This window comes from Cellulosimicrobium sp. EB106-03-01-XG111 (assembly GCF_058792115.1).
Map to the genome: position 1 here is coordinate 1 of NZ_JBYTEQ010000025.1, position 57,671 is coordinate 57,671.

Below are 57,671 nucleotides of genomic sequence, written 5' to 3' on the forward strand. Positions count from 1 at the left end.
GTGGCGCCGGGTCGTGGCGGGCCTGGCGGGAGCCGCGAGGAACGAGCGGCGGATGGTAGACCCGGCGCCACCGCCCCACCCACCACCCAGGGCGACCAGACGACGACCTCGGCGGACCAGACCTCTACCTCGACGACGGGACGAGGTACAGCGCGCCGAGCGGAGGGACGCGCAGGGCCGCGGAGTACGCGCGCCCCTTCCACGGCACGGGCTCCGCCTCGACCTCGCCGAGGTTGCCGACGCCGGAGCCGCCGTAGACCTCCGCGTCGGTGTTGAGGACCTCCCGCCACGCGCCGCCCGACGGCAGCGCGACGCGGTAGCCCTCGTGCGGCGTCCCGGCGAAGTTCACGACGACCGCGACCTCGCCGCCGTCGCGCCCGCGGCGCACGTAGGCGAGGACGTTGTGGTCGGCGTCGTCGGCGTCGAGCCACTCGAACCCTGAGGGGTCGTGGTCGAGCTCCCACAGGGCCGGGGTCGCGCGGTAGAGCGCGTTGAGGTCGCGCACGGCGCGCTGCACGCCCTGCCGGCCCGGGTCGGCCGCGAGGCCGTCCCAGTCGAGCGACCGGCCCTCGTTCCACTCGGAGTGCTGGCCGATCTCGCTGCCCATGAAGAGGAGCTGCTTGCCGGGGTGCGACCACTGGTAGGCGAGGAACGCGCGGACGCCGGCGCGCTTCTGCCAGTCGTCGCCGGGCATCTTCCCGTACAGCGAGCCCTTGCCGTGCACGACCTCGTCGTGGCTGATGGGGAGCACGAACTGCTCGGAGTACGCGTAGACCATGGAGAACGTGATCTCGTGGTGGTGGTACCGGCGGTTGATCGGCTCCTCGGCGACGTAGCGCAGGGAGTCGTTCATCCAGCCCATGTTCCACTTGAGCCCGAACCCGAGGCCCCCCGCGGAGGTGGGCCGGGTGACGCCCGGCCACGCGGTCGACTCCTCGGCGATCATCATGACCCCGGGCGTGCGCCGGTACGCGGTGGCGTTGGCCTCCTGGAGGAACGCGATGGCCTCGAGGTTCTCGCGCCCGCCGTGCACGTTGGGGTGCCACTGGCCGGGCCCGCGCGAGTAGTCGAGGTAGAGCATGGACGCGACGGCGTCGACGCGCAGCGCGTCGACGTGGAACTCCTCGAGCCAGTAGGTCGCGTTGGCGACGAGGAAGTTGCGGACCTCGTTGCGGCCGAAGTCGAAGACGTACGTGCCCCAGTCGGGCTGCTCGCCGCGCAGCGGGTCGGCGTGCTCGTAGCAGGGGGTGCCGTCGAACCGGGCGAGGGCCCACTCGTCGCGCGGGAAGTGCGCGGGCACCCAGTCGACGACGACCCCGATGCCGGCGGCGTGCAGGCGGTCGACGAGGTAGCGGAAGTCGTCGGGGTGGCCGAAGCGTGACGTCGGGGCGTAGTAGCCGGTGACCTGGTAGCCCCACGACCCGCCGAACGGGTGCTCGGCGACGGGCAGGAGCTCGACGTGGGTGAACCCCTGCTCGACGACGTACGCCGTGAGCTGCTCCGCGAGGTCGCGGTAGGACAGCCCCTGGCGCCACGAGCCGAGGTGCACCTCGTAGATGCTGAGCGGCCGCGTGTGGGGGTCGTGCGCGGCGCGCTCGGCGAGCCACGCGTCGTCGGACCACTCGTACCGGGACTCGACCACGATGCTCGCCGTCGCCGGGGGCACCTCGGCCGCCTTGGCGAGCGGGTCGGCCTTCTGGCGCCACGAGCCGTCAGGCCCCAGGATCTCGTACTTGTAGCGCGCGCCCGCGACGACGCCGGGCACGAAGAGCTCCCACACCCCGGTGGACCCGAGCGAGCGCATGGGGTGCGTGGGTCCCCAGCCGTTGAAGTCGCCGATGACGCGGACCGCGCGCGCGTTCGGCGCCCAGACGGCGAACGCCGTGCCGGTCGTGTCGCCGAGCGCGCTCGGGTAGGTGCGGACGTTCGCCCCGAGCGCGCGCCACAGCTCCTCGTGCCGACCCTCGCGGATCAGGTGCAGGTCGACGTCGCCGAGCGTGGGCAGGAACCGGTAGGGGTCGTCGACGGTCGTGGCCTCGTGCCCGTAGCGCGTGCGGACGCGGTAGTCGGGAGCGTGCCGCGTGCCGTCGGCGTCCTGGTGCACCGGCACGACGGCGGCCCACACCCCGTCCTGCTCGTGCGCCGCCGGGTGCTCGCCGTCGGTGGTGACGACGACGACCTCGTCCGCGAGCGGGCGCAGGACGCGGACGACGGCCCGCGCGTCCGCGGCGTCGTCCGCGAGGTGCGGGCCGAGCACGGCGTGCGGGTCGAACGTGCGCCCGCCCGCGGCCGCGGCGAGGGCGTCCTGCGGCACGACGACGGGGGGCGGGGTGGCGGAAGCGGCGGGGCCGGTCATGGGGCAACCTTTCCACGTCCCGCGCGCCCCCACAGGACGGGCTCGCCGGACGGTCCGGTGCGTGCGCCCGGGCGACCGCGCACGTCAGGCGTTGCCCGCGAGGAGGCGGTCCACGGCGGCGAGGGGGATGGGCTCCCAGTCGGGGCGGTTGCGCGACTCGTAGACGACCTCGTAGAGCGCCTTGTCGAGCGTGAGCGCCCGGACGAGCGCCTCCGACGTCGCGTGGTCGACGCCCGCGGTGTCCGCGCGCTCGTACGCGTCGAGGAACGCGGCGCGCGCCTGGACGGCCCACGCGGCGTCGGGAGCGCGCCCCACGGCGGCCGCGTAGTCGAACGAGCGCACGATCCCGGCGACGTCGCGCAGGGCGAGGTCGGGGCGCGTGCGCTCCGCGACCGGCCGCAGCGGCTCGCCCTCGAAGTCGAGCACCTTCCAGCCGAACCGGCGGGCGTGCAGCACCTGCCCGAGGTGCAGGTCGCCGTGGACGGTCTGGAGCCGCGGGAGGGCGTCGGGGACGCGCGTGACGGACGCGAGCCGTGCGGCCGTGCGGTCCCAGAACGCGGCGATCTCGGTCGCGCGCCGGCCGAGCGCGCCGGACGACGCCACGGCCTCGTCCGAGCGGCGCCGCAGGTCGGCGACGAGCCACCGCGCGTCGACGGGGGAGCCCACGTCGAACGCGCGCCGGAGCGCGGCGTGCAGGTCGGCGAGGACGCGGCCGAGGTCGGCGGCGAGGTCCGCGAACGACGACCCCTGCCCGGCGTACGCGCACGCGAGGTCGAAGCCGTCGCGCGCGCCGTCGACGAACTCGCTGAGGATCGCGAGGTGCGCCGAGCGGGGCGCCGTCGGGTCCGGCACGTGGCCCGGACGGGCCGGGTCGTCCTGCGCGTCCCAGCCCACCTCGAGCCATGCGAGCGGTCGCGGGACGCCCGCCCACCCCTGCGCGGCGAGCGCGCGCGGGATGGTCAGGTCAGGGTTGGGCCCGATCGCGATGGCCCGCAGCACCTTGAGCATCGTCCCGCCGGCGACCCCGGGCAGCAGCACCGAGCTGTTCGACTGCTCGACGCTCAGCGCGCGCCCGCCCGCGAGGTCGACGGGGTCGGCGCTCGCGGCCCCGGCGACAGGGGGCGTGCCCCAGTCGGCCACGGCCAGGAGCGCCGCCCAGCACGCGGGGTGCGCGGCGCCGTCGTGCACGAGCCAGGACGTCCCGGCGGTCGCGCCGCTCCCGGCGTCGTGGACCGTCCCGAGCGGGGCGGCGGGGGCGCGCCCCGGCCCGGCGGGCGTGGCGGGGGTGCCCGCCGGGTCCGCGGCGCCCGTGGTACCCGCCGCCGCGGCGACCGGCTCGAGGACGAGCGGCACCTGCACGACGAGGTCGACGCCGTCCCCGAGCAGCCGCAGCAGGTGGAGGACGACGCGCGGGGCCCGCTCCGGGTCCGGCGCCGCCGTCGCCGGGACGTCGAGCGCGAACGACAGCCACGGCACGTGCCGCACGGCGACGCCCTTGACGGGGTACCACCGGCGCTCCGGCAGCCACGCGTCGAGGAGCGTCATGAGCTCCGAGGAGGGAAGGTCCGTCCGTCGGAGCGTCATGCAGGCCTCCTGGGGCTGGTCGTCGGCAGGTCGTGTCGGGCAGGCACCATCCGACCACGAGGCGCCCGATCTCGCCGTCCGTCAGGCGGTCGTGCCCTCGGGACCCCCGACGACGAGCCAGTAGAAGTCGCGCGAGCCCCACGTCATGACGACGCGCCCGTCGTCCCCGACCGCCGGGAAGCGCGCGCCGCCGAAGACGTCGGTGAGCGTCGCGCCCGCGTGCCCCGGCAGGTGCACCGCCGCGGACCGGGCGGTCGCGGAGAGGTTCGCCACGCACAGGACCGTCTCCGTGGGCGTGCGCCGCAGGAACGCGAGGATCGACTCGTTGTCGCACTCGAGCGCGAGGAATTCGCCCGTCCCGAACGCGCGGTGGCGCCGCCGGACCTTGAGCATGCCGTGCACCCAGTGCAGCAGCGAGGTCGACTGCTCGAGCTGCGCCTCCACGTTCACGTAGCCGTAGTGGTGGACCAGCGACTGCACGAGCGGCAGGTACACCTTGCCGGGGTCCGCGGTGGAGAACCCGGCGTTGCGGTCGGGCGTCCACTGCATGGGCGTGCGCACGGCGTCGCGGTCGGGCAGCCAGATGTTGTCGCCCATCCCGATCTCGTCGCCGTAGTACAGGCACGGGCTGCCCGGGAGGGAGAGCAGGAGGGCGTGCGCGAGCTCGACCTCCTTGCGCGAGTTGTCGAGCAGGGGCGCCAGCCGACGGCGGATGCCGACGTTGGCGCGCATGCGCGGGTCGGGCGCGTACCACCCGTACATCGACGCGCGCTCCTCCGTCGAGACCATCTCGAGCGTCAGCTCGTCGTGGTTGCGCAGGAACGTGCTCCACTGCGCGCCCGCCGGGATGTCGGGCGTGTCGGCGAGGATCTCGAGGACCTGGTTCGCGCGCTGGTCACGGATCGCGTAGAAGATGCGCGGCATGACGGGGAAGTGGAAGCACATGTGGCACTCCGGCTCCTCCTCGGTGCCGAAGTAGTCCACGACGTCGCGCGGCCACTGGTTCGCCTCGGCGAGGAGGATGCGGCCCGGGAACTCGGTGTCCACCATGCGCCGCACGCGGCGCAGGAACTCGTGCGTCTGCGGCAGGTTCTCGCAGTTGGTGCCCTCGGCCTCGTAGAGGTACGGGACCGCGTCGAGGCGGAACCCGTCGACCCCCATCTGCAGCCAGAACCGCGCGACGTCGAGCATCGCGTCGGCCACGCGCGGGTTCTCGAAGTTGAGGTCGGGCTGGTGGGAGAAGAACCGGTGCCAGAAGAACTGGCGCCGCACCGGGTCGAACGTCCAGTTGGACGTCTCCGTGTCGACGAAGATGATGCGCGCGTCCTGGTAGCGCGTGTCGTCGTCGCTCCACACGTAGAAGTCGCCGTACGGGCCCTCCGGGTCGGCGCGCGACGCCTGGAACCACGGGTGCTGGTCGCTCGTGTGGTTCATGACGAGGTCGATGACGACGCGCATCCCGCGCGCGTGCGCCTCGCTCACGAGCTCCGCGAAGTCCGACGTCGAGCCGTACTGCGGCGCGATCGCGGTGTAGTCGGACACGTCGTAGCCGCCGTCGCGCAGCGGAGACGGGTAGAACGGCGGCAGCCACAGCGCGTCGATGCCCAGCCACTGGAGGTAGTCGAGGCGGTCGATGAGCCCGCGCAGGTCGCCCGTCCCGCTGCCGTCGGAGTCGGAGAACGCGCGGACGATCACCTCGTAGAACACGGCCGTGCGGTACCAGTCCGGGTCGTCGGACAGCCCCGGGCGCGTCTCGACGGGCGGCGCGGGCTGGCGTCGCGGCGGGAGGGCGGCGACAGGCACGGGTGCGGTGATCGGGGGCACGGGCGCGGGACCGGCGGCGGGCCCCCGCACGGGGACCGGGGCCGCGTCCCGGGGGAGCGTCATGACGTCCTCACGTGGATGACGTGCGCGACCTGGCGCAGCGGTTCGAGGCGCACGTACACGTCCTGGCCCCAGCCGTAGCTCTCGCCGGTCAGCTCGTCGTGCGCGACGAACGACGGCGCCCAGGGGTCCTGGCCGTCCGCGAGCGGGGGGAGGCCGAGGGCTGCGAGGTCCAGGTGCACGTTCGACTCCTGCGGGGAGCGGGGGTCGAGGTTCACCACGACGACGACCGTGTCCGCCTCGCCGGTCGGCGAGTGCTCGGCCGGCAGGTGGCGCGAGAACGCGAGCACCTGGTCGTTCGTCGTCGGGTGCACCGTGAGGTTGCGGAGCTGGCGCAGCGCGGGGTGGTCGCGGCGGATCTCGTTGAGCCGCGTGAGCAGCGTCGAGATCCCGATCTCGTCGGCGAGCGCCCAGTCGCGCGGCTTGTACTCGTACTTCTCGTTGTCGATCTGCTCCTCGACGCCCGGGCGGGGCACGTTCTCGACGAGCTCGTAGCCGGAGTAGATCCCCCACGTGGGCGAGCCGAGGGCGGCGAGCACCGCGCGCACCGCGAAGCCCGCCACGCCGCCGTGCTGGAGGTACGGCGGGAGGATGTCGTGGGTCGTGGGCCAGAAGCTCGGGCGCATGTAGGCGCCGGCCTCGCCCGAGACCTCGGTGAGGTACTCCGCGAGCTCGTCGCGCGTGTTGCGCCAGGTGAAGTACGTGTACGACTGGTGGAACCCGATGCGCGCGAGCGTGTGCATCATCGCGGGCTTGGTGAACGCCTCGGAGAGGAACACGACCTCGGGGTTCGTCGCGCGCACCTCGGCCAGCAGCCACTCCCAGAAGTCGAGCGGCTTGGTGTGCGGGTTGTCGACGCGGAACGCGGTGACGCCGCGGTCGATCCACACACGCACGACGCGCAGCACCTCGGCGTAGATGCCCTCGGGGTCGTTGTCGAAGTTGAGCGGGTAGATGTCCTGGTACTTCTTCGGCGGGTTCTCGGCGTACGCGATGGAGCCGTCGGCGCGCGTCGTGAACCACTCGGGGTGCTCGGTGACCCAGGGGTGGTCGGGCGAGCACTGGAGCGCGAGGTCGATCGCGACCTCCAGCCCGTGCCGCCGGGCCTCCTTGACGAACGCGCGGAACGTGCGCTCGCTGCCGAGCTCGGGGTGGATCGCGTCGTGGCCGCCGTCCTTCGACCCGATGGCGTACGGGCTGCCCGGGTCGCCGGGGAGCGCGGTGAGGGAGTTGTTGCGGCCCTTGCGGTGCGTCGTGCCGATGGGGTGGACGGGCGTCAGGTAGACGACGTCGAAGCCCATCTCCGCGATCGCGGGCAGACGCCGGGCGGCGGCGGTGAACGTGCCCGAGCGCCAGCGCCCGTCCTTGAGCCGTCGGGCGCCCTCGGAGCGCGGGAACATCTCGTACCACGCGCCCGCGAGCGCGAGCGGGCGTTCGACGCGCAGCGGGTACGTGGCGGACGCCGTGACGTGGTCGCGCAGCGGGGCGCGCTCCAGGACGTCACGCACCTCGGGCGACGTCGCCGCGACGAGCCGCGCCTCGGCGGGGCGGCTCGCGTCGGCGAGCGCGGCGAGCGCGTCGGCGAGCGTGCGGTCGTCTGCGGGGGTCCGGCGGCCGGGCGTGCCGTCGCGCCCGGGGAGGGGGACGGCGTCGGCGAGGACGCGCTCGAAGAGCCGCACGCCCTCGGCGAGCATGAGCTCGACGTCGACGCCCGCCGCGACCTTGACCGTCGCGTCGTGCGCCCACGTGCCGTAGGGGTCGCTCCACGCCTCGACGCGCAGCGACCAGTCGCCGACCGCGTCCGGGTGGAGCGTGGCGCGGAACCGGTCGAGCCCGGGGGCGACGTCGACCATGGGCGCCGTGCGCTCGGTGCCGTCGGGCGCGACGAGGACGGCGGTCGCGGCGACGGCGTCGTGGCCCTCCCGGAAGACGGTCGCCTCGATCGGCACCATCTCGCCGACGACGGCCTTGGCGGGCCACCGGCCGCCCTCGACGACGGGCGACACCTCGAGCACGGGGATGCGTCCGACGGGTGCGGCAGGGGCGGGAGCGGGGGCGCCGCCTCGGGGGCGAGGGGCACCGGTGGCGCGGGGGCGGTGCGGCGCGAGGGCCGGAGGGGTCGACGTCACACGCACAACGTATCGAGGGGCACGGGGGCCAGGCACCTGGGAGAGGGGTCGGCGCGTCGCGGACGGGTCCCGCGCGGTACCCGGGTGAAATTTCATGCAAGCGTTACACACAGGTTGCGGCGCGGGGGTGTGCACCGGCGCCAGGCTGCGTAGTCTCGTCCCCGTGAGAGCCATCCGACGGTTCACCGTCCGCACCCTGCTGCCCGCCGAGCTGCGCGACCTGGACGAGCTCGCGCACAACCTGCGCTGGTCCTGGCACGCGCCAACGCGCGACCTGTTCGCCGGTATCGACCCCGAGACGTGGGCGGCGGTCCACGGCGACCCCGTCGCGCTGCTCGGTGCGCTCGGGCCCGAGCGCCTCGCCGAGCTCGCCGCCGACGGCGCGTTCGTCGAGCGCGTGCGTGCTGCGGCGGCCGACCTGCGCCACTACCTCGACGACGCGCTGTGGTACCAGGAGCGTGCCGCGGAGACGTCGGAGGGCGGTGGCTCCCTCCCGGCCGCGATCGCGTACTTCTCGCCCGAGTTCGGCATCACGTCCGTGCTGCCCCAGTACTCCGGCGGCCTCGGCATCCTCGCCGGTGACCACCTCAAGAGCGCGAGCGACCTCGGCGTGCCGATCGTCGGCGTCGGGCTCCTCTACGGCGCCGGCTACTTCAAGCAGTCGCTCACGCGCGACGGCTGGCAGGTCGAGACGTACCCGCTCCTCGACCCGGACGGCCTGCCGCTCACCCTCCTGCGCGACGACGACGGCACGCCCGCGCGCGTCTCGCTCGCCCTGCCCGGTGGCAGGACGCTCCACGCGCACGTGTGGGTCGCGGCCGTCGGCCGCGTGCCGCTGCTCCTGCTCGACTCGAACGTGCCCGGCAACGACGAGGCCGCGCGCAAGGTGACCGACCGCCTCTACGGCGGCGGCGGCGAGCACCGCCTCCAGCAGGAGCTCCTGCTCGGCGTGGGCGGCGTGCGCGCGCTGCGCCTGTGGTCGCGCCTCACCGGTGCGCCGGAGCCGGAGGTCTACCACACCAACGAGGGCCACGCGGGGTTCCTCGGCGTCGAGCGCATCCGCGAGCTCGTCGAGCAGGGCCTCACGTTCGACGCGGCGCTCGAGGCCGTGCGCGCCGCGACGGTCTTCACGACGCACACGCCCGTGCCCGCCGGCATCGACCGGTTCGGCCGCGACCTCGTCGCGCAGTACTTCGGCGGCGACATGGCGGTCGACGGCCTGCCCGTCGAGCGCGTCCTCGCCCTCGGGGCCGAGGACTACGACGGCGGCGACCCGACCGTGTTCAACATGGCCGTCATGGGCCTGCGCCTCGGCGGGCGGGCGAACGGCGTCTCGCTCCTGCACGGCGAGGTGTCGCGCGGGATGTTCGAGGGCCTGTGGCCGGGCTTCGACGCCCGCGAGGTCCCCATCACCTCGGTGACGAACGGCGTCCACTCGCCCACGTGGGTCGACCCGGCGCTCGCGGCCCTCGAGGCCGAGCGGCTCGGGCTCGACGAGCTCACGGCCGAGCACGCGTCGTCGCGCTGGCTGCGCGGCGACGGGGACGGCGCCGTCGGCGACGGCGAGCTCTGGGCGATCCGGCGCGAGATGCGCGGCCGGCTCGTCGACGAGGCGCGTCGCCGCGTGCGCAAGTCCTGGCGCGAGCGCGGCGCGACCCCGGCGGAGCTCGGCTGGGTCGACGACGTGCTCTCGCCCGACGTCCTCACCATCGGGTTCGCGCGCCGCGTGCCCACGTACAAGCGGCTCACGCTCATGCTGCGTGACCCGGAACGCCTCAAGGCGCTGCTGCTGCACTCCGAGCGCCCGGTCCAGCTCGTCGTCGCGGGCAAGTCGCACCCTGCGGACGACCAGGGCAAGCGGCTCATCCAGCAGCTCGTCCGCTTCACGGACGACCCCGAGGTGCGGCACCGCATCGTCTTCCTGCCGAACTACGACATCGCCATGGCGCAGTCGCTCTACCCGGGCTGCGACGTCTGGCTCAACAACCCGCTGCGCCCGCTGGAGGCGTCCGGCACGTCGGGCATGAAGTCGGCGCTCAACGGCGGCCTCAACCTGTCGATCCTCGACGGGTGGTGGGACGAGTGGTACGACGGCGAGAACGGCTGGGCCATCCCGACCGCCGACGGCGTCGAGGACGCGGACCGTCGCGACGACCTCGAGGCCGCCGCGCTCTACGACCTCGTCGAGCAGCAGGTCGCGCCTCGCTTCTACGACCGCGACGCCGACGGCGTGCCCGGCCGGTGGCTCGAGATGGTGCGGCACACGCTCGCGACGCTCGGCCCCAAGGTCCAGGCGACGCGCATGGTCGGCGAGTACGTCACGCGCCTGTACGCCCCGGCAGCAGCGGCCGGGCGCGCGCTGGCCGCCGACGGGCTCGCGCCCGCCCGCGAGCTCGCGCAGTGGAAGCACGCCGTGCGCGACGGCTGGTCGCGCGTGCGCGTCGACCACGTCGACTCGGCCGGCATCGGCGAGGTGCCGCAGGTCGGGGACCGCCTCACGGTCCGCGCGTACGTGTCGCTCGGCGACCTGCGCCCCGAGGACGTCCAGGTGCAGGTCGTGCACGGGCGCGTCAGCGAGGCCGACGTCATCGAGGAGTTCACGGCCGAGCCGCTCGCGCTCGCCGAGACGTACGAGGCCGGCCGCTACGCGTTCGCGGGCGACGTCGTGCTCGACGCGTCCGGACCGTTCGGCTACACCGTCCGCGTCGTCCCGACCCACGACGGCCTCCCGAGCGTCGCCGAGCTGGGCCTCGTCACGAACGCCTGACCACCTCCGCCGAGGTAGAGCCTTCGGTCGCGAGGTAGAACTCTCAGAGTTCTACCTCGCGACCGCAGGCTCTTTCTCGCGGAATCGCGGTGGGTGACGAGCCCGAGGCAGACGGCCGCCGGTCGTCCACAGATCCGCCGCCGCCCCTGGTCGACGCCACCGCGCTCGGCCAGTCTGAGCCCATGAGCGCGGACGAGCACGAGGTCGAGCACGCACGTCGGACGGCGAGCCGTCCCCGGAGCACGGGGCGCCCACCGGGGCGACAGGACGGAGCGCATGCCCCGGCGACGCTGCCGTCGGTCGTGCGGTTCTCGGCGGAGCGGCGCGCGGAGATCGCCGCCGCCGTCCGCAGCGGCACGCTCGTCCGGGTGCGTCAGGGTGCCTACGCTGCCCCGCCTCCGGCTGCGGCCTCACCGGCGCAGCGGCGGCGGGAGGCCGTCGTCGCGCGTGCGGTCGCCCTCGCGGGTCGGTTGACGACGGACTACTGGTTCAGCCACTCGACCGCGGCCGTGCTGCACGGCCTGTGGACCTGGCGCCTCGCGGACGAGGTCCACGTGACGCAGCTCGGGAACCCGTCCGTGCGCCGGACCGACCCCGAGCTCCACAGGCACTGGACGGCGCTGCCCGAGAGAGATCGCGCCGAGCTCGGCGGACTGCCGGTCACCTCGCTGGAGCGCACGATCGTCGACTGCGCCCGTTCCCTCAGCCCGACGTCGGGCATCGTGGTGGCGGACTCCGGGTTCCGTGCAGGGGCCGACGTGCGGAGGGTCGAGGAGGTCCTGGAGGCGGCTGCCGGCGGGCGCGGCGTCCGGCGTGCGCGTCGGCTGCTCGCCGAGGCGGATGCCCGGTCGGAGTCGCCCGGCGAGAGCGTCGTCCGCTGGCTGGTGGTCGACGGCGGTCTCCCGCACCCTGAGCCGAACCTCCCGGCGACCACCTGGCGCGGCACGTACCGGCTGGACCTCGCGTGGACGGCGCTCCGGGTGGCGGTGGAGTTCGACGGAGCCGTCAAGTACTCCGGCGGCGGGTACGGCGACCCGCGGGGCCGCCTGCTCGCGGAGAAGGCTCGGCACGACGCGCTGGTCGAGGCCGGTTGGCTCGTCCTGCGGGTGACGTGGGACGACCTCGCCGACCCCGACGTCCTCCTCGGCCGGATCCGGGCCGCGCTCGCGCGACGCACCGCGAGATAGAGGTGCCGGTCGCGACGTAGAACACACCGGGCTCTACCTCTAGCCAGCCGCCTCTATCTCGCGGGCGGGGGCGTGGCGAGGAGGTCGAGGTAGCGCGAGCGGGCGCGCACGACGTCGGCGAGCTGGGTCTCGATGCCGTCGACGAACTCCTCGCGGTACACGGCGTCGACCTGCACGGAGATGGCGTAGTAGAGCCCGGTGAACGTCGCGATCGCGACCGAGACGCGCAGCAGCGTCTGCGTCACGACGAGGTCCGCGCCGCCGACGCCGCCCCCGCCGACGAGCGAGAGCGTCCGCTGCCAGGTGCCGCCGTCGACGTCCCACAGCGCCATGACCTCGGGGGTCACGGTTAGCGTGCCGAGCGCCATGAAGAACACGCCCATGCCGAGGCTCACGACGAGGACCTGGAGGAGCTGGCTCGTCGCGATCATCGTCGCGAGGTTCGCCGTCTGGCCACGGCTGAAGCGCGCCGCGTCCTCGTGCCCAGGGTGCCGCGCGGCGGTCTCCGCGAGCGCCTCCCGGGCCTCGGCCGGCGAGCGCAGACCGACGAACAGCACGACGAGCAGCGCGAAGAACGCGCCGAGCACGAGGTCGGCGACGCCGTGCGTCCGGTCGAACACCTGCCACACCTCGGCGTTGTAGAAGAGCACGAGGGAGAACACGAGCAGCAGCGGCAGCAGACGCACGAGGCGCAGCAGGGCGGCGCCGAGCTCGTCGGTGACGCGCGCGAGCCCCCACCACAACGACGACAGCACGCCGTACCCGACGACGACGCGCACGACCCCGAGCAGCACGAGGTTGCCGACGACGGTGAGCAGGGCGTCGCCCCACTGCCCGCCGAACACGACCGGCAGGAGGGCGGGCACGAGCACGAAGAACGCCAGCTCGGGGACACCGACGGACTGCGGGAGCGTGGACCACGGCCGACCGCGCACCACGTTGAGCCCCGCGTACGCGGCCGCGACGATCGCCGCGGCGCCGAGGAGCGCGAGCGCGTTCGCCCACGCGGGCCAGCCCGAGCGCACCGCGCCGGAGAGCTCGGCGAGCAGCACGACGAGGAGGAACGGGGCCGACCGCCCGAACACGTCGCGGTCGAGCGAGTGCCCCTCGACGAGCAGCGGGAGACCGTTGCGGCGGAACAGGCGTTCGCAGGCGGGGACGTCGAGCTCGTCGACCGCCGCGGGGGCGCCGGGCGCGGGGGCCGGGGACGCGTCGTCGGGCACGGTCATGGTCGCCGACCCTACCCGGGTCAGCCCAGGTCGGCGGCGACCGCGCGGCCGGCGACACGGCCGGAGTAGAGGCACCCGCCGAGGAACGTCCCTTCGAGCGCACGGTGGCCGTGCACGCCGCCCCCGCCGAACCCGGCCGCCTCGCCCGCGGCCCAGAGCCCGGGCAGCACGGACCCGTCCGCGCGCAGGACCCGCGCGGAGCCGTCCGTCCACAGCCCCCCGAGCGTCTTGCGCGTCAGCACGGAGAGGCGGACGGCGAGCAGCGGCCCGTCCTTCGGGGTCGTCAGCGGCCGCGGCGGGGACACGCGGATGAGCCGGTCGACGCGGTAGCGGCGCGCCATCGCCGTCGCGACGACCTGCGGGTCCTTGCCCAGCCCGGTGCGGACCTGCTCGTCGCGCAGCCGGACGACGCGGGCCAGCGCCGCGGGGTCGACGTGCCCGCGCGAGCCCGGCGTCGCCTCGACGAGCGCGTTCATCCGCGCGGCGAGCTCCTCGGGGGTGTCCGCCCACACGAACTCCGGCGACTGCTCGGCGAAGCGCGCGACCGGCCCGACGGCGCCGGGCAGCACGCGCTGGGCGAGGAGCCGCACGTCCTTGCCGGTGAGGTCGGGGTTCTGCTCCGATCCGGACAGCGCGAACTCCGACTCCATGATCGCCTTGTTGAGCACGAACCAGGAGTGGTCGTCGCCGCGCTCGGTGACGTGCTGGAGCGCGCCGAGGGCGTCGAAGCCGGGGAACAGCGGGGCGGGCAGCCGGTTGCCGTCGGCGTCGAGCCAGAGCGAGCTCGGCCCGGGCAGGATCCGGATCCCGTGGTCCGTCCACACCGGCGAGTGGTTCGCGATCCCCTCCGGGTAGTGCCACATGCGGTCCTCGTGCACGAGCGCCGCGCCCGCGTCGGCGGCGACACCGATCATGAGCCCGTCGGTCGAGTCGGGGACGCCGGACAGCATGCGGGCGGGGAGCCGGCCCGCCGTCTGCGGCCAGCGCGAGCGCACGAGCTCGTGGTTCGCGCCGATGCCGCCCGAGGTCACGACGACGGCGCTCGCCGCGATCTCCACCTCCCCGACGACGTCGCGCGACGACGGCGCCCCGCGTTCGGCGTCCGACGGCGCGAGCACCTCCGCGCGCACGCCCGTCACCGCGCCGTCGGTCATGACGAGCGAGGTGACCCGGTGCCGGAACCGCACGTCGAGCAGGCCCGCGGCGCGCGCGTCCAGGGCGGCACGGACGAACGGCTCGAGGACGCCCGGGCCGGTGCCCCACGTGACGTGGAAGCGGGGCACGGAGTTCCCGTGCGCGCCCCCGGCGGACCCGTCGGCGCCCGAGCGCACCGGGTACCCGCCACGCTCCGCCCACTGCACGAGCGGGAACCATCGCACGCCCTTGCCGTGCAGCCAGCCGCGCATCTCGCCGGCGGCGAAGTCCACGAACCCCTGCGCCCACGCGTAGCCGTGCCGGTCGGGGCCCTCGCCGCGGTCCGCGCCGGGCGCGAACTGCGCGGACCCGAGCCAGTCGTCGAACGCGAGCTCGGCGGAGTCCGTGACGCCCATGCGCCGCTGCTCGGGCGAGCCGACGAGGAAGAGCCCGCCGAACGACCACCACGCCTGCCCGCCCAGGCTCGCCGCCGGCTCCTGGTCGAGCAGGACCACCCGGCGGCCCGCCGCCGCGAGCTCGGTCGCCGCGACGAGACCGGAGAGCCCGGCCCCCACGACGACGACCTCGGGGTCCTCGATCGTGGGAGGGGTGGGGGAGGAGTCGACCGCGCTGTCACTCATGCGGGAAGAGTAGAGCACGTGTCCAGACCCGGGCGGGCTCGAGCGCCGATGGCTCTACCACGAGCGCCCACGGCTCCACCTCGCGTGACCTCGGCGGGGTGGGGGAGACGTACACGCGCAGGCTCAGCGCCTCGAGCCCGACGACGTCGCCCGGGCGGGAGGCGCTCTCGCCCGCGGCACGGTCCGGGTCGCCCGGGTGCTCCCAGTCCGAGTCCCACGCGAGCTCCCAGCGCTCGGGCTCGCCGCCCGCGTCGGCCCGCAGACCCGGGAGGGTCACGTCGACCGGGTCGAGCGCCCCGGTGAGCACGACGAGCACGTCGGCGTCGCCGGGCTCCAGGGCGGTCCGCAGCATCTGGAGCGTCCGGACGCCCGGGTCGTGCCACGCCCCGTGGTCCAGCGGGCCGCCGGCGGCGTCGAACCACGTCAGGTCGGGCACCGCCGTCGGGCCGGGGCCGTGGCCGCCGTCGGCCGCCCCACCCGCCGCCGCGCCGCCTGCCCCGCCCGCCGCCGTGCCGGCGGCCGCGCCACCGGGGCCGTCCGGCGCCGCGGGGCGCGGGCGGCCGGTGAAGAACGCGTCGGGGCGCAGCGCGGCGTGCTCGCGCCGCAGGGCGAGGAGGTGGCGGGCGGTCGCCAGCAGGTCCTTGCGCCACGGGGACAGGTCCCACGAGACCCACGACGTCTCGTCGTCCTGCACGTAGGCGTTGTTGTTGCCGCGCTGGGTGCGGCCCATCTCGTCGCCCGCGGTGAGCATCGGGGTGCCCGCGGCGAGCACGAGCGTCGCGAGCAGGTTGCGGATCGAGCGGCGCCGGAGCGGGGCGATCTCGACGCCGGGGCCGGCGAGCCCCCGGCCCGTGGTGGCGTCGGGCGCGACCGGGCCCTCGAGCCCGTGGTTCCAGGACCGGTTGTCGTCGGTCCCGTCACGGTTGTCCTCGCCGTTCGCGAGGTTGTGCTTGTGGTCGTACGCGACGAGGTCGGCGAGCGTGAAGCCGTCGTGCGCGGTCACGTAGCTCACGGACGCGACGGGGCCGCGCACGAGCGGCGGGTCCGAGCGGCCGAACAGGTCGGCCGAGCCCGCGAGGCGCGTCGCGAGGTCCCGGACGCCGTGACCCGGCCGCCCGTGCGACGCCTCGCGCGCGTCCGCGAGCCAGAACTGGCGGGCGGCGTCGCGGAAGCGGTCGTTCCACTCGGCGAGCGGCGGCGGGAACTGCCCGGTGCGCCACCCGCCGGGGCCCACGTCCCAGGGCTCGGCGACGAGCTTGAGCCCGCACAGCACCGGGTCCGTCTGGAGCGCGACGAGGAACGGGTGGTCCGGGTCAAACCCGGTGGGGCCCCGGCCGAGCGTGACGGCGAGGTCGAACCGGAACCCGTCCACCCCGACGACCTCGGCCCAGTACCGCAGCGAGTCGAGCGCCGCCCGCACGACCGCGGGGCGCCGGAAGTCGAGCGAGTTGCCCGTCCCGGTGACGTCCGCGAGACGCGCGGGGGAGCCGCCGTCGTGCAGGTAGTACCCGGCGTTGTCGAGGCCGCGCCACGACAGGTGGTACCCGTCGGCCCCGCCCTCGCACGTGTGGTTGTGCACGACGTCGAGCAGCACCTCGATCCCCGCCTCGTGCAGCAGGTGCACCATGCCGCGCACCTCGTCGAGGACGGCGCCCGGCCCGGCCTCCTGCGCGGCGCGCGTGGCGTACGCGGCGTGGGGAGCGAAGAACCCGAGGGTCGAGTAGCCCCAGTAGTTGGTGCGGCCGCTCGCCAGGAGGTGTGGTTCCGGCACGTTGGCGTGCACCGGGAGCAGCTCGACGGTCGTGACCCCCAGGCTCCGCAGGTGCTCGATCGTCACCGGGTGCGCGACGCCCGCGTACGTGCCGCGCAGGTGCTCGGGCAACGCGTCCAGACGCTGCGTGAGGCCGCGCGCGTGCGCCTCGTAGACCACCGTGTCGCGCCACGGGACGCGCGGGCGGGGAGCGAGCGTCCCGGTCGGCTCGGCGACGACGACGGCGTGAGGCACGAACGGCAGCGAGTCGCGCGGGTCGGGCGGGCCGTACGGGTCGTCGCCGACCTGGCCGCGGATCGCCGGGTCGTCCACGAGGTCGCCGGCGAGGCCCCGGGCGTACGGGTCGACGAGCAGCTTCGCGGGGTTGTGCCGCAGGCCGGCGGCCGGGTCCCACGTCCCGTGGACGCGGAAGCCGTATCGCTGGCCGGCGCCGACGCCCGGGACGTGGCCGTGCCACACGCCGTAGGCGGGGCCGACGAGCGGGACCCGGCGCTCGCGGTAGCGCGCCGGGTCGTGCGCGGGGAGCGCCGCGTCCACCACGTCCACGAGGCACAGCTCGACGGCGGTCGCGTGCGACGCGAGCACGGCGACGTCGACGCCGTCGCCGGCGAGGCGGACCCCGAGCGGTGGGACGAGGGCGTGCCGGTCGACGCTCCCGGGGGCGATCGGCGGGACGGGTCTCGGGTCGGGCGACGGCTCGTGCACCCGTCCATTGTGGCGGGTGTCACCGGCTCCTCCGGTCGCCCGCCGGTAGGCTTCGGCGGAGCGGGCCGGGTACCTCTCCGGCCGACCGCCCAGCGCACAGGGAGAGCAGCCGATGCGGATCGTCGTCGCCGTGAAGTACGTCCCGGACATCCACGCCGACCGGGGCTTCGAGGCCGGCCGCGTGGTGCGCCGGGCCGACGAGGGCACGCTCAACGAGCTCGACGAGAACGCGGTCGAGGCCGCGCTGCGCCTCAAGGAGGCGCTGCCCGAGGAGGAGCGCGAGACCAGCGAGGTGGTCGTGCTCACCGTCGCCGGGCCGGACGCCGACGGCGCCGTGCGCCGCTCCTACCAGCTCGGTGCCGACCGCGGGGTGCGCGTGAGCGACGACGCGATCGCGGGCTCCGACTACTTCGGCACCGCACGCGTCCTCGCCGCCGCGGTGCGCCGCCTCGCCGACGAGGCCCCGGTGGACGTCGTCGTGACGGGCATGGCCGCGCTCGACGGGCTGGGCTCCGTCGTCCCGGCGCTCCTGTCGGCCGAGCTCGGGCTGCCGCAGCTCACGCTCGCCGGGAAGCTCGAGGTCGAGGGCGAGCCGGGCGCACGCACCGCCCGCGTCACGCGCGAGCTCGACGGCGTCGAGGAGGTCCTCGAGGCGCCGCTCCCCGCCGTCGTGTCGGTGACCGACCACGCGAACGACCCGCGCATGCCGAACTTCAAGCTCATCATGGCGGCGCGCACGCGCCCCGTGGAGGCGTGGAGCCTCGCCGACCTCGGCGTCGACGCGGCGCTCGTCGGCGACGCGGGCGCCCGCACGCGCGTGCTCGACGCGTCGCCGCGGCCGCCGCGCCCCGATGCCGAGATCGTCGTCGACAAGGGCGAGGGCGGCCGCGCCCTCGCCGAGTTCCTCATCCGCAACGACCTGGTCTGAGAGGCGTCCGCACATGAGCACCCCCGGGGCCCGTACCGTCCTCGTCCTCCTCGACTCCGCGGCCACCGAGCTGCGGTCGCCCGTGCTGGAGCTGATCACCCTCGGCCGCGCGCTGGGACGCGTGGAGGCCGTCGCGCTCGAGGCGCCGAGCGTCGGCGTCCTCGCCCAGCTCGGCGCGCACGGCGTCGCGCTCGTGCGCCAGGCCGAGCCGTCGTCCGGCGGCGAGGTCGTCACCGGCGACGCGCTGCACCTGACGCCCGTCGTCGCGGAGGTCCTCGCGGCGGCCGCGCGCGCGTCGCACGCCGACGCCGTCCTGCTGACGTCGTCGTTCCCGAACAAGGAGGCCGCGGCGCGCCTCGCGTTCCTCACGGGGGCCGGTCTCGTCGTCGACGCGTCCGCGCTGCACGACGACGGCACCCACCTCGTGGCCGACAAGCGCGTCTTCGCGGGCTCGTGGGACGTGCGCAGCGAGATCCTCACCGACCCGGCGGTGCTGACGCTCCGCGCGAACTCGGTGGTGCCGCAGCCGGCGGACGCCGCCGTCGCGACCGAGGTCGAGGCGCTGCGCGTCGAGCTGACCCCCGCGGCGACCGCGGCGCGCGTCGTGTCCCGCACGGTCGACGCGTCCGCGGGCGCGGGCCGTCCCGCGCTCGGGGAGGCCGCGATCGTCGTGGCGGGGGGCCGGGGCACGAACGGCGACTTCGGCCCCGTGGTCGAGCTCGCCGACGCGCTGGGCGCCGCCGTGGGCGCGACGCGCGACGCGGTCTACGAGGGCTGGCACGACCAGTTCGTCGGGCAGACGGGCGTGACCGTGGCACCGCGCGTGTACATCGGCGCGGGCATCTCCGGCGCCCCGCACCACCGCGGCGGCATGCAGGCGTCGCAGGTGATCGTCGCGGTGAACAACGACCCGGAGTGCCCGCTGTTCGAGATCTCGGACTTCGCGGTCGTGGGCGACCTCGCGGACGTGCTGCCGCAGGCGGCCGAGGTGCTGCGGGAGCACCGGGCGTCGCAGGGCTGACCGCCCGGTCGGCGCCGAGAGTTCACCCGGTGTCCTCCGGGCGGTGACCGGCCGGTCACCGATCGTTCCTAGCGTCGGGCCGACTCCCCGGTGACGGGGAGGTCCCCCGACCCGTGGAGACGACCGATGACGATCACGCCTGCCCCCGAGCATCGCCCCCTGCTCTCCGTCGCGCCGCACGCGCGCGGCAAGCGCAGCCCCGTCACCTGCCGGCTGAAGTGCGCGGACGCGTGCTCGCACCCGGTCCCCAACGAGAGCGCGAACGAGACGTTCCGCGACGTCGTCGCCGGCGCGCTGTCGCGCCGCGCGCTGCTCGGCGGGCTCGCGGTGGGAGCCGCGGCCGTCGTGCTCGGCGCGCAGACGGTCACCGCGCCGTCCGCCGCCGCCCAGGGCGTCGCGGCACACGGCGGCCACGGCGGTGGCCGCCCGCAGAAGGGCCTCGCGTTCGGCGCGATCTCGCCCCAGCCCGCCACGCGGGACGCGCTCGTCGTCCCGGAGGGCTACCGGTGGCGCCCGGTGATCCGCTGGGGCGACCCGATCCTGCGCGGCGGTGCGCCGTTCGACGTCTCGCGCCAGACCCCGGAGCAGCAGGCGCGGCAGTTCGGCTACAACAACGACTACCTCGACATCCTGCCGTTCGAGCGCCAGCACGCCCTCGCCGGCGGCCGCGGCGCGGGGAAGGGGCCGGGCCGCGGGACGCGCGGGCTGCTCGTCGCGAACCACGAGTACACGAACCCCGCCATCATGTTCGACGCCTCGTACGACGCCCCGACCCGCCGGGCGATCGAGCGCGCGGCGCACGGGATGTCCGTCGTCGAGGTGCGTCGTCGTCGGACCGGGACGCCGTGGGACTACGTGGCGGACAGCCGGTACAACCGCCGCGTGCACCTCGGGACCGAGTTCCGCCTCACCGGACCGGTCGCGGGGTCCGACCTCGTCAGGACCGTCGCCGACCCGTCGGGGACGCGCGTGCTCGGCACGCTCAACAACTGCGCGGGCGGCACCACGCCGTGGGGCACGGTGCTCTCGGGCGAGGAGAACTACAACGGGTACTTCCGCACGTCGGGCACGGGCCACGACGCCCGCTACGGTCTGCGCGACGCCGCGACGGGGTACGGCTGGGAGCTCGACGACCCGCGCTTCGACGCCCGCAACCCCGGGTACGAGAACGAGCCGAACCGGTTCGGCTGGATCGTCGAGATCGACCCGTACGCGCCCGACGAGCCGCCGGTGAAGCACACCGCGCTCGGCCGGTTCAAGCACGAGGGCGCCAACGTCGTCCTGTCGCGCCGCGGGAACGCGGTCGCGTACATGGGCGACGACGAGCGCTTCGACTACGTGTACAAGTTCGTCTCCTCGCGCACGATGCGCCCGGGGAACAGCGAGGGCGCCCGCCGCCACAACAAGACGCTGCTCACCGAGGGCTCGCTGTACGTCGCGCGGTTCCGCGGCGACTCGCCGGCGTCCGAGATCGACGGCTCGGGCGCGGTGCCGTCCGACGGCGCGTTCGACGGCCGGGGCGAGTGGCTGCCGCTCGTCGTCGACGGGCGCAGCGCCGTCGCGGGCATGAGCGTCGAGGAGGTGCTCGTCTACACCCGCGTCGCGGCCGACAAGGTCGGGGCGACGAAGATGGACCGCCCCGAGGACGTCGAGCCCAACCCCGTCACGGGCCGCGTGTACGTCGCGTGCACGAACAACACCTCGCGCGGCCCGGGCGCAGCCGAGGGCGCGACCGAGCCGAACCCGCGCACCACGAACCGCGACGGGCACGTGGTGGAGATCGTCGAGGACCGCGACGACGCCGCGGCGCTGACGTTCCGCTGGAACCTCCTGCTCGTCGCGGGCGACCCCGCGACGAACTCCTCCACCTACTTCTCGGGCTACCCGAGGGAGAAGGTCTCCCCGATCTCGTGCCCGGACAACCTCGCGTTCGACGCCGAGGGCAACCTGTGGATCTCGACCGACGGCCAGCCGAGCACGATCCAGAAATGCGACGGGCTGTTCAAGGTCACGCTCGACGGCCGCGAGCGCGGGAGGGTCGAGCAGTTCCTCTCGGTACCGCGCGGCGCCGAGACGTGCGGGCCGCTCGTCGACTCGACGGACCGCATGGTCTACGTCGCGGTGCAGCACCCCGGGGAGGACGGGACGTTCGACGCCCAGGTGTCGTCCTTCCCGGACTACCTGACCCCGGGGGCTCCGGTGCCCCCGGGAGCCTTCGCCGGGCCGCGGCCCGCGGTGGTGCAGGTCTGGCAGGACTGACGCCCGGGCCCCGGCGCCACGGCGGCGCCGGGGCCCGCGCGCTCAGAGCCCCAGGTGCTCCAGCCACGCGACGGCCGCGACGCCCTGGGCGCGCTGGAACGGTCGCAGGCGGGGGATGGTCGGGATCGCGGGCTGCCGCGCGGAGTGCAGGAAGTACCCGGCGATCCCCGCGACGACGGCACGCAGGTCCGTGGGGTGCACGTCCTGGCCGAGCGGGTGCGCGGCGAACGTCGCGGCCGCCCAGGCGCCCCCGCGCGCGCGTCGAGCCGGGTCGGCGCTCACCGTGACGGGCTCGCACACGTCCCGGACGCCCTGCATGACGACGCTCGGCAGGAGCATCGCCAGGTCGAGCCACGCCGCGCCGCGCGACGCGTACGGCCAGTCCACGAGGTAGACCTTCTCCGGGGTCAGCAGCACGTTGTCGGCGCGCAGGTCGCCGTGCACGAACGACTCGCCCTCGCACGCGACGAGCGCGCCGCGCTCGGCCTCCGCGAGCGCGTCGAGGTGCGCCGCCGCCCAGGGCACGAGCGCGGCCAGGCCGGGGTCCGGGTCGGCCCGCAGGGCGCGCCAGCCCGTGGCCATGCCGGCGAAGTCCGGGCCGGTGGGCGGCAGGCGCATGGCCCGTGCCCCGGGCACGGACGCGACCCGGACGAGCGCGGCGAGCACGCGGTCGAGCTCGTGCGGGTCCCACGGCGTGCCGGGCGAGCGCCCGTCGACCGCCTCGTACGCGAGCGCGACCCAGTCGCCGTCGCCGTGCCCCCAGGCGAAGCGTGGTGCGGGGACGGCGCGCGGCAGCCGCGTCGCGACCTTCGCCTCGGCGCGGTGCAGGTCGGCGGCCACGGGCTCGTCGGCGGTCCGGGCCGCCTTGACGAAGAGGCGGCTGCCGTCGTCGAGCGTGAGGACGGACGCGAGGCCCGGGCTGAACCCGGCCGGGACCGAGCGCTCGTGCACGACCCTGCCCCCGGCGACGGCCTCCAGCTCGTCGCGCAGCGCGAGCGGCAGGTCGGCCCAGAGCAGGCGTCGGCCGCCGGAGGCGACCGGGACGTCCCCGGTGGTCTCGACGGCGGGCGGCGCGACGTCCTCGGGCATCGAGAGGCCACTTCCCCTGTCGGTGGCTGGCGGTCCCGCCCGCGGCACGTTCCCGTCCCGCGGCGACGTGTGGCGCGCGACGGCGGTCCTGCGACCGGGCGAGCGCCCGGCGACGGCCGGGCGTAGATGTCCCACAACCTAGCGCTTTCCACCGGGATGTCCAGCGCCGCCCACTCCTCGGACCGCGAGCGTCGCCCCGCGGTTCGTAGACTGGGTGACCGTGACCCCTGCTCCCGGCCCCGTGACCGGCGTCGGCCCCGGTGCGCCCGGCGGGCCGACCCCCGTCCCCGTGACGGCCTACCTCGACCACGCCGCCACGACGCCGCTGTCCCCGGCGGCGCGCGACGCGTTCGTCGACGAGCTGACCCGTACGGGCAACCCGTCGTCGCTGCACGCCGCGGGCCGGGCCGCGCGGCGCACGGTCGAGGAGGCGCGCGAGTCGGTGGCGGCCGCGCTCGGCGCCCGCCCGAGCGAGGTCGTCTTCACGGCAGGCGGCACCGAGGCCGACAACCTCGCGGTCAAGGGCCTGTTCTGGGGCCGCCGGACCACCGACCCGCGCCGTCGGCGCATCGTGGTGTCCGCCGTCGAGCACCACGCGGTGCTCGACCCCGCGTTCTGGATGGCGGAGCACGCGGGCGCCGAGATCGTCCTGCTGCCCGTGGACGCCGAGGGGCGCGTGGACCTCGACGCCCTGCGGGCCGAGATCGCGGAGCACGCCGACGAGATCGCCCTGATCTCCGTCATGTGGGCGAACAACGAGGTGGGGACGCTGCAGCCCGTGCCGGAGGTCGTGCAGCTCGCGCGCCCGCACGGCATCCCGGTGCACTCCGACGCCGTGCAGGCCGTCGGGCAGGTGCCCGTCGACTTCGCCGCGAGCGGGCTCGACGCGATGACGGTGTCGGGCCACAAGGTCGGCGGGCCCGTCGGGGTCGGCGCGCTCCTCGCGCGGCGCGACGCCCCGCTCACGCCCGTGCTGCACGGCGGGGGCCAGGAGCGCGGGGTGCGCTCCGGGACGCTCGACGCCCCCGCGATCCGCGCGTTCGGCGTCGCGGTCACCGAGGCGGTCGCGCACCGGGCCGAGCGGGCCGCGCACCTCGCCGCGCTGCGCGACGAGCTCGTCGCGGGCGTGCGCGAGCGCGTCCCGGACGCGGTGCTCAGCGGACCCGAGCCCGGCGCGCACGACGACGTCGTCCGGCTTCCCGGCAACGCGCACTTCACCTTCCCCGGTGCCGAGGGCGACTCCCTGCTCTACCTGCTCGACTCCGCGGGCGTGCAGGCCTCGACCGGCTCGGCGTGCCAGGCCGGCGTGCCGCAGCCGTCGCACGTCCTGCTCGCGATGGGCGTGCCCGAGGCCGACGCGCGGGGCGCGCTCCGCTTCTCGCTCGGAGTCACGTCCACGCGCGACGACGTCGCGCGCCTCCTCGACGCCCTGCCCCGGGCCGTCGAGCGCGCCCGGGCCGCGGGCCTCGCGTCGAGCCCGGCGCGCAGCCGCACGGGCGGTGCCGCGTGAGGGTCCTCGCCGCCATGTCGGGCGGCGTCGACTCGGCCGTCGCCGCGGCGCTCGCGGTCGAGGCCGGGCACGAGGTGGTCGGCGTGCACATGGCGCTCTCGCGCGACCGCGACCAGTTCCGCACCGGCTCGCGCGGGTGCTGCTCGATCGAGGACGCGGGCGACGCGCGGCGCGCCGCCGACGCGCTGGGCATCCCGTACTACGTGTGGGACCTCTCCGAGCGGTTCGAGGACACGGTGGTCGCCGACTTCCTCGCCGAGTACGAGGCCGGGCGCACGCCCAACCCGTGCGTGCGCTGCAACGAGCACATCAAGTTCGAGGCGCTGCTCGACAAGGCGACGGCGCTCGGATTCGACGCCGTCGCGACGGGCCACTACGCGCGCGTCGAGACGCGCGAGGTCCCCGACGCGTCCGCCCCCGGCGGGACGCGCACGGTCCACGAGCTGCACCGCTCTCCGAACACGGCGAAGGACCAGTCCTACGTCCTCGCGGTCATGGGTCCCGAGCGGCTCGCGCGGGCGGTCTTCCCGCTCGGCGGCTTCGCGTCCAAGGACGAGGTCCGCGCCGAGGCGGCGCGGCGCGGCCTGTCGGTCTCCGCGAAGCCGGACTCCTACGACATCTGCTTCGTCGCCGACGGCGACACCCAGGGCTTCCTGCGCGCGCGCCTGGGCGCGCGGCCGGGGGAGGTCGTCGACGCGGACGGCGTGGTGCTCGGCGAGCACGACGGCGCCTACGCGTACACGGTCGGCCAGCGCAAGGGTCTCGGCATCGACCGACCCGCGCCCGACGGCCGCCCCCGGTACGTGCTCGACGTCCAGCCCGCGAGCAACCGGGTGGTCGTCGGCCCGGCCGAGCTGCTCAGCGTCGACCGGATCGAGGCGGGGTCTGCCGTCTGGTTCGACGACGCGTGCCCGCCCGCGGGCGAGCCGGCCGACGTCGAGGTGCAGGTCCGGGCGCACGGCGCGCCCGTCCCCGCGCGCGTGCGCAGCGTCCCCGGCGGGTCGATCGAGGTCGAGCTCACGGGCACGCCGCTGCGGGGTGTCGCGGCCGGGCAGTCGCTCGTCGTCTACGCCGGGACGCGCGTGCTCGGGCAGGGCACGGTCGACCGGGCGTACCGGGCCGGCCGTGCTGCGTTCGGCCCCGGTGCGCCGGGCGCACGGGGCGCTCAGCCCACGCCGACGGCCGCCGGGTGAGCGAGCGCCCGCACGAGCGCCGACTCGTCGCGCACGCACCAGTGCTCGGCCGCGCGCCCCTCGGCGAACCGCAGCACGTGCATCTCGCGCACGCGGAACCGGCGGCCCGTCGGCGCGACGCCCCGGAAGTAGCCGGTGTGCCGGGCGCTGAGCTCGACGTGCAGCGCCACGAGGTCGCCCTCCGCGACCGCGTGCAGCACCTCGACGCGCTGGTCCTCGAACGCGTCCGCGTACCAGTGCATGGTCGCGACGAGGCCCTCGTCGCCTCCGTCGCCGCCCGGTGCGGCGTCGTGGTTGCGGAAGCCCGGCGCGAGCAGCGCCGCGACGGCGTCGGCGTGGTTGCCCGGGATCGCGTGCGTGTGCACGGCGACGGCGGCGGCCTTGTTCTCGTGCGTGCCCATGGCGGGGTCCTTCCGCAGGACGGCCGTGCGGCCCCCGGACCCCGGTGGGGTCGCGGCACGGCTCGGTGTTCCGGTGTGCTCCTGGAGAGAGGTGGACGGCACGTGGTTCGTGACGAGGTGCGCGGGCTCCCGCGCGAGGCGACGCGCGGGGGTGCGGCATGACCGCGGTGAGCGGGCTCGGGCCGTGGCCCGGCGACGAGGGCACGGACGTCCTCGAGGCCCAGCTCACGGTGCTCGGCGACCTCGCCGACGTGCCGACGGGCGTGCAGGGCGTGCCGTTCCTCGTCCAGCTGCCGGGCCGCGGGCCCGGTGCCGACGCGACGGGCCGCACGACGGCGCTCCTGCCGGGGCTGCCCGTCGAGCTCGGCCCGCACGGCTGGAAGCTCGCCGACCACGGCGGCGCCGACCTGCGGCGGGCGGAGGCGTACCTGCGCGAGGACGTGGAGGCGCTCGCCATCGCGGGCGCCGGGTACGCGGGGCCGCTCGCCGTGACGGTCACCGGTCCGTGGACGCTCGCCGCGGAGGTCTACCTGGCGCGCGGCGACCGCGTCCTGTCCGACCGCGGCGCGGTGCACGACGTCGTCGAGGCGCTCGCCGCGGGCGTGGCCGAGCACGTCGCGCAGGTGCGCCGCCAGGTCCCGGGCGCGGACGTCGTCGTGCAGGTGGACGAGCCGCTGCTCGCGCAGGTGGGGGCGGGCGTGCTGCCCACGTTCTCGGGGTACTCGCGCCTGCGCGCGGTCCCGGGCCCGGACCTCGTGGACGGGCTGCGCCCGGTGCTCGACGCCGCGCGCGCCGCGTCCGCGTCGACGGTCGTCCACGTGGGCCCCGCCTGGGTGGGCGTCGCGCCCGTCGTCCTCGCGGGCGCCGACGCGGTCGGCCTGACGCTCGGCGCGTGGGACGAGCGGTCGTGGGAGACGGTCGCGCGCGCGGTCGAGCGCGGCGTGCGCCTCTGGGCCGCGCTGCCGCCCGCGAAGGTCTCGCAGTGCGCCGGGCCGGCGCTCGGTGAGCTCGCCGACCTCGTCAGCGTGCCGTGGCGCCGCATCGGGCTCGAGCCGTCCGCGCTCGACGACGTGACGCTCCTCGGCGCGCCGCGGCCTGGCGGCGGCCCCGGTCGTGGGGTCGCCGGCACGCCCGACGAGCACCGCGCGCTGCTCGCGAACCTCGGTCGCGTCGCCGACGTGCTGGCCGAGCGCGCCCACGCCTGAGCGTCGCCCGGACACGCCCTGAGCGCTTTCCGCGCACGGCTCCGGGTGCGTACGCTTGACCTCGCGCGACGGTCACGACGGCGACGTGCGGACGGCCGTCCCGCGGCCTCCGGACGGCGCGGGAACGACCGGGCGCAGACCCTCGTCCCCCCACCGCGAAGGATCTCCATGCCCGTCCTGCGAGCCGTGCTGTTCGACCTCGACGGCGTGCTCACGCCGACCGCCGAGCTCCACATGCGCGCCTGGGAACGGCTGTTCGCGCCCTACTGCGTCGCGCACGGCCTGGCCCCGTACACCGCCGCGGACTACTTCGCGTCGATCGACGGGAAGCCCCGCTACGACGGCGTCGCGACGTTCCTCGCGTCGCGGGGCGTCACGCTGCCGCGCGGCGAGGTGACGGACGCGCCGGGGGAGTCCACGGTGTGCGCGCTCGGCAACCGCAAGGACGAGATCGTCAACCGCATGTTCGCCGAGGAGGGCATCGCGCCCTACCCGGGCTCGGTCCGGTTCCTCGATGCCGTGACGGCGGCGGGTGCCGCGGTCGCCGTCGTGTCGTCGTCGCGCAACACGCCCGCCGTCCTCGCGGCGGCCGGGCTCACGCACCGGTTCGCCGTCGTCGTGGACGGGAACGTCGCGGCGCGCGAGCACGTCGCCGGCAAGCCCGCACCGGACACGTACCTGTACGCGGCCCACCTGCTCGACGTGCCCGCCGCGGAGGCCGTCGTGGTGGAGGACGCGATCTCGGGCGTGCAGGCCGGCGCGGCCGGCGGGTTCGGGCTCGTGCTCGGCGTCGACCGCGGCGTGGGCGCGGACGCGCTGCGCGCGCACGGGGCCGACGTCGTCGTGGCCGACCTCGGCGACCTCGACGCGACGGTCCTCGACCGCCCGCGCGCCGCGACCGCCGACGCCGCCCTCCCCGCCGAGACCACCCGTGCCGACGAGGAGGCGGGCGCGTGATCCGCCGCACCGCCGACGAGCGCAGCACCGTCGACCGCCTGCGCTTCCCGGCCGAGCCGTGGCGGCTCGTCGAGTCGCAGTTCTCCGCGGAGGACCTCGGCGTGACCGAGACGCTGTTCGCCGTCGCGAACGGCTACCTCGGCATGCGCGGCAACGTCGAGGAGGGCCGCGAGTCCCACTCGCACGGCACGTTCATCAACGGCTTCCACGAGACGTGGCCCATCCGGCACGCGGAGGAGGCGTACGGCTTCGCGCGCGTCGGGCAGACGATCGTCAACGTCCCGGACGCCAAGGTCATCCGCCTCTACGTGGACGACGAGCCGCTCCTGCTGCCCGTCGCGGACCTCATCGACTACGAGCGCTCGCTCGACCTGCGCGACGGCGTCCTGCGGCGCGAGCTGCTGTGGCGCACGCCGTCGGGCAAGCGCGTGCAGATCCGCTCGCAGCGCATGGTGTCGTTCGTCGAGCGCCACCTCGCCGTCATGACGTTCGAGGTCACGCTCCTCGACGCCGCCGCGCCCGTCGCGATCTCGTCCCAGATCCTCAACCGCCAGGACGGTCAGGACGAGTACCACGTGCGGTCCGCGTCGCTCGGGGAGGGCTTCGACCCGCGCAAGACGAACCAGTTCACGGGGCGCGTCCTGCAGCCGCAGACGCAGTTCGGCGACGACGACCGCCTCGTGCTCTCCTACCGCTGCACCAACTCCGGCATGACGCTCGCCGTCGCGGCCGAGCACGTGCTCGAGACCGAGAACGAGTGGGACGTGCGCACGCTCGCCGACGAGGACCTGGCGAAGCACGTGTTCCGCGTGCAGGCCGAGCCGGGACGGCCGATCCGGCTGACCAAGCTCGTCGCGTACCACACGTCGCGCGGCGTGCCGCCGCGCGAGCTCGTCGACCGCTGCCGGCGCACGCTCGACCGTGCGCGCGAGTCCGGCGTCGAGGCCCAGCTCGCGCTCCAGCGCGAGTGGCTCGACGACTTCTGGGCCCGCTCCGACGTCGAGATCCCCGGCCAGCCGGGCATCCAGCAGGCCGTCCGCTGGAACCTGTTCCAGCTCGCGCAGGCGACCGCACGGGCCGAGGGCAACGGCGTCCCCGCGAAGGGGCTCACCGGCTCCGGGTACAGCGGGCACTACTTCTGGGACACCGAGATCTACGTCCTGCCGTTCCTCACCTACACGAGCCCGCGGTACGCGCGCAACGCGCTGCGCTTCCGCTACCAGATGCTCGACGCCGCCCGCCGCCGCGCCGCGGAGCTGTCGCAGAAGGGCGCGCTCTTCCCCTGGCGCACGATCAACGGCGAGGAGGCGTCCGCCTACTACGCGGCCGGGACCGCGCAGTACCACATCGACGCCGACGTCAGCTACGCGCTCGTGCAGTACGTGCGCGCGACCGGCGACGAGGACTTCCTGCGCCGCGAGGCCGCGGACATCCTCGTCGAGACCGCGCGCATGTGGGAGGACCTCGGCTTCTGGCGCGCCAACGGCGACGACAACTTCCACATCCATGGCGTCACCGGGCCGGACGAGTACACGACGGTCGTCAACGACAACCTCTTCACGAACGTCATGGCCCGCTTCAACCTGCGGGCCGCGGCGTACGTCGTCGAGCGCATGAAGGCCGACCACCCCGAGGACTACGCGCGCCTCGTGGACCGGCTCTCGCTGGGTGCGTACGAGGCCGCGGAGTGGGTCCGCGCCGCCGACCACATGTCGATCCCGTACGCCGAGAGCATCGGGATCCACCCGCAGGACTCGCACTTCCTCGAGCGCGAGATCTGGGACCTCGCGCACACGCCCGAGGACAAGCGCCCCCTCCTGCTGCACTACCACCCGCTCGTCATCTACCGCTACCAGGTGCTCAAGCAGGCGGACGTCGTGCTCGCGCTGTTCCTCCAGGGGCAGCACTTCAGCCCCGAGGAGAAGCTCGCCGACTTCGAGTACTACGACCCGTTGACCACGGGCGACTCGACGCTGTCCGGCGTCGTGCAGTCGATCGTCGCGGCGGAGGTCGGGTACCACGAGCTCGCGCTCGACTACTTCGTGTCGTCGATCTACGTCGACCTCGCGAACCTCCACGCCAACGCCGCCGACGGCGTGCACGTCGCGTCCGCGGGCGGCACGTGGTCCGCGCTCGCGTACGGGTTCGGCGGCATGCGCGACTCCGAGGGCGACCTCACGTTCGACCCGCGCCTGCCCCAGGAGTGGGAGTCGCTCACGTTCCGCGTGCAGTGGCGCGGCTCGCGGCTGCGCGTCACCGTGCTGCCCGACGCGATCGAGCTCGACGCCGAGACCGGCGACGGCGCGCAGGTCGTCGTGCGCGGCGAGCAGGTGAAGGTCGTCCCGGGCGAGGTCGCGCGCGTCGCGCTCGACGGCCAGGGCCCCGTGAGGCCGGGCCGTCCGAGCCTGCGCGCGCTCTCCGGCAACCGCCGCGAGGACGGCACCCTCATCACCGCGACGGTGCCCCACTCCTGAGGGCCGCCCGCACCTCGCCGACCAGGTCGTCCTGGCGCGTCCGGCCTCGCCGACGCGCCAGGACCACCTGCTCGGCCCGGCAGGAGCGCCGGGTCAGCCGAGGCGCTCGGCGAGGAAGCGGTAGTGCACCGCGGCCATGTGCGCGGCCTGGGCGTTGTTCGCGGCGCCGCCGTGGCCGCCCTCGATGTTCTCGTAGTACGTGACGTCCTTGCCCTCGCCGAGCATCTTCGCGGCGAGCTTGCGCGCGTGGCCCGGGTGGACGCGGTCGTCCTTCGTCGACGTCGTGAACAGCACGGGCGGGTAGTCGCGCTCGGCGTCGAACAGGTGGTACGGCGAGAACGTGCGGATGAACTCCCACTGCTCGGGGTCGTCCGGGTCGCCGTACTCCGCCGCCCACGACGCCCCGGCGAGGAGCTTCGTGTAGCGGCGCATGTCGAGCAGCGGCACGCCGACGATCACGGCGCCGAACAGCTCGGGGTACTGCGTGAGCATGTTGCCGGCGAGCAGGCCGCCGTTGGAGCGGCCCTCCATCCCGAGGTGCCCGGGCGTGGTGATCCCGCGGGCGACGAGGTCGCGCGCGACGGCGGCGAAGTCCTCGTAGGCGCGGTGGCGGTTCGCCTTGAGCGCGGCCTGGTGCCACGCGGGACCGTACTCGCCGCCGCCGCGGATGTTGGCGACGACGTAGACGCCGCCCTGCGCGAGCCACGCGCGGCCGAGCGCGCCGGAGTACGCGGGCGTGAGCGAGATCTCGAAGCCGCCGTACCCGTACAGCAGCGTGGGCGCGGTGCCGGCGCCGGTTCCCGTGCCGCCGTCGCCCGCCCCCGCGACGAGGTCCGCGCGGCCCACGACGAAGTACGGCACGCGCGTGCCGTCGTCGGACGTGGCGAAGTGCTGCGCGACGGTCATGCCGTCGGCGTCGAAGAACGCGGGGTTGGACTTGACGACCTCGGGCGCGCCCGCGTCGCCGGGGTGCTCGCCGAGCGCCAGGAGCGAGAGCCTCGTCGGCGTGAGGTAGTCGGTCGTGACGAGCCAGAGGTCGTCGGTGTCGACGGGGTCGACCGCCCCGACGGCGACCGTGCCCAGCGCGGGCAGGCCCGGGATCTCCGAGCGCACCCACGGCGCGTCCGCGGTCTCCTGCCCGACGGCGGCCCTGGCGTCCCCGGGAGCGGCGGCGTCGGGCGGCGTCAGCACGTGCAACCGGTTCTTCACGTCGTCGAGCACGTTGACGACGAGGTGGTGGCGCGTCCACGTGGCGCCGGCGAGCGACGTCGTCGCGGTGGGCTCGAAGAGCACGGTGAAGCCGCGGTCGCCCGCGAGGAAGTCGTCGAACCGGGCCGCGAGGAGCGACCCCGCGCGGTACGTGGCGCCCCCGACCGTCCAGTCGTCGCGCAGCTCGACGAGCAGCCACTCGCGCCGCACGCCGACCTCGGCGGAGTCGGGCACGTCGATCTTCGTCAGGCGCTGCTCGGGCGTGCCGGTGCGCTCGGCGAGGTAGAGCTCGTCGGAGTAGAACGCCTTGGAGCGGTGCACGAAGTCGCGCTCGAACCCGGGCGTGTGGGAGCGCCAGGCGGAGATGTACATGTCCTCGTCGGTGCCCTCGTAGACGGTCACCGCGGCGTCGAGCGGGGTGCCGCGCGTCCAGCGCTTGACCACGCGCGGGTATCCGGACGGCGTGAGCGTGCCCTCCCCGAAGTCGGTGAAGACGTAGACGGTGTCGGCGTCGATCCAGCCGAGCGAGCCCTTGGCCTCGGCGCGGTGGAAGCCGCCGTCCTCCGGCGCGACGAACCGCTTCTCCACGAGGTCGAACTCGCGCGTGACGTCGGCGTCGGAGCCGCCGGGGGAGAGCTCGACGAGCGCGTGCCGCCAGGGCTCGCCCGCGGCGAGCTGCTCCGGCGTCGGGCGCAGGACGCTCGCGCCGTGCCAGACCCACGACTCGCCCTCGGTCGCGGCGAGCGCGTCGAGGTCGAGCACGGTCTCCCACTCCGGGTCGTCGGTGCGGTAGGACTCGAGCGTCGTGCGCCGCCAGACGCCGCGCTCGTGCTGCGCGTCCCGCCAGAAGTTGTAGTACCGGTCGCCGATCTTCGAGACCTCGGGGATCTTGGCGTCGGAGTCGAGCACCTCGCGGATCGCGCGCTCGGTCGCGGCGAACTCGTCGGCGGTCTCGAGCGTGTCGGCGACCTCGGCGTTGCGGGCGCGGACCCAGGCCAGCGCCTCGTCGCCCTCGACGTCCTCGAGCCAGAGGTACGGGTCGTGGGGGGTGCCGTCCGGTCGGTCGGTCGCGGCGCGGCTCTCGGTCGCGGGCGAGGGGCGCGTCGTCTGCTCGGCGGTCATGGTCACCCACCCTACGGCGCGCGGGCGGTGGTGCGGAGGTCACGAGAGGGCGGGGACCTTCGGCCCGCATCGGGGCCGGACCCTTGTGGGGACGCGCGGCTTGTGAAAACCTTCACAAGTAGAGAGACCGCCGAAGGAGCCGGGGCATCCCGGCCCCGGCACACCCGCGGCCGACGCCCGGCCAGGCCGGGCACCGGAGGGGACGCATGAGCGCGAAGAGCGCGAGCACGAAGGTCGAGAACCGCACCGAGGACACCCGCACGACGCACGAGATCGACGTCCTCGTCGAGCGGGCCCGCAAGGCTCTCGACCAGTACATGAGCCTCACGCAGGAGGACGTCGACCGGATCGTCCTCAAGGCGTCCGTCGCCGGCCTGCACCAGCACGGCCACCTCGCGCAGATGGCCGTCGCCGAGACCGGGCGCGGCGTCTTCGAGGACAAGGCGACGAAGAACATCTTCGCGTGCGAGCACGTGCCCAACTCGATGGCCAACCTCAAGACGGTCGGCGTCATCGGTCGCGACGAGCTCACGGGCGTCGTCGAGATCGCCGAGCCCGTCGGTGTCGTGTGCGCCGTGACGCCGGTGACGAACCCGACGTCGACGACCATCTTCAAGTCGCTCATCGCGCTCAAGACGCGCAACCCCGTGGTGTTCGCGTTCCACCCGAGCGCGCAGCGCTCCTCGGTCGAGGCCGCCCGCATCGTGCGCGACGCCGCGGTCGCGGCCGGCGCGCCCGACGACTGCATCCAGTGGGTCGAGCACCCGTCGATCGAGGCGACCAACACGCTCATGCACCACCCGGGCGTCGCGCTCATCCTCGCGACGGGCGGCAACGGCATGGTCCGTGCGGCCTACTCGGCCGGCAAGCCGGCGCTCGGGGTCGGCGCGGGCAACGTCCCGGCCTACGTGGAGAAGAGCGCCGACCTCGGTCGGGCGATCAACGACGTCGTCATGTCGAAGGCGTTCGACAACGGCATGGTCTGCGCGTCGGAGCAGGCGCTCATCCTCGACGACGTGATCTACGACGACGCGATGCGCGAGCTGGCCCGCCTGCACGCCTACCGCGTGACGCCCGCCGAGAAGGCGATGCTCGAGCGCCTCATCTTCGGTGTCGAGGCGAACGGCACGAACTGCGCCGGCGCGAAGCTCAACCCGAAGGTCGTGGGCAAGTCGCCCGTGTGGATCGCGCGCGAGGCCGGGTTCGAGGTCCCCGACGACACGTCGATCATCCTCGCCGAGATCGACGACGTCGGGCCCGACGAGCCGCTGAGCCGCGAGAAGCTCACGCCCGTCCTGGCCGTCCTGCGGGCCCGCGACACCGAGCACGGCGTCCGCCTCGCGGAGCGCATGGTCGAGCTCGACGGCCTGGGCCACTCGGCCGCGATCCACACGTCCGACGAGGGGCTCGTCGAGCGGTACGGGTCGCGCGTCAAGGCCGTGCGCGTGCTGTGGAACAGCCCGACGTCGCTCGGCGGGATCGGTGACATCTACAACGCGCTGCTCCCGTCGCTCACCCTCGGCTGCGGCAGCTACGGCGCGAACTCGGTGTCGAACAACGTGTCGGCGGTCAACCTCATCAACGTCAAGCGGATCGGGCGGCGCAACAACAACATGCAGTGGTTCAAGGTGCCCGCCAAGACGTACTTCGAGCCGAACTCGATCCAGTACCTCGCGCAGATGCGCGACGTGCACCGCGTCACGATCGTCACCGACAAGGTCATGAGCCGCATCGGCGTCGTCGACCGCGTGCTCGACGTCCTCGCCCGCCGCGAGGAGAAGGTCGCGATCCAGATCATCGACGCGGTCGAGCCGGAGCCGAGCGTCGGCACCGTGAACCGCGGCGCGGAGTCGATGCGCGACTTCGAGCCGGACACGATCATCGCGATCGGCGGCGGCTCGCCGATGGACGCCGCCAAGGTCATGTGGCTGCGCTACGAGCACCCGGAGATCGAGTTCTCCGACATGCGCGAGAAGTTCTTCGACGTGCGCAAGCGCGCGTACAAGTTCCCGGAGCTCGGCGGCCGGGCGAAGCTCGTGTGCATCCCGACGTCGTCGGGCACCGGCGCGGAGGTGACGCCGTTCGCGGTCATCACCGACCCGGAGACGGGCTTCAAGTACCCGCTCGCGGACTACGCGCTCACCCCGACCGTGGCGATCGTCGACCCCGTGCTCACGGACACCATGCCGGCGAAGCTCGCGGCCGACTCGGGCTTCGACGCCCTCACGCACGCCACCGAGGCGTTCGTCTCCGTCTACGCGAACGACTTCACCGACGGGCTGTGCCTGCAGGCGATCAAGATGGTCTTCGAGCACATCGAGGACTCGGTCACGCAGGGCGCGGCGGCCCCGAAGGCGCGCGAGAAGATGCACAACGCGGCGACCATCGCGGGCATGGCGTTCGGCTCGGCGATGCTCGGCATCGTGCACGCCATGGCGCACACCGTGGGCTCGACGTTCCACCTCGTGCACGGGCGCACCAACGCGGTGCTCCTGCCGCACGTGATCCGCTACAACGGCCAGGTGCCTACGAAGCTCACGAGCTGGCCCAAGTACGAGCGCTACGTGGCGCCCGAGCGGTTCCAGGAGATCGCGAAGCACCTCGGCCTGCCGGCCTCGACCCCGGAGGAGGGCGTCGAGTCGTACGCCAAGGCGGTCGAGGAGCTGCGCGCCAAGGTCGGCATCGAGGCGACCTTCGCCGCGCAGGGGGTCGACGAGCGGGCCTTCATGAGCCGCCTGGACGACCTCGCGCTCCGCTCGTTCGAGGACCAGTGCGCCCCGGCGAACCCGCGGATGCCGGTCCTGGAGGACATGCGCGACATCCTGGTCGCGGCCTACCGCGGCAGCAGCCGCGAGGTCGTGCGGGGAGAGCGGCTCGCGGCCCACGAGGGCGCGAGCGCGGAGGACGGGCAGGCGGCGACCCCGCCTGCCGAGAGCGTGGCGGCCGGCTGACCCTTCCCGGCCCCACGAAACCCGGAGCCCGACGGCGCGAGTCCCCTTCCGCCGTCGGGCTCCGTCGTGCGACGGGACGGCCTGGAGCGTGACGGGAGAGTCCCCGGTGTGCTATCCATGAGTAGCACGCGTCGCGCGGGCGTCCCTCGCGGAGCGGGGGAGGGGGTCGTTCGAGAACGGGGTGATACTGATAAGTCTGTAGACCGAGGAGTAGCGCTGGGTGACGGTTGCACGCGTGCAAGGAGATCTGCAGCGCGCGCTGGGTGAGAACCTGCGGACCCTCCGGGTCCGCCGCGGGATGAGCCAGGAGGACTTCGCCGAGTTCCTCGGCGTCCACCGGACCTACATGGGCGGGGTCGAGCGCGGCGAGCGCAACCTGACCCTCCGCTCGGTCGAGAAGCTCGCCGAGCGGCTCGACGTCGACCCCGTCTCGCTCCTCCGTCCACCGCCTTCGTAACGGCGCGGTCCGGCGTGTCGGACGCCCACGGCATCATGGTCCCGTCGCCGGGGAGGTGATCGGCATGACCGACGTGCTCGACAGCACGACAGGGGGATCAGCAGTGTGGGCTTCGCCGCTCGGGAGGCCGTCCTGGCAGGTGGACGACTGCCCGCCGTGGTGCGTGGCCGTCCACGAGGAGGACGACCACCCGCACGACCGCAAGCACCTCGGCCCGGAGCTCACGGTGCCCGCCACGACGCTCTCGGCGCACGCGTCGCCGGACGGCGTGCACCGGGACGAGCGGTCGGCGTCGGAGCTCGTGCTGTCGCTCCACCGCAGGGACGGCTCCCACGACACGTGGGTCTACGTGGGCGACGGCTTCGAGCAGCGCGTCGAGGTGCTGCTCGGCGACATGTGGCGCATCGTCGAGGCGTTCGGGCACGCGGTCGAGGGCCTGCCCCCGGACGCGTGAGCCGGGCTCAGGCCGTGCCGCCCGGCCGCACGAACCCGGCCTCGTACGCGAGGATGACGAGCTGCACGCGGTTCGTCAGGCCGACCTTGGTGAGCAGCGACCGCACGTGGCTCTTCACGGTCGCCTCGGTGAGGTGCAGCTCCGCGCCGATCTCCCGGTTCGACAGGCCGCGCGCGACGGCGAGCAGCACCTCGCGCTCGCGCGGGGTCGCCGCGTCGAGCCCGGTGACCGTGGCGCCGGCGTCCGTGGTGTCGGCCGTGGCGAGCGGCGCCTGCCGCGCGAGCTCGACGTAGGTCGAGATGATGCGGCCCGTCACCGCCGGGTCGAGCAGGGAGTCGCCGGCGTGGACGCGGTGCACGGCGTCGACGAGCGACTGCGGGTCCGCGTCCTTGAGGAGGAACCCGGCGGCGCCCGCGCGCAGCGCGCCGTACACGTACTCGTCGTCGTCGAACGTCGTGAGGACGAGCGTGCGCACCGCCGCGAGCTCGGGGTCGGCCACGATGCGCGCGGTCGCCTCGATGCCGTCCAGCCGGGGCATGCGCACGTCCATGAGCAGGACGTCGGGGCGCAGGGCGCGCGCCATGGCGACCGCCGTCTCCCCGTCCCCGGCCTCGCCGACGACCGTGACGTCCGGCTCGTTGTCGAGGATCATGCGCAGGCCCAGCCGGATGGTCGCCTGGTCGTCGACGACGACGACGCGGACCGGGGCGACCGCCGTCGTGCCCGTGCCGGGGGCGCTCACGCCGCCTCCCGCGGGACCCGCGCCTCGACCGTCCAGCCGCCGCGGCCGTCCGGCCCGGCGGCCAGCGCGCCCCCGGCCGCGAGCGCCCGCTCGCGCATGGAGGTCAGGCCGTGCCCCTGCCGGCCGTCGGTGCTCGGCAGCGGCGGCCCGGGGTCGTGGACGCGCAGGCGCAGGTCGCCCGCGCGGTCGGTCAGCGTCACGGTCACGTCGTGGGCGAGGGAGTGCAGCAGCACGTTGGTCAGGGCCTCCTGGGCGATGCGGACGACGGCGAGGCCGGACTCGGCGCTCGTCGTGGGCCACGGGTCGGGGAGCGTGAGGTCGACGGCGCGCCCGGCGTCGCGCAGGCGGCGGGCTGCCGCGCGCAGCTCGTCCGCGGCGCGGTCGCCGTCCGGCGTCGGGGCGAGGGCCGCGGCGCCGCCGTCGGCCTCGGTGCCGCGGCGCAGCACCTGCACCACGGACCGCATCGCGGTGAGCGCCTGCTTGCCCTCGTCGGCGATCCACCGCACGGCCTCGGCCGGTGCGTCCGGGCGGTTCGCGGCGACGCGGTCGGCCGCCTGGGCGCGCACGACGATCGCCGACATGTGGTGCGCGACGACGTCGTGCAGCTCGCGCGCGATCCGCGTGCGCTCGGCGAGCACGGCGCGCTCCGCCAGCTCGGCCTGGAGCGCCTGGAGCTCCGCGTTGCGCTCGCGCAGGCTCTCGGACGTGAGGGCGAGACGGCGGAAGAAGTACCCGGCGGCGACCGCGACGAGCACGAGGGCGAGCGCGAGGACGACGTCGGAGGGGGAGTTCGCGACCCAGAGCTCGTCGACGGAGAAGGGGCGGGGCGGCAGCACGAGGCCGGGGCGCCCGGCGAGCTGCAGGGCGAACGCGGCGAGGCCCGCGGCGACCGTCGCGAGGACCGGCGGCACCGCCCCGGAGCGCGTCGCCGCGAAGCCCGCGATCATGAGCGGCACGAGCTCGAACGGGGTCTGCATGATCCAGGGGATCGCGAGCGGGTAGAGGGCGACGGTGCCCCAGAACAGCGGACCGGGCGCGACGCGGCGCAGCGCGAGCGCGAGCACGATCCCCAGGCCGGCGACCCGGTACGAGTCGGGGAAGCGCGGGTACCAGTAGTCCCCGCGCTCCATGACCATGACGACGGTGAACCACGCGGCGCCCGCGAGGAGCGCGGTCGCGAGGTCCTGCGCCCACACGGGCAGGCGGGTCGGCTGGGGCACGCGTCCACGGTAGCCGGGGCGCGTCGTGGGCGGCACCGCCCCGGGAGGGAACCCCGCCCGCGCGACCTCCGCCCCAGGGCGGAAGGACGTCGGGCCGGGGGCTGACGCCACGGGCCCGGGTGCACCGCACGGCGGGGGGCGAGGAGCCGCCGTCGGGTCGATGTGGCGAGGGGGCGCCGCGGGCGAGCCTCGTGGCATGACCACGACACCCCTGCGTCCCACCCCTCCCGCCCGCCACGTCCCGGGCCCCCGCGGCCCGCGGCGCGTCGCCCGCGCCGTGCTCGGCGTCCTCGCCGTCGGCGCGCTCGGCGCCGCCGGCGCGCTCACGTACCTCACCGTGACGACGCACGACGGCGACGCCGTCGCCGACCCGTCGCCCACGCTGCGCCCGCAGACCGCGACGGGGCTGGACCCCGAGCTCGAACGGCGCTTCGACGAGGCGCGCGCGGCCGCCGACGCCGACGGCGTCGAGCTGACGCTCACCTCGGGGTGGCGCACCGCGGCGGAGCAGGAGGAGCTCGTCGAGGCGGCCCTCGAGCGCTACGGGTCGCCCGAGGAGGCCCACCGGTGGGTGCTCCCGCCCGAGACCTCGGAGCACGTCGCGGGCCTCGCGATCGACGTCGGGCCGACGGACGGCGCGCTGTGGCTCGGCGAGCACGGTCCCCGGTTCGGCCTGTGCCGCACGTACGCGAACGAGATGTGGCACTTCGAGGCCGCGACCGAGCCGGGCGGGACGTGCCCGCCGATGCACGAGGACGCCTCGCACGGCTGGGGGTGAGGGCCCGCCGGGGTGCGGTCCGGGGGCGGCGGATGTGGGCGGTCCGCGCGATGATGTGCGGGTGAGCGAGAGCACCCCCGCGACGTCCGCGCCGACCCCCCCGACCCCGACGGACGAGGACGTGCCCGCGGCGTCGTCCGCCGCCGAGCTCGACGAGGCCGGGGCGCAGCGGCGCTGGGCCGAGCTCGTCGCGCAGATCGAGGCCGACCAGCGGGCCTACTACGAGGAGGACCAGCCGGTCTCGTCGGACGCGGAGTACGACGCGCGGATGCACGAGCTCCAGGCGCTCGAGGCCGCGCACCCCGCCCTCCAGACGCCCGAGTCGCCCACGCAGCGCGTGGGCGGCCGGGCCGCGGCCGGCTTCGCGACCGTCCAGCACCTCGAGCCCATGCTCTCGCTCGACAACGCGTTCAGCGCCGAGGACCTCGCCGCGTGGGCGGCGCGCGTGCACCGCGACCTCGGCGTGGCCGCGGACGCCGAGGTGGACTACCTGTGCGAGGTCAAGATCGACGGCCTCGCCATCGCGCTGCTCTACGAGAAGGGCCGCCTCGTCCGGGCGGCCACGCGCGGCGACGGGCGCACGGGCGAGGACGTGTCCGCCAACGTGCGGACGATCACCGGGATCCCGCAGCGCCTCGGCGGCGACCCCGCGACGCACCCCGACGTCATCGAGATCCGCGGCGAGGTGTTCATGGGCGTCACGGACTTCGCCGCGCTCAACGAGAAGCTCGTCGCCGCGGGCCACGCGCCGTACGCCAACCCGCGCAACACCGCGGCCGGGTCGCTGCGCCAGAAGGACCCTGCGGTGACGGCGAGCCGCAACCTGCGCATGTACGCGCACGGCGTCGGCGCGCTCCAGTGGGAGGCCGGCGAGCACGCCGAGCTCGCGCGGCAGTCCGACGCCTACGCCCTGTTCGAGCAGTGGGGCGTCCCCGTGTCGCCGCACAACCGGGTCGTGCACGGGCTCGACGAGGTCATGGACCGCATCGCCTACTTCGGCGAGCACCGCCACGACATCGAGCACGAGCTCGACGGCATCGTCGTCAAGGTCGACGAGCTCGCGCTCCAGCGGCGGCTCGGCGCCACGAGCCGCGCACCCCGGTGGGCCATCGCCTACAAGTACCCGCCCGAGGAGGTCAACACGCGCCTCCTCGCGATCCAGGTCGGGGTCGGCCGCACGGGCCGCGCGACCCCGTACGCGGTCATGGAGCCGGTCAAGGTCGCGGGCAGCACGGTGCGCCAGGCGACCCTGCACAACCAGGACGTCGTCCGCGCGAAGGGCGTGCGCATCGGCGACATGGTCGTGCTGCGCAAGGCGGGCGACGTGATCCCCGAGATCCTGGGCCCGGTCGCGGCGCTCGCGGACGACGGCTACCCGCGCGAGGACTTCGTCATGCCCGCGGACTGCCCGGAGTGCGGCACCCCGCTGCGCCCCATGAAGGAGGGCGACGTCGACCTGCGCTGCCCCAACGCCGAGTCGTGCCCCGCCCAGGTACGTGGCCGGGTCGAGCACATCGGGTCGCGCGGGGGCCTCGACGTCGAGGTGCTCGGCGAGGTGACGGCGGCGGCGCTCACGCAGCCGCTCGAGCCCGCCGAGCCACCGTTGCGCACGGAGGCCGGGCTGTTCGAGCTGAGCGTCGAGCAGCTCGTCCCGATCCGGGTCGTCGTGCGCGACTCCGAGACCGGGCTGCCGCGCGAGTACGACGGCACCGGCGAGCCGGCGGAGATCACGATGCCGGACGGCTCGACCGCCACCGTGAAGTCCGTGTGGCCGTTCCGGAAGAAGCGCAAGCTCTCGAAGGCCGCGGAGCGCGAGGCGGTCGAGGCGGGCGAGCCGCTCTTCGAGGCGTCGACCAACGCGACGAAGCTCGTGGAGGAGCTCGAGCTCGCGAAGACGAAGGACCTCTGGCGCATCCTCGTCAGCCTCAACATCCGGCACGTCGGCCCGGTCGCGGCGCGTGCCCTCGCGGACTGGTTCGGCTCGCTCGACGCGATCCGGGCGGCGTCGCGCGACGAGCTCGCCGCGGTCGAGGGCGTGGGGCCCGTGATCGCCGACCAGGTCGTCGAGTGGTTCACCGTCGGCTGGCACGTCGAGATCGTCGACCGCTGGCGGGCGGCCGGGGTGCGCTTCGAGATCCCGGACCACCCCGGCCCCGGCGCGCGCCAGGAGCCCACCGGTCCGCTCGCCGGGCTGACGGTCGTCGTCACGGGGTCGCTCGAGGGGTTCAGCCGCGACGGCGCCAAGGAGGCCGTCATCGCGGCCGGCGGCAAGGCGTCCGGGTCGGTCTCGAAGAAGACGGACTACGTCGTCGTCGGGGCGAGCGCCGGCTCCAAGGAGACGAAGGCGCGCGACCTCGGGCTGCCGATCCTCGACGAGGAGGGCTTCGTCGCGCTCCTCGCGGGAGGGCCCGACGCCGTGGCCGACCGCCTCGGTGCGGGCCCGGCGTCGGACGACGCGGGCGACACCCCGGCCAGGGAGGGCGGGGGAGAGCCTGACGCGGACGGCTGAGCCGCGCGTCGAGCCGGACGCCTACGATGCTCCGGTGCTCGACGCCACCACCGCCCCGTCCCGTACCCTCCCGACCCTGCGCGGCGCCCACCTCGTGGGCTCCGTGAACCTGCCGACCGCGCGCGAGACCTTCCGGGCGGTGGGGGAGCACCTCGGCGACCACGTGCGCCGCGTCCCCGACGGGGAGGTCGGCGAGCGGTTCCACTGGATCCTCTTCCAGGGCGAGCGGTTCTCGGCCGTCGAGGGCCTCGCCCGCGTCCCGGTGGACCCGGTCGTCGTGGCGGGGTTCGACGTCCGCCCGCACGTCCTCGACGGCTCCGTCGACGCGGCGGACCTGCGGTTCGGCCCGCTCGGCTACGCCGACGCGGCCCTCGCCTCGTACGCCGACTTCGTCGCGCTGCGCGAGGAGGGCGTACTCCCGGCCGGGACCCGCTTCCAGGTGTGCCTGCCCTCGCCGCTCGCGCCGGTGACGGCGTTCGTCGCGCCCCAGGACCGCGCGGCGGTGCACCCCGTCTACGAGGCCGCGCTCGTCCGCGAGCTCGCGACGATCGTCGCCGCGGTCCCGGCGGAGGACCTCGCGGTCCAGGTCGACCTCGCGACGGAGTTCGCGTTCGTCGAGGGCGCGAACCTCGGCGGCGGGGCGGCGCGCGCGTGGTTCGACGCCGAGGCGGGGGGAGACGAGGACGTCGTCGCGGGGTGCGCGCGCCGGGCCGCGGCGTTCGCGCGGCACGTGCCCGCCGGGGCGGAGCTGGGGTTCCACCTCTGCTACGGCGACGTCGCCGAGAAGCACTTCGTCGAGCCGACGGACACCGCGAACCTCGTCCGCGTCGCGAACGCCCTCGTGGAGCACCTCGACCGGCCGGTCCAGTGGGTCCACCTGCCCGTCCCGATCGCGCGCGACGACGTCGCGTACGTCGCGCCGCTGGCGGACCTGCGCCTGGACCCGGCGACCGAGCTCTACCTCGGCCTCCTGCACCACGAGGACGGCGTCGAGGGGGCGCGTCGTCGGCTCGCCGCGGCGGCGACGGTGCTCGGCGACCGACCGGTCGGCGTCGCGACGGAGTGCGGCTTCGGCCGCGGCCCGAGCGAGCGAACCACCGGCCTGCTCGACCTGCACGCCGCGGTGCTCGCGGCGGTCTGACGGCTCAGCCCCCGGGCCGCCGGGCGACGACCTCGCGCAGCCGCGCGACGCCGTCGGGCGGGACGGGGAGCGACGGCCCGCGCGGGGGAGCGGTCGGCACGCCGAGCAGGGCGGCGAGGGCGTGGAACCCGCTCACCGGGCGCAGGTCGGCGAGCACGTCCGTGAGGTCGTGCACCCAGCGGGCGACCCGCGCGTCGGGCACCGTGCCCGCGGTGCGGGCGCGGCGGAGCGCGACGTACTCCGCGGGGACGAGCGCGGCGAGCCCGGTGTGCCAGGCATCGGCCGGCTCCGCGCCGCGCACGAGCGCGACGTCGCCACTCAGCCCGACGCTCACCCCGAGTCCGTCCGTCGCGGCCCGCAGCTCCGCGACCCGGCCCTGAGGTCGCGCGGGCGTGGACGCCGCGTCCTTGACCGCGGCGAGGGTCGTCGTGCGGGCGAGGTACGCCAGGGCGCCCGGCGTGAGGTCGTACGCGGTCTGGACGCTGCGGTTGTAGAAGCACACCGGCAGGTCGACGTCCGCCGCGACCGCCTCGAACAGCGCGACGACCTCCGCCTCGCCGAGCGGGAGGTAGGAGAACGGCGCGAGGACGAGCCCGTCGGCGCCCGCCTCGCGCGCCGCGCGGGCCCGCGCGAGGACCTCGCGCGTCGACGCGCCGCTCACCGCGACGTGGACGGGCACGGCCGTGGTGCCCGCCGACCTCGCGGCCACGGCCGCGCGCACGACGGCGTCGCGCTCGTCCGGGTCGAACGTGACCCCCGCGCCCGACGACGCGAGCACGACGACGCCGTCTACCCCCGCCTCGGCGGCATCCCGGACCAGGCGGCCGAGGGCGCCGAGGTCGGGGGCGTCGTCGTCGGTGAGGGGCGTGATCGGGTAGGCGAGGAGGCCGCGGAAAGCGGTCACGCGCGCGGGCTCAGCGGCTCGCCCAGAGGATGCCGCGCTCGACGATCGTGCGGATCGGCGGCACCTCGAGGTCGGCGAGCTGGTGGCCCGCCGCGCACACGAAGATGCGTCCGGCGCCCCAGCGGCGCGTCCACACGGCGGGGGAGACGACGGGCTCGTGCCACGGGTCGCCGTCGCGCGGGAGGATCGTCGTCGTCGCGAGGACGTCGTTGTAGGAGTCGGCGAGCACCCAGTACTGCTCCGAGTGCAGCGCGATCGAGTCGATCCCGGCGACGATCGGGTGGTCCGCGCGCTCGGGCACGATCTCGATCGTGTGGTCCACGAGGTCGTGCGCGTGGGCGGCGAACTGCCCGCCCACCATCTGCAGGTAGTCGGTGGCGAGCCGGAACGAGTCGACGATGCCGCCGTGCCAGCCCGCGAACCCGGTGCCGTTCGAGATGGCGGTGCGCAGCCCGCGCATCTCGTCCGGGAGGATCTCGCCCATCGTCCAGCACTGCACGACGAGGTCGAGGCTCGTCATGAACTCCTCGTCGGCGTACGCCTCGAGCGACCCCTCGAGCGTCACGTCGTAGCCGGACGCCTCGAGGAACGGGATGAACAGCTCGGCGGCCTCCTCGGGTGCGTGCCCGGGCCAGCCGCCCCGGACCACGAGCGCTCGACGGTTCCGCTCGGTCATGACTCCTCCTCGTGCTTCGTCACACTCGTCGCGCCCGCGCGCGCGGGCAGCGGCCCCCGTCGACCGCGCTCAGGCGATGAGCGCGTCGATCGCTGCGGGCGAGAGTACGTGATCGACGGCCATGGCGCTCGCACCGAGCACGCCGGCCTGACCTCGTGCCTGCGAGGTGACGATGCGCAGGTGCTGCGTCGCGAGCGGCAGCGAGCGCTGGTACACGATCTCGCGGATGCCCGCGATGAGGTGCTCGCCGGCCTCGGCGACGATGCCGCCGATGACGATGAGCGAGGGGTTGAGCAGGCTGACGCACGCCGCGAGGACGGAGCCGATGTCGCGCCCGGCCTGGCGCACGGCCTGGCTCGCGGTGAGGTCGCCGCCGCGCACGAGCGCGACGACGTCGGAGCTGGTGGTGGCGTCGAGGCCCGCGGCGGCGAGGGCGGCGGCGACGGCCTGGCCGCTCGCGACGGCCTCGAGGCAGCCCACGTTCCCGCAGCGGCACGGGACGTCGGCGGCGCTCGGGACGGCGACGTGCCCGATGTCGCCCGCGGCGCCCTGCGCGCCGCGCCGGAGCTCGCCGTCGGCGATGATGCCCGAGCCGATGCCCGTCGCGACCTTGACGAAGAGCATGTCGGTGACGGCGGGCCAGGCCGTGCGGTGCTCGCCGAGCGCCATGATGTTCACGTCGTTGTCGACGAGCACGGAGGCGTCGAACCGCTTCTGCAGGATGCCGGGGACGTCGACGTCGTCCCATGCGGGCATGATCGGCGGGTTGATGGGCCGCCCGGAGGAGTGCTCGACGGGTCCGGGGAGGCCGACGCCGACGCTGACCAGGTCGTCGATGCTGCGCCCGGTGGTCGCGACGAGCTTCTCACCGGTGTCCGCGACCCACGACAGGACGACGTCGGGACCGTCCGCGATCGCGAGCGCCGCGTCCGTCTCGGCGAGCACGTTGGACGCGAGGTCCGTGACCGCCAGGCGGGCGTGGGTCGCGCCGAGGTCGACGGCGAGGACGATGCGCGCCTCAGGGCTGAAGGCGAAGGTCACGGGCGGGCGCCCGCCGGTCGAGCTGGCCTCGCCCGCGGGGGCGATGAGGCCGGCCGACATGAGGAGGTCGATCCGGGCGGCGATGGTCGACCGCGCCTGTCCCGTGATCGCTGCGAGGTCCGCACGGGTGCGCGGCTGACCGTCCCGGAGCAGCTGGAACATGTCGCCGGCACCGGTCGGGCGCGGCGCGAACTTCAGCAGTTCCTCCATGGGCACAGTGAATCACGGAGCCTCTCGTCGGTCGTCCGTACCAGGCGGACGAGTCATCGGCTTTTGCTTGACGATCGCCAAAAGGTACCCTACTGTCCCCTCCCAAGGCGACATGGACGTCGTCGAAAGGTGTGGAGGTCCGACGACGGTCCTCCGGTCCGGGCGACGACCGCCCCTCGAGCTCCCCCTGGCCCCCGATCGCACGTCGAATTCTCGGCATCCCTGCTCGTGCAGGGCCTGCCGGACCCTACCGCCTCTGCCGCACCCCGTGACACGCACGGAGCGGCGGGAGCGTTCCCATCGGGCGCCAAGGGCGCGCACACTTTTGTCGGTCACGGAGTGGTAACAGTAGCAAAAGACGACAACCTTATGATTGACGCTCGTCAAAAGGTCCGCTAGGTTCACCGCATGGTCACCGCAGACCCTCCCCAGCCGCTCCTGCAGATGCAGGGCATCGTCAAGGTCTTCCCCGGGGCTCGTGCGCTCGACGGCGTCGATCTCGAGATCCTCCCGGGCGAGGTCCACTGTCTCCTCGGTCAGAACGGGGCCGGCAAGTCCACGCTCATCAAGGTGCTCGCCGGTGCTCACCAGCCCACCGAGGGCCAGATCCTCCTCGACGGCGAGCCCATCACCATCTCCGACCCCGTGGCGGCGCTGAAGCACGGCGTCGCGACGATGTACCAGGAGCTCGACGTCGTCGACGGCCTGACCGTCGCGGAGAACGTGTACCTCGGGCACGAGCTCGCGACCATGGGGTTCTCCCAGCGACGCGAGGCGGTGCGCAAGACGCGCGAGCTGCTCAAGCGCCTCGGTCACTCGGAGGTCTCGCCGAGCACGGAGGTCGGGCGGCTGTCGGCAGCCGGCAAGCAGATCGTCTCCATGGCCCGGGCGCTGTCCCACGACGCGCGCGTCATCATCATGGACGAGCCCTCGGCGGTGCTCGACTCCGAGGAGGTGGGCAACCTCTTCCGCGTCGTGAAGGAGCTGACGAAGGCGGGCGTCGCCGTCGTCTACATCTCCCACCGGCTCGAGGAGATCCGCGAGATCGGCGACCGCATCACCGTCCTCAAGGACGGACGCACCGTCGCCCAGAACCTCCCGGTGTCCGAGACCCCGACGGCGAAGCTCATCACGCTCATGACCGGGCGCTCGGTCGAGTACGTCTTCCCGGACTCCGACGGCCCGACGGACGCCGCGCCCGTCGTGCTCGACGTCGCGGGGCTGAGCCTGCGCGGCGTGTTCGCGGACGTCTCGTTCCAGGTGCGTGCCGGAGAGATCGTCGGCCTCGCCGGGCTCGTGGGCGCGGGCCGCTCGGAGATCATCGAGACGGTCTACGGCGCGCGCAAGGCGACCGCGGGCACCGTGACGGTGGACTCGAAGCGGCTCCGTGCCGGCTCGGTCGCGGCTGCCGTGGACGCCGGGATCGGGCTCGCGCCCGAGGAGCGCAAGAGCCAGGGTCTGCTGCTCGACGAGCCCGTGTACCGCAACGTCACGCTCTCGACGTTCTCGCGCTTCGCGCGGTTCGGTCTGCTCGACGAGAGCGCCGAGCGCAAGGCAGCGAAGGAGCAGGCGGACTCGCTCGAGCTGCGCCCCACCGGCGTCGACCGGGCCATCCGCACGCTGTCGGGCGGCAACCAGCAGAAGGCGATGCTCGCCCGCTGGCTCGTCCACGGCTGCCGCGTGCTGCTCCTCGACGAGCCCACGCGCGGCGTCGACGTCGGCGCGCGCGCCGAGATCTACGCCCTCATCCGCAGGCTCGCCGACGAGGGTGCCGCCGTCGTCGTCGTGTCCAGCGAGATCCCCGAAGTCCTCGGCCTCGCCGACCGTGTCCTCGTCGTCTCCGAGGGTCGCGTCGTCCACGAGGGGCCCTCGAGCTCCATCGACGAGCACCAGGTGCTCGACATGGTCATGGAAGGAAGTGTCGCGTGAGCGAGCAGCAGGTGTCGGCGTCGATGCCGACGAACAAGCCGGACGCCGACGAGTCGGCGCGTGTCGAGAAGGCCGCGAGCCAGCCTCGTCGTTCCGGATTCATGTCCGGGGCGGCGGGCCGGAACATCGGTCTCGTCCTCGCGCTGCTCCTCCTGTGCGCCGTGGGCTTCGCGACGGCAGGGGAGCGGTTCGCGAGCGTCAGCAACCTCATGACCATCCTCAGCCTCGGGTCGGTCACCGGCGTCCTGGCGATCGGGATGACGTTCGTCATCACGACGGGAGGCATCGACCTGTCGGTCGGCTCCGTGCTCGGGCTCTCCTCCGTGTGGGCGACGACGCTCGCGACCCAGTCGTACGGCTGGGTCGTCATGGTGATCTGCGCGCTCGCGGTCGGCCTCGGCGCCGGGCTCCTCAACGGCCTGATCATCGCCTACGGGCGGGTCGTGGCGTTCATCGCGACGCTCGCGATGCTCGTCGCGGCGCGTGGCCTCGCCGAGCTCATCGCGCAGAAGCGCACGCAGATCGTCCAGGTCGACGCGTTCAACGACATCTTCCGGGGCAACCTCCTCGGGGTCCCGAAGATCGTGTGGATCTTCGCGATCGTCGCCGTGCTCGGCTGGTTCCTCTTCAACCGCACGACGTTCGGCCGCCGGACGGTCGCCGTCGGCGGCAACGCCGAGGCCGCGCGCCTCGCGGGCATCAAGGTCAAGCGTCACCTCCTGTACGTGTACGCGCTGTCCGGGCTCACCGCGGGCATCGCCGGCGTCATGATCCTCGCCCGCACGAGCGCCGGGTCCTCGACCAACGGCCTGCTCCTCGAGCTCGACACCATCGCCGCGGTCGTCGTCGGCGGCACGCTCCTCGCGGGCGGCCGGGGCACGATCGTCGGCACCGTGCTCGGTGTCCTCATCTTCACGACGCTCACGAACGTCTTCATCATCAACAACGTCGACAGCTCGGTCCAGCAGATCGCCAAGGGCGCGATCATCGTCGGCGCGGTGCTGCTCCAGCAGCGCCTCTCCCGGCGCACCACCTAGCGACCCCGGGCCCGCGGCGCCTCCGCGCCCCGCGGCAGCCCGGGACGAGCCCCGCACCACCCACCACCCCGTCAGTTCCCCTGAGGTTCCACCCGCAGGACAGCATCGAAGGAGATCCCATGTCCGCACGCACCACCCTCCGCCGCCGCATCACGCTCGCGACGGTCTCGGCCGCCTCGATCGCGCTGATCGCGACGGCGTGCACCTCCAACACGCCGCAGGACGAGGGCACGACCGAGGGCGACGGCGGGGGCAGCACCAACCAGGCCGTCTCCGACAACGACGCCCCGGGCGACCCGATCGTCATCGGCTTCTCGGCCCCCGCCGCCGACCACGGCTGGATGGGCGCCATCACGACCGCCGCCGAGGCCGAGGCCGCGGAGTACGAGGACGTCGAGCTGCGCGTCGCCGACGGCACGAACGACGTGAACGTCCAGATCAGCCAGATCGAGGGCTTCATCAACGACGGCGTCGACGCGATCGTGCTCCTGCCGTTCGACGGCGCCGCGCTCACCGAGGTCGCGACGAAGGCGATGGACGCCGGGATCCCCGTCATCAACGTCGACCGCGAGTTCTCCAGCCCGTTCGCGGCGCGCACCACCGTGCTCGGCGACAACTACGGCATGGGCGTCAGCGCCGGCCAGTACATCTGCGAGCAGCTGGGCGACAACCCGGACGCCGTGGTGGCCGAGATCGCCGGCATCGACTCGCTCCCGCTCACGCAGGACCGCAGCCAGGGCTTCGAGGACGCGCTGTCCGACTGCGGCCTCGACGTCGACAACCGCGTCGCCGCGGACTTCACGGTCCAGGGCGGCGAGGCCGCGACGGCCAACCTCCTCCAGGCCGCGCCGCAGATCGACGCCATCTGGAACCACGACGACGACCAGGGCGTCGGCGTGCTCTCGGCGATCGAGAACGCGGGCCGCGACGAGTTCTTCATGGTCGGCGGCGCCGGCTCGAAGCAGGTCATGGAGCACATCCAGTCCGGCGACTCCGTCCTGCAGGCGACGGTCGTCTACCCGTCGACGCAGGCCGCGGACGGCATCAAGCTCGCCCGCCTCGTCGCGCACGAGAAGAACCTCAGCGACCTCGCGTCGTCCGACGTCCCGCGCACGCTCCAGCTCTTCGCGCCCGTCGTGACGAAGGACAACGTCGACCAGTACCTGCCGAGCGCGTTCCAGTCCTGACGGACCCGCTGACACCCGTCAGCACGCAGCAGGAAGCACGCGGACCACGCCCACGGTCCGCCCGGGTACCGCCCGGCCGGACCGTGGGCGTGCGCCGTGAGGAGCACGGAAGGAACGTCATGGCAGGAAACGACGGCGCGCAGCTCGGCGTCGGCATGGTCGGGTACTCGTTCATGGGGGCAGCGCACTCGCAGGCCTGGCGGACCGCCCCCCGGTTCTTCGACCTCCCCCTCGACCCGCGGATGCGGGTCCTCGGCGGCCGCAACCCGGAGGCGGTCGCCGCCGCCGCGCAGCGGCTCGGCTGGGAGTCCACGGAGACGAGCTGGCAGGCGCTCGTCGGCCGGGACGACGTCGACCTCGTCGACGTGTGCACGCCCGGCGACACCCACGCCGAGATCGCGATCGCGGCGCTCGAGGCCGGCAAGCACGTGCTCTGCGAGAAGCCGCTCGCGAACACCGTCGCCGAGGCCGAGAAGATGGTCGCGGCCGCCGAGGCCGCCGCGCAGCGCGGACAGGTCGCGATGGTGGGCTTCACCTACCGTCGCGTGCCGGCGATCCAGCTCGCGCGCCAGCTCGTGGCCGACGGCCGCATCGGTACCGTGCGGCACGTGCGCGCGCAGTACCTCCAGGACTGGATCGCGGACGAGGACGCGCCCCTGTCGTGGCGGCTGGACAAGACCAAGGCGGGCAGCGGCGCGCTCGGCGACATCGGCGCGCACGTCATCGACCTCGCCCAGTTCATCACCGGCGAGCGGATCACGAGCGTCTCGGGGCTGCTCGAGACGTTCGTCAAGGAGCGTCCGGTCGCGACGGAGTTCGCCGGGCTCTCGGGACAGGGCGGCACCGAGCGCGGCCCCGTCACCGTGGACGACGCCGCGATCTTCCTCGCCCGGATGTCCGGCGGCGCGATCGGCACGTTCGAGGCGACCCGGTTCGCCTACGGCCGCAAGAACGCGATCCGCCTGGAGATCAACGGGTCGAAGGGCTCGGTCGCGTTCGACTTCGAGGACATGAACGTCCTGCACTACTTCGACGCCGCCGACGACCCGGCCGTCGCGGGCTTCCGCCGCATCGTCGTGACGGAGCCGCAGCACGCGTACGTCGGGCACTGGTGGCCCGCGGGCCACGGCCTCGGCTACGAGCACGCCTTCACGCACCAGGTCGTCGACCTGGTCGAGGGCATCGCCGCCGGGACGCACCCGGCGCCGACCTTCGCGGACGGCCTGGTGGTCCAGCGCGTGCTCGACGCGGTCGAGCGCAGCGCGGCGTCGGGCGGCTGGGTCGAGCCCTAGGTCTCGACCCGCCGCACGGACGGCAGACCGGTCGTCGGCCCTGCGCAGGTGCACGGCCGACGACCGGACGACGAGAGGAGGTACGACCGCCGCGCTGGCGGCGAGGAAGGTGCCCGGCGGAGCACCGAGACAGTCCGCCGACGAGCCCGGGACGGACGGCAGGCCGATGGCGCCGACCCGGCGGAGCGCAGCACAGTTCCCCATCTCGACGAGGAGACCTTGTGAGAAACGTGCTTGGAGGATCGCTCGCCATGAGGCGCACGGTCGCGGCAGCAGCCGCGGCGGCGATCGCTCTCCCCCTGACCATCGCGACGGCGGTGTCGGCCACGGCGGCCCCCGCCGCCGGGAGCGTCGCTCCGGCGGCTCCGGTCGCCGCCGCCGCCGACACCGCACCGTTCGACGTGCTCGTCTTCAGCAAGACCGCCGGGTTCCGGCACGGGTCGATCCCCGCGGGCATCGCGGCGATCCAGCAGCTCGGCGAGGAGAACGACTTCGAGGTGACCTCGACCGAGGACGCGGGAGCGTTCACGGACGAGAACCTCGCCCAGTACGACGCCGTCGTGTGGCTGTCCACGACGGGCGACGTCCTCAACGACGACCAGCAGGCCGCGTTCGAGCGCTACATCCAGAACGGCGGCGGGTACGCGGGCATCCACGCGGCGTCCGACACCGAGTACGACTGGCCGTGGTACGGCGAGCTGGTCGGCGCGTACTTCAACAGCCACCCGCAGAACCAGGACGCGACCGTCAAGGTCGAGGACCACGCCCACGAGTCGACGGCGCACCTGCCGTCGCGCTGGGACCGGTACGACGAGTGGTACAACTACCGCACCAACCCGCGTGACACCGTGCACGTGCTCGCGAGCCTGGACGAGACGTCCTACACCGCGGGCTCGGGCGCGATGGGCGCCGACCACCCGATCGCCTGGTGCCAGGCGTACGACGGCGGCCGCTCGTGGTACACCGGCGGCGGCCACACGAACGAGTCCTACGCGGAGCCGGAGTTCCTCCAGCACCTGCTCGGCGGCATCCAGACCGCCGCGGGCGTCGTGCCGTCGGACTGCGCCGCGTCGCAGTCGGACAGCTACGAGGTCGTCTCGCTCGACGAGGAGACGTCCAACCCGATGATGCTCGACGTCGCCCCGGACGGGACGGTCTTCTACGTCGAGCGCGACGGGCGCGTCCGCCTCATCGACCCGGAGAGCAACCAGACCACGACGGCGATGACCCTCGCGGTCACGCAGGCCAACGAGGACGGGCTCACGGGCGTCGTCCTGGACCCGGACTTCGGGGAGAACGGCTGGGTGTACCTCTTCTGGTCGCCGCAGGACGTCGGGACGGACGGGCCGCACAACCGCGTCTCGCGCTTCACGTACGACGAGGCGACCCGGACGATCTCGGCCGCGAGCGAGGAGAAGGTCCTCGTCATCCCGACGCAGCGCGAGACGTGCTGCCACGCGGGCGGTGACATGGTCTTCGACGGCGACGACAACCTCGTGATCGTCACGGGCGACAACACCAACCCGTTCGAGTCGGCCGGCTACGCGCCGCTCGACGAGCGCGCGGGCCGCACGTCGTACGACGCGCAGCGCACGTCGGCGAACACCAACGACCTCCGCGGCAAGGTGCTGCGCATCCACCCGGAGGACGACGGCACGTACACGATCCCCGAGGGGAACATGTTCGCCCCGGGGACGGACAAGACGAAGCCCGAGATCTTCGCGATGGGCTTCCGCAACCCGTTCCGCATCGGCGTGGACCAGAAGACGGGCAACGTGCTCGTCGGCGACTACGGTCCCGACGCGCAGAACGCCAACCCGAGCCGCGGCCCGGGGAACACCGTCGAGTGGAACATCGTCGCGGAGCCGGGCTTCTACGGGTGGCCGTACTGCACCGGTGACAACGCGGCGTACATCGACTACAACTTCGCGACCGGCCAGTCGGGCCAGGCGTTCGACTGCGCCAACGGCCCCGTGAACGACTCGCCGAACAACACCGGCCTGGCCAAGCTCCCGCCGGCCGTCGCGGCCGACGTCTGGTACAACTACGCCGGCAACCCGCTCTTCCCCGAGATCGGCGGCGGCGGCGCGCCCATGGGCGGCCCCGTCTATGACTACGACCCGGAGCTCGACTCGGACGTCAAGTGGCCCGAGTACTGGGACGGCAAGGCGATCTTCGGCGAGTGGAACCAGGGCAAGATGTACTCGTTCCAGCTCGACGGGGAGAACCGCGACGAGCTCGTCGACATCAACCGGATCCTGCCGAAGCACTTCGACCCCGCGGCGGGCTTCTACCGCGCGATGGACTTTGACTTCGGTCCGGACGGCTCGCTCTACGTCATCGACTGGGGCCAGGGCTTCGGCGGCAACAACACGACGTCGGGCATCTACAAGGTCAACTACGTGCAGGGTGACCCGACGCCGATCGCCCGCGCCAGCGCGGACGTGACCAGCGGCGCCGCGCCTCTCACGGTGCAGTTCTCCTCGGAGGGCACCCGCCACCCGGCGGGCGACCCGATCTCGCTGCAGTGGACGTTCGGCGACGGGTCCGACCCGTCGACCGAGGCGAACCCGGTGCACACCTACACCGAGAACGGCAGCTACACCGCGCAGCTCGTGGCGACCGACGCGAACGGCCAGACGGGCTTCGCGAACGTCAGCATCGTCGTCGGGAACCAGGCGCCGAGCGTGACGATCACGTTCCCGGACAACGGTGGCGTGTTCGAGTGGGGCGACCAGGTGCGCTACGTCGTCGAGGTCGAGGACCCCGACGGCGAGGTGGACTGCTCCAACCTCATGATGATGACCGCGCTCGGGCACGACGCCCACGCGCACCCGATGGAGGAGCTGACCGGCTGCGAGGGCGTCATGCAGACGGCCCGCGACGAGGGCCACGGGCTCGAGGCCAACATCTTCTGGGTGCTCGAGGCGTTCTACACCGACGACGGCGGCGAGGTGGGCGTCCCGCTCACGACGAACTCGCTCCAGATCCTGCAGCCGAAGCTGCTCCAGGCCGAGTACTACACCTCGACGGGCCGCCTCGCCGGCTCGACGAGCGGTGGCGACCCGGGCGTCCAGACGGAGCAGACCGGCGACAGCGCGGGCGGCGGCCAGAACATCGGCTTCATCGAGGTCGGCGACTGGTGGGCCTACGAGCCCATGTCGCTCTACAACGTCGAGGGTCTCGGCATGCGCGTCGCGTCGCCCGCGGGCGGCACGGTGTCCGTGCGCTGGGACGCGCCCGACGGTCCGGAGATCGGCCGGGTGACCGTGCCGAACACCGGTGACTGGCAGGCGTACACGATGGCGACGACGGAGATCACCGACGTGCCCGAGGGCACGGGGACGCTCTACTTCGTCAACGTGGCCGGCCAGATGAACGTCAACTGGCTCGAGTTCGACGGCCGCGGCGTCACGGACAACGTGCGCCCGACCATCGACACGTTCGAGGTCACCCCGACGGAGGGCACCGCCCCGCTCGAGGTCACGGCGTCGGTCACGGCGACGGACCCCGAGGACGAGGCCGTCACCTTCGCGTGGGACGCGGGCCTCGGCGACGGGTTCGTCGACGGCACCGACTCGTTCGCGGTCACGTACGACCAGCCGGGCACCTACCGGCTCCAGGTGCGGGCCACCGACGAGCGCGGGGCGTACTCGGTCGAGTACACGACGGTGACCGTCAAGGCGCCCGAGACCGGTCCGGGGCTCTGCTTCTCCGGCCGCTCGGACGACTTCCTCGGCACCGACCTGGACGAGGACCGCTGGACCGTGACGAACCGCGACCAGAACCTCGTCGTGCGCGACGGGCGCCTGGTGGTCCCCACGGCGACGCGGGACTTCTACGGGACGGACAACACCGCCGTGCCGAACCTGGTGCTCCAGGACCTCCCGGACGGACCGTTCACGGCCACCGCCAAGGTGACCCTGCCGGCCCGTCAGCAGTACCAGCAGGCCGGTCTGCTGATCTGGGAGGACCAGGACAACTACGCGAAGATGGTCCTCCAGGGCCGGTCGGCCGCGGCGGACCCGGCGACGCGGATCTTCCAGTTCATCCGTGAGGAGAACGCCCAGCCGAACGAGGTCAACGAGTCCAACTCGGCCGCGCTCGGTGCCGACTACCCCGACACGGTCTACGTGCGGTTCGTCAGCGACGGCGCGAGCCTCCAGGCGGCCTACTCGGCCGACGGCATCGACTTCACGACGATGCCGCAGACCAAGTCGATCGCCGACCTGGAGAACGCGAAGATCGGGCTCGTGGCCCTCAAGGGCAACAACACGACCACCCCGGTCGTCGACGCCGAGTTCGACTGGTTCCACATCACGCCCGACGACACGGCGGCGGCCCCCGGGCCGGACGACGAGTTCGACGGCGACGCCCTCGACACGTGCCGCTGGTCGATCGTCCGCGAGGACCCGACCGGCTACCGCGTGACGGACGGCTCCCTGCAGATCGACACGACGCCCACGGACATCTACGGGACGGACAACCGCCCGGTGCCGAACATCGTGCTGCAGGACCAGCCGGGTGACGAGTGGACGGTCGAGACCGTCGTCGACGGCTCCGCGTTCGACCGTCAGTACCAGCAGGGCGGTCTGATCGTCTACGGCGGCGACGACGACTACGTGAAGCTCGACTACGTGGTCGACAACCAGGCCGGCCAGGCGCGCAACGCCCGGATCGAGCTGCGCAGCGAGGTCGGCGGCGTGGTGCAGAACCCGCAGCCGCAGACGGGGAGCCTCGCCGAGTCGGTGTGGCACCTGCGCCTCACGCGCTCCGGTGACACGTTCACCGGCGCGTACAGCGCGGACGGCGAGACGTGGACCACGTTCGACGAGAGCGTGACCAACGCGCCCGCCGCGGACGCCAAGATCGGTCTCTTCGCCCTCGGGGCGTCGGCCGACACGGGTGCTCCGGCGTCCTTCGGCCACTTCCGGGTGGTCGAGGACGAGACCGAGCCGATCGCCGTGACCATCACCGCGGAGACGCGCTGCATGGCCGGCAAGGTGTTCGTCGCGGTCCGCGCGACGAACGACGACACGGTCCCGCTCGCGATCACGCTCGAGACCCCGTACGGGTCGAAGCAGGTCGCGGACGTCGCGCCCGGTGCGAACGCGTACCAGTCGTTCGCGTCGCGCGCCGTCGCGGTCGACGCGGGCACCGTGACCGTGACCGCCACGGACGCCGAGGGGAGGACGTTCTCCGGGACGGCGGACTACGCGGCCCGGTCCTGCTCCTGACGAGCTCCGGCGGGTCGGTGCGCTGAGCACCGGCCCGCCGGGCACCGCGCTCGGCGCGCGGGCGCTCGGGCGTCCGGGCGGCCCATCGGCCGGGCCGACCGTACGCTGCCCGCACGACGAGCACGACGGGGACCTCCGGGTCTCCGGCCCCGGCGCCCGGGAACGGGCGCTCCGGCCCGGCGCCGGGGCACCCCGGGGGACCGGCGACGACCGCCGCCCCCACCGCAACGGACCCACGACGAGGTGATGACCCGATGTCCCGTACGCACCGCCAGCGCACCAGCCCCCGGCCTCCGGGCGGCACGCGGCTCCTGCTGCGCCGCCGGACGGCCGCCCCCGCGCGGCTCCGTGCCCGCGCGCTCCTCACCGCGGCGCTGGGCGTCCTGCTCGGCGGCGTGCTCGCGCTGGTCGGCGCGGCTCCGGCCGGCGCCCACGGCGGCGACGTCGTCATCTCGCTCGGCACGGACGGCCAGGGCGGCGTCTCCGCGAACCTCACGTGGAAGGTCGACGGCCACCCCGTCGAGGAGGCGGCCGACGTCTCCGTGACGGGGGAGTCCGCGGCCGGCGAGACCGTCGGCCCCCTCACGCTGCGGTCGGCGTCCGAGGGCGTCGGCTGGTACACGTCCGACCCGGGCGTCCTCGCCGACGGCAACTGGACGCTCACCGCGACGATCACGCACCCCGCCGAGGCCACCGCGACGGCCCAGGTCGACGTCGTGCCGCTGCCGGAGCCCGCCCCGCGCGAGGGCGACGACGCGGCGGCGCAGGAGGGCGGCGACGCCGCCGGCACGGAGGGTGACGCGGCGGGTGCCGACGCGGCCGGCGACGACGCCGCCGCGGGCGACGGCACCGCGGGCGACGGCACGGCCACGGACGAGGGCTCGACGAGCGCGCTCGTGTGGGTCGCCGTCGCCGTGGTCGCCGCGCTGCTGCTCGCCGGGGGCTACGTCGTCGTGCGGCGCCGCTCGCGCGCGTCGGGCGCCGACGAGGCCGCGGACGACGAGCCCCGCTCCCTGACCAAGACGTCCGCCCGGTGACCCCGGGCACGAACCGAGAACGACCGAAGGAGACACGACCATGGCACGACCGATCACCCTCTTCACCGGGCAGTGGGCCGACCTGCCGTTCGAGGAGGTGGCACGCCTCGCGTC

38 protein-coding genes (1 of these 38 running past the window's edge) are annotated in these 57,671 nt (G+C 74.2%); 23 read left to right on the top strand and 15 right to left on the bottom strand.

Annotation, left to right across the window (positions count from 1 at the left end; all coding sequences use genetic code 11):
* Positions 1-124: 124 nt before the first annotated feature.
* The 4 genes from glgB to AC3WT4_RS17540 all read right to left on the bottom strand — a co-directional run bounded on the left by glgB (position 125) and on the right by AC3WT4_RS17540 (position 8,049).
* On the bottom strand, positions 125-2,356 hold the full coding sequence (glgB, locus tag AC3WT4_RS17525) for a 1,4-alpha-glucan branching protein GlgB (RefSeq protein ID WP_400113409.1): 2,232 nt from the start codon (positions 2,354-2,356) through the stop codon (positions 125-127).
* 84 nt (positions 2,357-2,440) lie between these two features.
* Positions 2,441-3,940: an aminoglycoside phosphotransferase gene (locus AC3WT4_RS17530; protein WP_492316079.1), complete on the bottom strand. Its 1,500-nt coding sequence runs from the start codon at positions 3,938-3,940 to the stop codon at positions 2,441-2,443.
* A gap of 81 nt (positions 3,941-4,021) precedes the next feature.
* Entirely contained in the window at positions 4,022-5,827 is a 1,806-nt protein-coding gene (gene treS / locus AC3WT4_RS17535) for a maltose alpha-D-glucosyltransferase (protein ID WP_492316080.1), read from the bottom strand.
* Complete coding sequence (locus tag AC3WT4_RS17540) at positions 5,824-8,049, bottom strand: alpha-1,4-glucan--maltose-1-phosphate maltosyltransferase (protein ID WP_492316081.1); 2,226 nt, start codon at positions 8,047-8,049, stop codon at positions 5,824-5,826. Before AC3WT4_RS17540 ends, treS begins: the two co-directional genes overlap by 4 nt.
* A 67-nt stretch (positions 8,050-8,116) precedes the next feature.
* On the opposite strand from AC3WT4_RS17540, the gene glgP reads away from it, so the two are divergent.
* Entirely contained in the window at positions 8,117-10,720 is a 2,604-nt protein-coding gene (gene glgP / locus AC3WT4_RS17545; RefSeq protein ID WP_492316082.1) for an alpha-glucan family phosphorylase, read from the top strand.
* A 182-nt stretch (positions 10,721-10,902) separates the two neighbouring features.
* Entirely contained in the window at positions 10,903-11,907 is a 1,005-nt protein-coding gene (locus AC3WT4_RS17550; RefSeq protein WP_492316083.1) for a type IV toxin-antitoxin system AbiEi family antitoxin domain-containing protein, read from the top strand.
* A 53-nt stretch (positions 11,908-11,960) separates the two neighbouring features.
* Here AC3WT4_RS17550 and AC3WT4_RS17555 read toward each other — a convergent pair whose 3' ends face one another.
* Genes AC3WT4_RS17555 through glgX form a run of 3 tightly spaced genes read right to left on the bottom strand, consistent with a single transcriptional unit; the run spans position 11,961 to position 17,348 of the window.
* Complete coding sequence (locus AC3WT4_RS17555; protein ID WP_083385127.1) at positions 11,961-13,136, bottom strand: hypothetical protein; 1,176 nt, start codon at positions 13,134-13,136, stop codon at positions 11,961-11,963.
* Between the two features lie 20 nt (positions 13,137-13,156).
* Complete coding sequence (locus AC3WT4_RS17560; protein WP_492316084.1) at positions 13,157-14,911, bottom strand: FAD-binding dehydrogenase; 1,755 nt, start codon at positions 14,909-14,911, stop codon at positions 13,157-13,159.
* Complete coding sequence (gene glgX / locus AC3WT4_RS17565; RefSeq protein ID WP_492316099.1) at positions 14,904-17,348, bottom strand: glycogen debranching protein GlgX; 2,445 nt, start codon at positions 17,346-17,348, stop codon at positions 14,904-14,906. The genes AC3WT4_RS17560 and glgX overlap by 8 nt, the downstream gene beginning before the upstream one ends.
* Before the next feature lie 151 nt (positions 17,349-17,499).
* On the opposite strand from glgX, the gene AC3WT4_RS17570 reads away from it, so the two are divergent.
* The 3 genes from AC3WT4_RS17570 (at position 17,500) to AC3WT4_RS17580 (ending at position 21,595) form a co-directional block, all read left to right on the top strand.
* Positions 17,500-18,315, top strand: coding sequence for an electron transfer flavoprotein subunit beta/FixA family protein (locus tag AC3WT4_RS17570; RefSeq protein ID WP_074807464.1), 816 nt, complete (start codon positions 17,500-17,502; stop codon positions 18,313-18,315).
* 13 nt (positions 18,316-18,328) lie between these two features.
* Entirely contained in the window at positions 18,329-19,336 is a 1,008-nt protein-coding gene (locus AC3WT4_RS17575) for an electron transfer flavoprotein subunit alpha/FixB family protein (protein ID WP_257418927.1), read from the top strand.
* A 126-nt stretch (positions 19,337-19,462) separates the two neighbouring features.
* Complete coding sequence (locus tag AC3WT4_RS17580; protein WP_492316085.1) at positions 19,463-21,595, top strand: PhoX family protein; 2,133 nt, start codon at positions 19,463-19,465, stop codon at positions 21,593-21,595.
* Positions 21,596-21,637: 42 nt separating this feature from the next.
* Here AC3WT4_RS17580 and AC3WT4_RS17585 read toward each other — a convergent pair whose 3' ends face one another.
* Positions 21,638-22,684, bottom strand: a complete 1,047-nt coding sequence (locus AC3WT4_RS17585; RefSeq protein WP_400113054.1) for an aminoglycoside phosphotransferase family protein — start codon at positions 22,682-22,684, stop codon at positions 21,638-21,640.
* Positions 22,685-22,973: 289 nt separating this feature from the next.
* On the opposite strand from AC3WT4_RS17585, the gene AC3WT4_RS17590 reads away from it, so the two are divergent.
* Both AC3WT4_RS17590 and mnmA read left to right on the top strand, forming a co-directional pair.
* Entirely contained in the window at positions 22,974-24,194 is a 1,221-nt protein-coding gene (locus AC3WT4_RS17590) for a cysteine desulfurase family protein (protein ID WP_492316100.1), read from the top strand.
* A complete protein-coding gene (gene mnmA / locus AC3WT4_RS17595) occupies positions 24,191-25,387 on the top strand; it encodes a tRNA 2-thiouridine(34) synthase MnmA (RefSeq protein WP_492316086.1) in 1,197 nt (398 codons plus the stop codon). The genes AC3WT4_RS17590 and mnmA overlap by 4 nt, the downstream gene beginning before the upstream one ends.
* Here mnmA and AC3WT4_RS17600 read toward each other — a convergent pair.
* A complete protein-coding gene (locus AC3WT4_RS17600; protein WP_051028266.1) occupies positions 25,360-25,788 on the bottom strand; it encodes an ester cyclase in 429 nt (142 codons plus the stop codon). The two genes, mnmA and AC3WT4_RS17600, sit on opposite strands and share 28 nt — an antisense overlap.
* Positions 25,789-25,946: 158 nt before the next feature.
* Here AC3WT4_RS17600 and AC3WT4_RS17605 point away from each other — a divergent pair, with 158 nt between their 5' ends.
* The 3 genes from AC3WT4_RS17605 (at position 25,947) to AC3WT4_RS17615 (ending at position 30,424) form a co-directional block, all read left to right on the top strand.
* Positions 25,947-26,993: a uroporphyrinogen decarboxylase/cobalamine-independent methonine synthase family protein gene (locus AC3WT4_RS17605; RefSeq protein WP_492316087.1), complete on the top strand. Its 1,047-nt coding sequence runs from the start codon at positions 25,947-25,949 to the stop codon at positions 26,991-26,993.
* Between the two features lie 168 nt (positions 26,994-27,161).
* Positions 27,162-27,950: an HAD family hydrolase gene (locus tag AC3WT4_RS17610; protein ID WP_492316088.1), complete on the top strand. Its 789-nt coding sequence runs from the start codon at positions 27,162-27,164 to the stop codon at positions 27,948-27,950.
* Positions 27,947-30,424 carry a glycoside hydrolase family 65 protein gene (locus AC3WT4_RS17615; RefSeq protein WP_108049805.1) on the top strand — a complete coding sequence of 826 codons (2,478 nt, stop codon included), beginning with the start codon at positions 27,947-27,949 and terminating at the stop codon, positions 30,422-30,424. Before AC3WT4_RS17610 ends, AC3WT4_RS17615 begins: the two co-directional genes overlap by 4 nt.
* A gap of 93 nt (positions 30,425-30,517) precedes the next feature.
* Here AC3WT4_RS17615 and AC3WT4_RS17620 read toward each other — a convergent pair whose 3' ends face one another.
* Positions 30,518-32,755 (bottom strand): prolyl oligopeptidase family serine peptidase, encoded by a 2,238-nt coding sequence (locus AC3WT4_RS17620; RefSeq protein WP_492316089.1) that lies wholly within the window; start codon positions 32,753-32,755, stop codon positions 30,518-30,520.
* 206 nt (positions 32,756-32,961) lie between these two features.
* On the opposite strand from AC3WT4_RS17620, the gene adhE reads away from it, so the two are divergent.
* From adhE to AC3WT4_RS17635, 3 genes are all read left to right on the top strand, one after another.
* Positions 32,962-35,706: a bifunctional acetaldehyde-CoA/alcohol dehydrogenase gene (gene adhE / locus AC3WT4_RS17625; protein WP_083385126.1), complete on the top strand. Its 2,745-nt coding sequence runs from the start codon at positions 32,962-32,964 to the stop codon at positions 35,704-35,706.
* Between the two features lie 235 nt (positions 35,707-35,941).
* Entirely contained in the window at positions 35,942-36,163 is a 222-nt protein-coding gene (locus tag AC3WT4_RS17630; RefSeq protein ID WP_024839235.1) for a helix-turn-helix domain-containing protein, read from the top strand.
* Between the two features lie 64 nt (positions 36,164-36,227).
* Positions 36,228-36,617: a DUF6907 domain-containing protein gene (locus tag AC3WT4_RS17635; RefSeq protein WP_146177721.1), complete on the top strand. Its 390-nt coding sequence runs from the start codon at positions 36,228-36,230 to the stop codon at positions 36,615-36,617.
* Positions 36,618-36,624: 7 nt separating this feature from the next.
* On the opposite strand, the gene AC3WT4_RS17640 is transcribed toward AC3WT4_RS17635, so the two are convergent.
* The gene (locus AC3WT4_RS17640) at positions 36,625-37,359 is read right to left on the bottom strand and encodes a response regulator (RefSeq protein WP_492316090.1); all 735 of its coding nucleotides are present in this window, start codon (positions 37,357-37,359) and stop codon (positions 36,625-36,627) included.
* Positions 37,356-38,579, bottom strand: coding sequence for a sensor histidine kinase (locus tag AC3WT4_RS17645; RefSeq protein ID WP_492316091.1), 1,224 nt, complete (start codon positions 38,577-38,579; stop codon positions 37,356-37,358). The genes AC3WT4_RS17640 and AC3WT4_RS17645 overlap by 4 nt, the downstream gene beginning before the upstream one ends.
* 196 nt (positions 38,580-38,775) lie before the next feature.
* Between AC3WT4_RS17645 and AC3WT4_RS17650 the strand changes: the two genes are divergently transcribed.
* The 3 genes from AC3WT4_RS17650 to AC3WT4_RS17660 all read left to right on the top strand — a co-directional run bounded on the left by AC3WT4_RS17650 (position 38,776) and on the right by AC3WT4_RS17660 (position 43,007).
* Entirely contained in the window at positions 38,776-39,357 is a 582-nt protein-coding gene (locus tag AC3WT4_RS17650; RefSeq protein ID WP_083385124.1) for a M15 family metallopeptidase, read from the top strand.
* Between the two features lie 61 nt (positions 39,358-39,418).
* Positions 39,419-41,866, top strand: a complete 2,448-nt coding sequence (ligA, locus tag AC3WT4_RS17655; protein WP_492316092.1) for an NAD-dependent DNA ligase LigA — start codon at positions 39,419-39,421, stop codon at positions 41,864-41,866.
* A 34-nt stretch (positions 41,867-41,900) separates the two neighbouring features.
* Complete coding sequence (locus tag AC3WT4_RS17660) at positions 41,901-43,007, top strand: hypothetical protein (protein WP_492316093.1); 1,107 nt, start codon at positions 41,901-41,903, stop codon at positions 43,005-43,007.
* 4 nt (positions 43,008-43,011) lie between these two features.
* Here the strand turns inward: AC3WT4_RS17660 and AC3WT4_RS17665 are convergent, their stop codons facing one another.
* The 3 genes from AC3WT4_RS17665 to AC3WT4_RS17675 all read right to left on the bottom strand — a co-directional run bounded on the left by AC3WT4_RS17665 (position 43,012) and on the right by AC3WT4_RS17675 (position 45,838).
* Positions 43,012-43,911 (bottom strand): dihydrodipicolinate synthase family protein, encoded by a 900-nt coding sequence (locus AC3WT4_RS17665; RefSeq protein ID WP_492316094.1) that lies wholly within the window; start codon positions 43,909-43,911, stop codon positions 43,012-43,014.
* A gap of 10 nt (positions 43,912-43,921) precedes the next feature.
* Positions 43,922-44,587 (bottom strand): ThuA domain-containing protein, encoded by a 666-nt coding sequence (locus AC3WT4_RS17670; RefSeq protein ID WP_074807426.1) that lies wholly within the window; start codon positions 44,585-44,587, stop codon positions 43,922-43,924.
* Positions 44,588-44,656: 69 nt separating this feature from the next.
* On the bottom strand, positions 44,657-45,838 hold the full coding sequence (locus AC3WT4_RS17675; RefSeq protein ID WP_074807423.1) for an ROK family transcriptional regulator: 1,182 nt from the start codon (positions 45,836-45,838) through the stop codon (positions 44,657-44,659).
* Between the two features lie 408 nt (positions 45,839-46,246).
* On the opposite strand from AC3WT4_RS17675, the gene AC3WT4_RS17680 reads away from it, so the two are divergent.
* The 7 genes from AC3WT4_RS17680 to AC3WT4_RS17710 form a co-directional block, all read left to right on the top strand.
* Positions 46,247-47,767, top strand: a complete 1,521-nt coding sequence (locus tag AC3WT4_RS17680) for a sugar ABC transporter ATP-binding protein (RefSeq protein WP_074807421.1) — start codon at positions 46,247-46,249, stop codon at positions 47,765-47,767.
* Positions 47,764-48,804, top strand: coding sequence for an ABC transporter permease (locus AC3WT4_RS17685; protein WP_286186069.1), 1,041 nt, complete (start codon positions 47,764-47,766; stop codon positions 48,802-48,804). The genes AC3WT4_RS17680 and AC3WT4_RS17685 overlap by 4 nt, the downstream gene beginning before the upstream one ends.
* 119 nt (positions 48,805-48,923) lie before the next feature.
* Positions 48,924-49,991 carry a substrate-binding domain-containing protein gene (locus AC3WT4_RS17690; protein WP_492316095.1) on the top strand — a complete coding sequence of 356 codons (1,068 nt, stop codon included), beginning with the start codon at positions 48,924-48,926 and terminating at the stop codon, positions 49,989-49,991.
* Between the two features lie 119 nt (positions 49,992-50,110).
* Positions 50,111-51,283, top strand: a complete 1,173-nt coding sequence (locus AC3WT4_RS17695) for a Gfo/Idh/MocA family protein (protein WP_074807416.1) — start codon at positions 50,111-50,113, stop codon at positions 51,281-51,283.
* Between the two features lie 251 nt (positions 51,284-51,534).
* Complete coding sequence (locus tag AC3WT4_RS17700) at positions 51,535-56,520, top strand: ThuA domain-containing protein (protein WP_492316096.1); 4,986 nt, start codon at positions 51,535-51,537, stop codon at positions 56,518-56,520.
* 254 nt (positions 56,521-56,774) lie between these two features.
* Positions 56,775-57,557, top strand: a complete 783-nt coding sequence (locus tag AC3WT4_RS17705) for a hypothetical protein (RefSeq protein ID WP_492316097.1) — start codon at positions 56,775-56,777, stop codon at positions 57,555-57,557.
* A 40-nt stretch (positions 57,558-57,597) separates the two neighbouring features.
* A protein-coding gene (locus AC3WT4_RS17710) for a sugar phosphate isomerase/epimerase family protein (RefSeq protein WP_021483379.1) crosses the window boundary here: on the top strand, positions 57,598-57,671 show its 5' end (the start). The gene runs 928 nt beyond the window's last position; 74 of the gene's 1,002 nt are visible here — the first part of the coding sequence; it begins with the start codon at positions 57,598-57,600; the stop codon falls past the right edge of the window.

What these genes read in the sequence shown, in the direction of transcription:
- AC3WT4_RS17690 (WP_492316095.1), top strand. Translation starts at nt 48,924, where the DNA reads ATGTCCGCACGCACCACCCTCCGCCGCCGCATCACGCTCGCGACGGTC.
- AC3WT4_RS17635 (WP_146177721.1), top strand. Translation starts at nt 36,228, where the DNA reads ATGACCGACGTGCTCGACAGCACGACAGGGGGATCAGCAGTGTGGGCT.
- AC3WT4_RS17680 (WP_074807421.1), top strand. Translation starts at nt 46,247, where the DNA reads ATGGTCACCGCAGACCCTCCCCAGCCGCTCCTGCAGATGCAGGGCATC.
- AC3WT4_RS17580 (WP_492316085.1), top strand. Translation starts at nt 19,463, where the DNA reads ATGACGATCACGCCTGCCCCCGAGCATCGCCCCCTGCTCTCCGTCGCG.
- AC3WT4_RS17620 (WP_492316089.1), bottom strand. Translation starts at nt 32,755, where the DNA reads ATGACCGCCGAGCAGACGACGCGCCCCTCGCCCGCGACCGAGAGCCGC.
- AC3WT4_RS17575 (WP_257418927.1), top strand. Translation starts at nt 18,329, where the DNA reads ATGAGCACCCCCGGGGCCCGTACCGTCCTCGTCCTCCTCGACTCCGCG.
- AC3WT4_RS17610 (WP_492316088.1), top strand. Translation starts at nt 27,162, where the DNA reads ATGCCCGTCCTGCGAGCCGTGCTGTTCGACCTCGACGGCGTGCTCACG.
- AC3WT4_RS17560 (WP_492316084.1), bottom strand. Translation starts at nt 14,911, where the DNA reads ATGAGTGACAGCGCGGTCGACTCCTCCCCCACCCCTCCCACGATCGAG.
- adhE (WP_083385126.1), top strand. Translation starts at nt 32,962, where the DNA reads ATGAGCGCGAAGAGCGCGAGCACGAAGGTCGAGAACCGCACCGAGGAC.
- AC3WT4_RS17540 (WP_492316081.1), bottom strand. Translation starts at nt 8,049, where the DNA reads ATGAAATTTCACCCGGGTACCGCGCGGGACCCGTCCGCGACGCGCCGA.
- AC3WT4_RS17550 (WP_492316083.1), top strand. Translation starts at nt 10,903, where the DNA reads ATGAGCGCGGACGAGCACGAGGTCGAGCACGCACGTCGGACGGCGAGC.
- AC3WT4_RS17530 (WP_492316079.1), bottom strand. Translation starts at nt 3,940, where the DNA reads ATGACGCTCCGACGGACGGACCTTCCCTCCTCGGAGCTCATGACGCTC.
- AC3WT4_RS17605 (WP_492316087.1), top strand. Translation starts at nt 25,947, where the DNA reads ATGACCGCGGTGAGCGGGCTCGGGCCGTGGCCCGGCGACGAGGGCACG.
- AC3WT4_RS17700 (WP_492316096.1), top strand. Translation starts at nt 51,535, where the DNA reads ATGAGGCGCACGGTCGCGGCAGCAGCCGCGGCGGCGATCGCTCTCCCC.
- glgB (WP_400113409.1), bottom strand. Translation starts at nt 2,356, where the DNA reads ATGACCGGCCCCGCCGCTTCCGCCACCCCGCCCCCCGTCGTCGTGCCG.
- AC3WT4_RS17570 (WP_074807464.1), top strand. Translation starts at nt 17,500, where the DNA reads ATGCGGATCGTCGTCGCCGTGAAGTACGTCCCGGACATCCACGCCGAC.
- treS (WP_492316080.1), bottom strand. Translation starts at nt 5,827, where the DNA reads ATGACGCTCCCCCGGGACGCGGCCCCGGTCCCCGTGCGGGGGCCCGCC.
- AC3WT4_RS17585 (WP_400113054.1), bottom strand. Translation starts at nt 22,684, where the DNA reads ATGCCCGAGGACGTCGCGCCGCCCGCCGTCGAGACCACCGGGGACGTC.
- AC3WT4_RS17695 (WP_074807416.1), top strand. Translation starts at nt 50,111, where the DNA reads ATGGCAGGAAACGACGGCGCGCAGCTCGGCGTCGGCATGGTCGGGTAC.
- AC3WT4_RS17670 (WP_074807426.1), bottom strand. Translation starts at nt 44,587, where the DNA reads ATGACCGAGCGGAACCGTCGAGCGCTCGTGGTCCGGGGCGGCTGGCCC.
- AC3WT4_RS17650 (WP_083385124.1), top strand. Translation starts at nt 38,776, where the DNA reads ATGACCACGACACCCCTGCGTCCCACCCCTCCCGCCCGCCACGTCCCG.
- AC3WT4_RS17705 (WP_492316097.1), top strand. Translation starts at nt 56,775, where the DNA reads ATGTCCCGTACGCACCGCCAGCGCACCAGCCCCCGGCCTCCGGGCGGC.
- AC3WT4_RS17675 (WP_074807423.1), bottom strand. Translation starts at nt 45,838, where the DNA reads ATGGAGGAACTGCTGAAGTTCGCGCCGCGCCCGACCGGTGCCGGCGAC.
- AC3WT4_RS17600 (WP_051028266.1), bottom strand. Translation starts at nt 25,788, where the DNA reads ATGGGCACGCACGAGAACAAGGCCGCCGCCGTCGCCGTGCACACGCAC.
- AC3WT4_RS17555 (WP_083385127.1), bottom strand. Translation starts at nt 13,136, where the DNA reads ATGACCGTGCCCGACGACGCGTCCCCGGCCCCCGCGCCCGGCGCCCCC.